This is a genomic window from Paenarthrobacter sp. NPDC058040, assembly GCF_042885775.1.
Classification (GTDB): domain Bacteria; phylum Actinomycetota; class Actinomycetes; order Actinomycetales; family Micrococcaceae; genus Arthrobacter.
The window spans coordinates 1-56255 of record NZ_JBHVRN010000022.1 but is presented as its reverse complement, the minus strand read 5'-3'; the positions used below and the strand labels follow the sequence as shown (position 1 = coordinate 56255).

Below are 56255 nucleotides of genomic sequence, written 5' to 3'. Positions count from 1 at the left end.
GCCGCGAGTTCCGTGGCAGTGTGGCTCACCTGCGTAGCGTAGAGCTCCGAGATGACTTCCAACCGGGCCGCGTGGGCCAGGGCGCGGATGGCCTTGGGATCGGTGATCTCAACCGTCTTTTCGGCCCTTTTACGGCGCGGAGCTCCGCCTGCTGCCTCGGATGCCTCGTTGTTCACACTCACTTCATCAGTGTAATCAGGGTCACTTGCCGGAGGGCTGGTGCTGATGGTGCGCGGCGTGTGAGCTGCCGTCACGCGGCACCCTCCGGGTTGGCTTGGTTGGCGTCAGGGAGCAGGAACCCGTCGCGGACCAGGTTCCGGACATCGCTGAAAAGCCCGTCACGGAAGGCCTCCGCATCAAAGTCTTCTCCCCCGCCCAGGAGCACCTCGAGGGCCGTGACGATCTGGCCTACGGACAATTCGCCGTCACACGTGGAGACGAAGCCGGCCAGCTCCGTGCTGAGCAAGTTTGTCCGTCGCAGCCCTGCGCCCTGCCTGAGGAGGATCACGCCTGGGTGCGGAGCCCCGGGGCGCTGGTGCCGTTCCTCGGTAACATCGTCGGCTACAACCAGATGGGCTTCGGCGATGTTGTTGGCGGCAACCCAGTCGGCGCGGTCCACGGCGGCTCCGAGATGGGGACCGATCGGTTGTTCGATGGGGTAAGTGATTTCCTCGAACCAGTTGAGCACGTCCGCCTCCGCTGACGGGCGGCGCAGCCAGATCATGCCGAAACCGATGCCCTCGACCTTCCGCGCTGCAAAGTCGGCCAGGTAGGCGGCATACGCCTCCTGGTAGTGGACACGGTCCCTTGTTTCGGAGGCGTCCTGGAGCCACGTCTCGGCGTATTGTTCCGGACCGACTTGTTCGCGCTGGATGAACCAGACGTCCATGCCGGCGCCGTCCAGCCAGGATGCCGGACGGTCCCGCCACCCAGCGCCGGAGGTGATCTCCCAGTTGCCCAGCATCTGCGCCGTTCCACCGGGCTCCAAGACCATGCCGAGGGACTTGACCAGCGAGGACACAATATCGTCTCCCGGCAGTCCGCCGTCGCGGTACGTGAACTGATCGGCGGTGGTTTCACTGCTGGTTCTTGGAGTGATCACGAAAGGTGGGTTGGACACGACGAGGCCGAACTTCTCCCCCGCAACCGGCTCCAGCAACGAGCCGAGCCTGAGGCTCACCCGTGCTTCCAGGTCCTCCGGGTCCAGCCCAAGTTGGGAGGCATTCAGCAAAAGGTTGAACCGCGTGAAGGCCAGGGCCCGTTCGGAAATGTCCGTGGCGGTGACGTGCTCGCAATGGTGCAACAAATGGAAGGTCTGGATTCCGCACCCGGTGCCGAGGTCCAAAGCACGTTGGGTGTGCTTCCTGATGGTCGTTTGGACAAGAGTGGTGGATGCTTGTCCGATCCCCAGCACGTGATCGTGCCTCAGGACACCCGCTTGTTGGTGGGCCGCGAGGTCGCTGGCCACCCAGAGCTCCGCTCCACCGGTGCCATCGGCGTTGGCGTCCCACCCGTAGGGACGGAGGTCCACCTTCGCCGTTACGGCGTGGTCGGCTACGTTGACCAATCCAAGTTCCGCCAATCCGGCAGAGCCCACGCCCGGCACTGCGGCGTCTACATCGCTGGCCGTTTGCGGAACAGCCAGGAGCCAAAGCCGAACGATGACCGACAACGCCCGCAACCCCGGGTCGTCCGTCCGTGCCAACCTGTCGGTGACAAGAAGCGCCGGAATCAGCTGGTCCCTGCTGAGTGCCGCGTACGCGGACTCACCGAGGAAGTCTGCGACGCCGTCGACCGTGTAATTGATGGCGCGCAGACCGGCGGCGAGCGCCGCCAGAAGTGCCGGGCTATCGCTGCGGGGGGCGTCGGCGGTGACACCGGAAGTAAAGGCTGTTGGGGTTTGGTTCACGCTGCAAGTCTATTGGCGCTCTTCCCAATGCATCTCCGGCTCGTTGGGCTATGTGGAAAAGCCGGCCTTCCGAAACCCGGTAGCGTTGAATCATGCTCATCTTCTCCTCCACAAGGCTCCGTACCGGTCTCGGCGCCATCGCCGCAGCAACGCTGCTGGCTGTCACTGCCTGCCAGCAGCCGGTGGACATCGCCCACGCCGACGTGCCCGCCTGGAAGGAAAAAGCGCTGCCAGCCGCTACCGGCGTTGTCTTGGAGGACTCAGGGAAGATCCTGAACCGGGACCCGATCGTCAAGGACACAACCAGCGTGCCCGCCGGAACCTACACCCTCACCATGGCGTGCGATGGAGGTGGCAAGGCATTCTTCGCCGTCAGCACCGGTGGAAAGCAGATTGCAGATGCAGGCGCCGCGTGCAACGGCAGCCGCGAAGCGGCCAAGATCAAGGTTCCCGCCTCAGGGTCCCTCAGCATTTCCACAAGCAGCGTCGACGCACCATTGATCTTCGCCTACCAGGTGGTTCCGGCAGCGGGCTGACTCCGGCGCCCTCCCTATATGGCCGCCGGGCGCGCAAGCGTAAAGTCAGAACATGGGCGGCGCGTTGGCTGGCTCGGTGACGTCGCGACGACTGGCCAGTGCCGCCGTCGTACTTTTGCTCGGCTTGGGCGGCAGCCTGGCGGGCTGCGAATACACCTACGACGACCGTGGGACGCCGCAGGACAGTGCCACGGCGCCGGCGGGCAGCAATGTGGTGCTCCCTCCCGATCCTTCCCTGCAGCAGACCGTTACGGGGGACGCCCTGGAGGAATGGGCCAAGTCGGCGCTGCCGGAATCGCAGGGACGATCGTTCTACTCAAGCAGCGGCTACCTCAGTCCGGGCGAATCAAGGACCGAACAGACCGTCCAGTTGCCCGGCGGCACCTACGCCGTCACGCTGGCGTGCCGAGGGACCAGGCGGGTCACCTTCACCGTCCGGATGGGCGAATCCGACCTTGTGGACCTCACGCTGGGGTGCACCAACGCCCGAGTGAGCGTTGTGCAGTTGGATCAAGACGCCATCCTGAACATCACGGTCGGAGCCAGGTCCGACGCCAACTTCGCCTACCGCGTCAGCCGTCTTTGACTTCGGCGATCAGGCCGCCTCGCAGCCTCCGGGGCACCGCAGCGTCGCAGGGTCCGAGGCGCACCCGGCACAGTAAAGCGTCAGCGTCCGGCAGCTTGGGTTGGAGCAGTTCTCGAACTTATTGGTTGGGGCGGAGCATCGGACGCACTCGCCGATGGTCTTGGCGTCGTCGCTGAATTCCACATGCATGCGCTTGTCAAAGACATACAGGGAACCCTCCCAGAGGCCCTGGTCCTTGAAAGTCTCGCCGTAGCGGACGATCCCGCCATCCAACTGGTAGACCTCTTTGAAGCCCCTGTTGACCATGAGGCTGGAGAGCACTTCACAGCGGATGCCACCCGTGCAGTATGTGACAACCGGCTTGTCCTTGAGGGCGTCGTACTTGCCTGAGTCCAACTCTTTGATGAAATCGTGCGTGGTGGCGACATCCGGGACGATCGCGTCCTTGAACTTGCCGATCTGCGCCTCGAAAGCGTTGCGCCCATCAAAGAAGACGACGTCCTCGCCACCAGCCTTCTTGGCGTCCAGCAAGGTGTGCAGTTCTTCGGGCTGCAGGTGCTTGCCGCCGCCCACCACGCCGTTGTTGTCCACCCGCAGTTCACCCGGGGCGCCAAAGGAAACAATTTCATCGCGGACCTTGACGCTGAGGCGCGGGAAGTCGTCCGCGCCGCCCTCCGACCACTTGAAGTCGATGCCGTGGAAGCCCTTGTACTCCCTGGTGGTCTTGACGTACTGCTTCATGTTGTTCAGCTCGCCGCCCACCGTCGCGTTGATCCCGTCCTTCGAGATGAGGATCCTGCCGGTGAGCCCCAGTTTCTCGCAAAGGGCACGCTGCCATAGACGCACGGCGTCAGGGTCGGCGATCGGAGTAAAGCCGTAGAAAAGCACAATTCGGTTCAAAGCCACCGTTAAAGGGTACTTGGTGCACTACAATCGCGCGGCGACGTCACAATTTCATAAGCAGGAAATGCCGTGGCCTGCGTGCTCTGTTGCTTACAGGAGCGCTGGCATAGTCTCTCTACATGAGTCCAGACGCCTTGGTTGAAGACATCGCGCACCTCTTGGAAGTCTGGGTGGCCGGCTGGTCCGGTTGCCGGGGCTATGAATCGCGTCAAGAGGGACGTTTCCCTGCCGCACTCCGCGCCGACAAGACCGGCGACTGGGAGTATTTCGCCCACGATCCTTCCGACGAAGAATTCGCAACGTTGGCCGCCAAGACGGCCGAGGCCGAGACCCGGATCCTGACGGTCCTCACCAACGATGTCCAGCGGTACAAGTACCTGGCAGAACAGCACGGCCTCACCGTCAATTCGGCATCCCAGACCATGATGATCGTGGACATGGAAACGCAGGACGCCGAGGATCCCTGGCTGCCTGACGACGATCTGGAGCTGGCAACGTCCGAGTCCAACGGCGTGCACTACGCCGTGGTCCATTCAGGAGAACAGGTTGCCGCAAGTGGCCGGGTTTTCGTGGTCAACGGCACCGCGGTTTTCGACAAGATCGTCACCGAACCAGCCTTCCAGCGCCGCGGCCTTGGAAGTTTCATCATGAAAGCCCTGGCCGCGCAGGCTTTCGCCCACGACGTACAAAACGGGCTTCTCCTGGCCTCGTTGGACGGCCAGAAGCTGTACTCCCATCTGGGTTGGGACGTTGTGTGCCACGTCTTAATGATGTCCGTCAGCACCACCGGCGGTTCGGATCTTTCCGCGGCCTGAACCCGGCTGCCCGGTTTTGTCCGACGGCGCCCCTCGTCCGGGTGCCGCCGCCGGTTTGCGCGGGAGTGACAGAATGATTTGGTGGCTGCACCAACTTCCTTGATTTCCCTGCTGGGCCGAACTCCCGACCCTGAGCAGCTGCGCCACGTCCACACCATTCCGGCACGCAAGGCCGTCAACGAGCCATGGCCCGAATGGGTGCATCCTGACATCGTGGCGGCGTACCAGGGCCTGGGAATACACGAACCGTACCGCCATCAAGTCCAGGCGGCGGGGCTCGCCCACGACGGCCAACACGTGGTGATCGCCACGGGAACGGCCTCCGGCAAGTCCCTTGCCTACCAGTTGCCCGCCCTCGATGCCATCCATCGCTCCGGACTTCGTGTCCTGTCCGAACCTGGAAAGATCCACGACGACGGCGCTGTGACGCTGTACCTCTCCCCCACCAAAGCCTTGGCCGCGGACCAACTCGCCGCCATCCGCTCGCTGAACCTGTCCACGGTCAGGGCGGAAACGTACGACGGCGACACAGACATGGCGGCCCGGCGCTGGATCCGTGACCATGCCAACTTCATTCTGGCCAACCCGGACATGCTGCACTTCGGCATCCTGCCCAATCACGCATGGTGGGCCAAGTTCTTCCGCAGGCTCCGCTACGTGATTGTTGATGAGGCCCACAGCTACCGTGGAGTGTTCGGCTCCCATGTGGCCAACCTGATGCGGAGGCTTCGCCGGATCTGCGCCTATTACGGTGCCGGCACGTCCTTTCCGGAACCTGTCTTCATCGCTGCGTCCGCCACGGCTTCCGATCCTGGAGTGTCCTTCGGGCGGCTCATCGGTGCTCCTGCCAGGGAAATCTCCGAAGATTGCTCGCCACATGGGTCGACGACCGTGGCGTTCTGGGAGCCTGCACTCACCGACCTCAAAGGCGAAAACGGCGCCAAGCAACGCAGGACGGCAGTGGCCGAAACCGCCGACATCCTGGCCAACCTGGTGTCTTCCCGGGTCCGGACCATCGCCTTCATCAAGTCGCGGCGCGGTGCCGAGTCCATAGCCTCCATCACGAAACGGCTGCTGGACGAGGTTGATCCCAGCCTGCCCGGCCGGGTTGCTGCCTACCGCTCGGGGTATTTGCCGGAGGAACGGCGGGCCCTTGAACAGGCTTTGAGATCCGGACAATTGTTGGGGGTTTCGAGCACCTCTGCCCTGGAGCTTGGCATCGACATCTCCGGGCTGGATGCCGTCCTGGTGGCCGGCTGGCCCGGAACCCGCGCATCGCTCTTCCAGCAGATCGGCCGGGCTGGGCGTGCAGGGCAGGATGCGGTCGCTGCCTTCGTAGCCAGCGACGACCCCCTGGACACCTATCTGGTGAACCACCCACAAGCGATTTTCGACGTTTCGGTTGAAGCCACGGTCTTCGACCCCGGGAATCCCTACGTCCTCGGCCCGCATTTGTGCGCGGCAGCTGCCGAGTTGCCCATCGGCCCCGCCGAACTTGAGCTTTTTGGGAGCACCGCTGAGGGCCTCCTCGACCGGCTGGTGGCGCAGGGATACCTCCGCAAACGTCCGGCCGGCTGGTTCTGGACCCATTCGGAAAGTGCCGCAGGCATGGTGAACCTCCGCGCCGACGGCGGTGGACCCGTCAGCATTGTGGACGCCGAAACGGGATCCCTCCTTGGCACCATGGATTCCCCGCAAACGCACTACCAGGCGCATACCGGCGCGATATACGTGCATCAGGGGGAGAGTTACCTCGTGGAGGAACTCAATGAACGCGACCACTGCGTCATGGTCCGGCGCGTCAACCCGGACTTCTATACGACGGCGAGGGACGTCACCCAGATCGAAGTGCTGGAGACATCGCGCTCGGTCCAATGGGGTGACATCACAGTGCACTTTGGCGACGTCAAAGTGACTACCCAAGTGGTCTCCTTCCAGCGAAAGGCTCTGATTTCGAATGAGATCCTCGGCGAAGAACCCTTGGACCTTGGGGCCAGGGATCTCTTCACCAAGGCCGTGTGGTTTGTGGTGGACAACCGTTCGCTGCACGGTGCGGGCCTGGTTGAAGCCCAGTTTCCGGGCGCTTTGCATGCCGCCGAGCACGCAGCAATCGGGCTCCTCCCATTGGTGGCATCCAGCGACCGCTGGGACATCGGCGGCGTGTCCACGGCACTCCACGCGGACACGGGAGTTCCAACGATCTTCGTCTACGACGGGCACCCGGGTGGCGCAGGGTTCGCAGAACGTGGATTCGAAAAAGCCAAGGTGTGGCTCACCGCAACCCGCCAAGCCATTGATGCTTGCGAGTGCGATGCCGGCTGCCCGTCCTGTGTCCAGTCCCCCAAATGCGGGAACAAGAACAACCCCCTGGACAAGGCAGCCGCCATCACGCTCCTCGATGTCCTGCTGAAAGACGCCGTCTGACGCGGGCTTTAGGGTGGTGGGCCGGCTCTGGCCCGGCCCACGGCAACCCCAAAGGAAAAGGGTTGGGAGAGCTCGGTGGCCACCTCAACCACATCGCCGCTGAGCACCTTGCACGACGTAACCCGGGCATTGTTCCGGGCAGCCACGCCCTCTGCGGCGCCACACGGCTCGCCCGGCGCCAGACCCCGGGCTGCATCTGCTGCTGCGAGCGCGGCCAGATCCGCCGCCGTTGCTGCCTTCGATGCCATGACCGCAGCCTGGGTCAGGAGCAACAACCCAGCGAACAGTGCCATCGCCACAGCCACCAATCCCAGGGCCAGGACGGTCCCGGAACCCTTTTCGCGGTCGGGTGCCCGCCCTGCTTTGCTGTGCGTGGTGGATTCAGCCATCCTCGGGTCCCCCGGCTTCCGAGGATTCCTGCGGGACATCTGCGTCGGCGCTCAAGGTCCAAGGGATCAGGACTCCCAAGCCTCCGCCTGTCCGTGCCGAGGTTTTGACCCTTACCCAGCCATCATCACTGGCAATGTTGGCCGCGGCATCTTCCCCGGCAATACGCTGCACGATGCCCTCCACGGCCTCTCCCGACTCACCTCGTGCGTAGGCACGGGCTCCCGCCCGGGCTGCTTCCTCCAACCGCAACTGGGTCAGGCCTGCAGCCCCGCCCGCGAGCAGGAACGCCAGAAGCAGGACCACGGCAGGGAGGGCCACGGCGAACTCGGCTGTGATGGCCCCAGCCTGCCCCGCCCCCGGCTTCCTGCTCATGGCAGGGACAGCGCGGTCCGGATCAGGTTGAGGAGGAACCCTCGGACCTCGTCGCTGCGCAGGAGGACAACCAGGAGGCCAGCCAGTCCCACGGCGGCAAGGGTGGCGATGGCGTATTCCGCGGTGGCCATGCCTGCTTCGCCCTCGACCAGTCGGTTCCGCAGGCGCAGCTTGTCTTTGCGGTCCTGTTCGTTGCGGTCCGGCTTTGTGCCGGGCGCAGTGAGCCCATGCGAATCAGCCTGCTGGGCGTGGCGTCCGGTGAGTGTGCTGGTTGGTGAGTTCACGGTAATTCCTTTCACGTAATCCGGAGGATTCTCCGGTTCCCTCGACTCTTCCGCATCCGCCGCCCTCCTTGAACGCTTCGCTCCCCGCAAGTGGATAACCCGTGACCGGCGCACGCTGTGGAGGACAACAGGATGGAACTCAGGCTCCCGGGAGCATGGCGATGAGGACCGGAACAATTCCCAGGCAAATGAAGGCCGGAAGCGAGCACAGGCCCAAGGGGACAACCAGCTTCACCCCCAAAGCGGCTGCACGCTTCTCCGCGGCACGGAATTGCTCCCGCCTTTCCCTGGCTGCCTGCGCGTAAAGAATTGACGCGGACGGAGCCCCGGTCAGCGCGGCGAACGCCAGCGCATCACGAAGCCGCAGCACTTCCGGGGCGGGGTGAAGCGGCAATTGCCACGCTGTGTCCCAGTCCGCACCTATGGACAAGGCTGCCACCACCGGCTTCAACGAGGCACCTACCGTCGGCACGGAACTGCGCGCGATGAGTTCCAGGGCCCGCCCAATACCTGCGCCCGCGTCCAGCATGGAAGCCACCAACTCCAGCATCATGGCAACGTCGTTGAGTCCTTCTCCCTTGTTCCCTGGAGCGCTGGACCACCCATCCCCCGGGTGCATGGACCCGTCGGCATCGCCGGGAGGCATAAGCCGGGAGGCATAAGCCGGGAGGACAGCTCAGCCCGACTCCGGCGCCGACCATGGAACGCGACCAGCGCCGCCACAAGGAGGACTACCGCCACCAGGAACCCGGGCGTCATGGGCTTCCTGCTGCAAACGCCACAAGACGGGACGACCACACCCTGCCTGCCACGGTCAGCAGCAGGCCAACCGTCAGCGTTGCAACACCGAGGATGTTGCCGAGCAGGATGCCCAGTGGATCAACACCCAACGCCATTCCCAATCCCAAGCCAAGGACCGGGAGCCACGACAACAGCCGGACAGTGGCCTTGGGCCCGGCCAACGCCGTCTGGCGGGCGGCTTCGGCATCCTCTTCAGCTTCCAGTTGGGCCGAAAAGCGCGTCAGCAGGTCCGCCAGTGGGCAGCCGCTGATCTCCGCCACATCGAGGCAAGCCGCCAACTCCACCCAAATGCGGCGCTCGACGCCGCCACGCGGCGGATAGGCGGCGGCAGCCTTCTTGCGAATGGCTTCGGCCGGCGAGTTTCCCACTGCCGAGGCTGCCCGTGCTGCCGCGAGCACCTTGATGGCTTGTTCGGAGAGAGTGGCCGGCCGCGGGGAGCCTGCTGCCTGTCCGCGGCCAGTGGTCCTTCGTGCAGCATCATGCACCAACCACAGCTCATCCCATAGCTGCGATGGACCCCGGCCGCCCCGCAGCAGTGCGGCGAGCTGCTGGACCACAACCACCATGGAGACCTGCCGTCCCCTGGGTGGCCGCCCGCCTACCGGTGCAAGACGGAACCCCCGACGGCGACGGGCGGGCTCATCCGGGCCCGACAAACGTTGGAAGAGCCTTCGGGCTGCCGACCGCGGCGGACGCAGTTGAAGCCATGCAGCCAACGCGAGAACGAGGAACAGTGCCATGATCATTCATCCCCGTTGAAAGCGAGCCTGGCCGCCAGGAGTGGCCATGCCGGCCCCCGCTCCAGTCCGTCGGGTTTCGATGTCAGCGCGGGCAGGACCTTCTGCGACCCTGCAGCATCCACGAGCACGCCGATGGAAGCCACCCTGCGGCCGGCACTGCTCCGCTCAACGTGGATCACGACGTCAAGAGCGCTGGAAACCTGCAAGCGGACGGCCTCTGCGTTCAGGCCAGCGAGCGCCCCGAGGGCAACCAATCGCGCTGGTACTGCCTCAGCTGTGTTGGCGTGGATGGTTCCCCCACCACCTGTGTGTCCGGTGTTGAGGGCAGTCAACAGTTCGCGGACTTCAGCACCCCTGCATTCGCCGACGATCAGGCGGTCCGGCCGCATGCGCAGTGCTTGACGCACCAGTTCACCGAGATCCAGCGCGCCTCCGCCTTCAAGGTTCCCGTGGCGGGACTCGAGGGTGACCACGTGAGGATGGACAGGATTCAGTTCGGCCGCGTCTTCTATCAACACCAGGCGTTCCGAGGGGTGGCTCAACCCCAACAGGGTGGACAGGAGGGTTGTCTTGCCGGATCCCGTGGCCCCGCTGACCAGGAAGCTCAGGCGTTGGGCCACGATGGCCCGCAAAACCGCCTCAATCTGTTCGCAAAACATTCCGCCCAGCCGCAGCTCCGTGAGGCTGAAATTCTCCTCCCGCCGGATGCGTATGGACAGCAGCGTCCCCGCTGTGGAGATCGGCGGGAGCACGGCATGAACCCGATAGCCCCCTTTAAGCCGGACGTCGACGCACGGGGAGCCATCGTCCAGTCGACGTCCCCCGGCCGCTACCAATCTGGCAGCCAACGACCTGACCTGCTGTTCGGCGTCGAACCGGACGGTTGAGCGTTCCAGTCCGTTTCCCCTGTCCAGCCACACGTCCTCGGGGCCGTTGACGAAGATGTCCGTTATGCCTGGATCCTGGGCCAATTGCTGCAGGGGACCAAGGCCATTGAGCTCGGCATTGATGGATTCGGCAGCCTCGAGGGCTCCAGCCGCTCCGAGCAGTTTGCCACTGGCTTGGACTGCCGCCGCCACAGTCGAGGGCGTCACTGGACCGTTGCCTGCCAGCACGGATTCCCGGACGGTTTCAAGAAGCACGGAGTCGAGTCTGCGTTGTTGTCTCCTGCGGCTCCCGCCAAGCGCCGGGCTGTTCACGAACGCCTTCCTTCCAGGTCCAGGAGACCCCCAGCGAATCGCGTTACGGGCCGCCGGTGACCCATATCCAGCAACCGGCCAAGTTCCGTTGCACCCGCGACGCCCCGGAGCGCCGGGACGGTCCCCGCGAGCGGAATGCCCAACGAATCGGCAATGACCTGGGCGTCGACGGACGCAGCAGTCCCTCCGCGCACAAGCAAGGCCGTGTCCCCCGGTGGCAACTCGTTGAGGGTCCGTGAAGCGGCCACGGCTGCCTTGAGGTGCGGCGTGGTGAGCAGGAACATCTTGTCGCAGTCCCACGCAAGCGATCTGAGGGCTTGAATACTTCGCCCAACGTCCACCACAACAAGTTCAAAGCCCCGGCGGGCCGCATCCATGACCGCAGCAACCGAGGCAGGGTCCGGCAGCGGAATCGAATCCCGCGCGCCGGGCCAGGACAAGAAAGTGAAGCCTCCGGCAACCGGAAGCGAATCGCGGAACTGGGCGGAATCGATGCTTCCCCGCGTCGCGGCGAAGTCGGGCCATCGGAGTCCCGGAAGATCCTGGTCCGTGATGGCCAGCTCCAAGCCACCTCCCCAAGGATCGCCGTCGATCAGGAGCGTGCCCGTTCCGAAGGCCGCCGCGGTCTGCGCCAACCAGATGGCCGTTGTGGTGGCACCGGCCCCTCCGCGACCACCCACGATGCCAAGGACCGTGCCCCCGGGTTCCGGCGCGACTGAGAGGCTCAGGTGTTCAGCGAGCCACGAAGCGGCTCCCGGCAGCACCGCCACGCGTTCGGCGCCGAGGGCAGCTGCGAGTTGCCACAATCCCTCGCCCTCCGCTGCGCGGCCCAAAAGCACTGCCGGGGCGCGCCTGCGTGGTGGAAGCTCCCGGACATCGCTGCCCACCAGCACAACATCAGCTGTGTCCCAACCGTGGATTGCCTCTTCCACGCCCTCGGCAATCTGCAGCGTTCCGCCCGAAGCGGCGACAATGCGCCGTCCTTCTTCCTGCAGGTACGGCTCGGCCGTGACCAGCAGGATGTCCGCTGTGTTCCCTGGAATCCATGAAGTGTCCGCCCCTTCGCTGTGTCGCTGTCTCTTTCCCGGATGCTTGCCCATGAAGCCACTCTGGTGACCAGCGGCGGAGGAAGTAAGCAACAAGGACCTCCATGTGGACAAACGCTGAAAGGCCAAGGGTGTGGAGGAACAGTCAGGCCGCAGGACACGGCAGAATGGAAACCATGTATTTGCTGCTCGCCTCCCACCAGGACGGCGCAGCCATACAAAGAATCTCCCCCTCCGGAAAGCCCACGGCTGACGCCCGCCTTGTCAGCCGTGGTGAGTTGCCCGGCGTCGTGCGCGAACTCGAAGTCCAGCGGCCCCGCTGGGTCTGGAACCGGGCCCAGGACTGGTATCCCGGGTTGCTGGCCGAGGGTGTGGAGTTGGAACGCTGCCATGACCTGGCCCTTTGTGGCGCCATCCTGGCCAATTCCGCGGTCACGGTCCACACGGATTATGCCAAGAGCGCGGAAAAACTCGTCCAGGACGATGACACCGTGCCTCCCCGGACACTGCTGCCCCCGTCACCGCCCGCAGAGCAGGACGCGCTCTTCGATGACATCACGCCCGTCGGCGCCGGGTTGGCGGAGCTAAGGAACGAGTTCGCAGCGCAACAAGCCGCCGTGGCCGATGTGCCCGGGGAGCAGAAGCAGCGCTTGCAGCTCCTGCTGGCGGCCGAATCGGCCTGCGCCATCATTGCGGTGGAAATGCAGTTCGCCGGCGTCCCCTGGCGGGAAGAGCTCCACGAACAGATCCTGCGGGATGTCCTTGGCCCGCGGCCACCGTTGGGCCACCGGCCACCCGCGCTCGAGCTGCTGTGCACCGAATTGCGGCAGATCCTGAAGTCCCCCACACTGAATCCGGATTCGCCCCAGGACCTCATGCGCGCCCTGCACCGGAACGGCATCGAGGTGAAGAGCACGCGGCAGTGGGAACTCCAGCAGTCGACCCATCCAGCCATCATTCCCCTGCTCGCCTACAAGAAGCTTTCCCGGCTGCACACCGCCAATGGCTGGGCATGGTTGGATGCGTGGGTTCGCCATGGCCGCTTCCACCCCGAATATGTGGTGGGCGGCGTGGTGTCCGGACGATGGGCGTCGCGCGGTGGCGGTGCCCTGCAGATCCCGAAGAACATCCGCGCAGCGGTCCACGCGGACCCGGGTCACAAGCTGATTGTGGCTGACGCATCACAGCTTGAGCCGAGGGTCCTGGTGGCCTTGGCCCAGGACACCAAAATGGCTGAGGCCGCCCGGGACAAGGACCTGTACGCCGGTATTGCCGCCCAGGGCTTCGGTGGTGACCGGCAGAAGGCCAAGGTGGCTCTGCTTGGCGCGATTTACGGCGCCACCACGGGTGAATCCGGGCGGCTCATGCCGCAGTTGGCGCGCACCTATCCCCGGGCAGTGGGATTCGTTGAACAGGCGGCCCGCGAGGGCGAAGCCGGACGCACGGTCACCACGAGGCTGGGACGCAGCAGTCCAGCGCCGTCTCAAGGCTGGTTGCGCAGCCAGCAATCGACGACGGCGGAGGAGCAGCGCCGCGCAGACAACCTGGCCCGCTCCCGGGGCCGCTTCACCCGGAACTTCGTGGTCCAGGGATCCGCAGCAGAGTGGGCCGCGTGCTGGCTCGCGGAATTACGACGGCGGCTGCGCACTTTGCGTGCGGAAGGGTCACCCTCCGGGGAACTCGTCTTCTTCCTGCACGACGAAGTCATGGTCCATGCACCGGATGAGGCCGTGGATGCCTGTGTCGCGGCCATCGAGGAGTCCGCGAACGCCGCGAAAGACCTCATGTTCGGGCGCATACCCGTCGAGTTTCCGGTGAGCATCGCCGTCGTCGATTCCTACGACAAGGCGAAGTAGCCACCCGCTTGCCCGTCCGTGGCGGCGGCGGGAAACTGTCCCCATGGGCTCGGAAATCCGGGATTCCCTGGATACGTATGTGGCCTTCCAACTCGCGGAGCTGGAGGGTTGCCTGCCTCTGGTTGCCTCGGCGGACCAGGAAGCCGTCCATGAAGCGCGCCTCGCCCTGCGTCGGCTGCGTTCCGTACTGTCCTGCTACGGGCGCCACCTTCCGCCGGTTCCGGCGGGCACTCGGAGGGACATCCGGTGGCTGGCACAATCCCTCGGGGAAGCCCGCGACCACTACGTGTTGTCCCAACGGATGACGTTGTGGCTGGACGCGCCTGTTACCTGGGAATCCGGGGACGCCCTCCGAAATGCCGTTTCCGGGCTCGTGGACAGCAGCAACAACATTGCCCGGCGTGTGGCCGCGGAGCCACGGGCCAGGGAAACCTTGGACGCCGCTGCGCGTGCCATCTTTCCCGAGCCCATTCCGCAGGACGAACGCCGTGCTCCCAACCTTGGCGCCGCCGTCGTCCTGCTCCAGGAAGCTTGGGTGACGGCGCAGGGAAGTCTCGGAAGGGCAGCGGCCGCCGGAACGGGGCGGAACGAAGAACTCCATCAGGCCCGGAAGGACATCAAGGGTCTCCGCTATGCGGTGGAAGCCATCGCCGGCGCCGCGGGCGGCGCTCTTGCCGCCATCATCCAGGCCGCGATGACCCTCCAACGGGCGCTCGGCGAGCAGCACGACAGTGTGACCAGCCTGGCCTGGTTGGCGGGTTTGGCCGGGCGGCCCGGGCTGGCGGCTTCGGACCTTCAGGAGCTGGGACTCATGGAGCAGCGGCGCTTGGACCAGGCCGAAACGACCGTTCGGGAAGCACTCCGGAACTCGCCCATCCCCGAGCCGCGCCACGCGTTCCCGGATGGAAAATCTTCCGGCACACTAGCCTTCCACCCGCCTCCCGGCCAGTCACATAGCGCTTTGTGATGGAGAATGACCGTTCCGTGACGGGTACCCGGAAGTAACTTTAATTCGTTCCTCCTTCTGGATACGGTCTCTGTGTGGCGCACGGCACACGTGCACACGCGACGCATGCAATGACGCATTGACAAGGGGGCAGCAACGATGGCTGGCAGGTTTGAAATTCTTAAAGACAGCGACGACGCTTACCGGTTCCGCCTCACGGCGGCCGATGGCACGGTAGTAGCCGAATCACCCACGTTCAAGCACCTCAAGGGTGTGGTGGATGGCATCAACGCTGTCCGCGAGAACGCGGCGACAGGCCTGATTGTCGACCGTTCGACGGCGGCCCGCAGGGCAGCCTGAACGCGCGCCTTTGGTGCCCGGCTGGGCGGATTAAAGGTCGACGTCGTGCAGCTTGCCTTCGTCCCACGGGACCGTCCAGCCGAGTTCGTCGAATAGCCCGCTGAGCACCATTCCCGTGAAGCCCCAGACCAGGAGTCCGTTTACGGTGAAGCCGGGGCTGGTATACGTTCGTCCGAAGCGGCTGATGGTGGCGGTGACCCGGTTGACTGGATCCAGCAGGTCCCGCACCGGCACACGGAAAACCTGGGCGGATTCGGCGTAGTCCACCACCCGGACCGGCGACGGAGCATCCCACCAGGCCACTACCGGCGTTACGCGGAAGTTGCTGCGGATAAGCCCCAGTTCCCGGATCACGCCCAGCACCCGTACGCCTTCGACATCCAGGCCGGTCTCTTCGACGGCTTCGCGCAAGGCCGCAGCCACCACTGATTCGTCCTCGGGGTCAACGCTGCCGCCGGGAAAAGCGACCTGGCCCGGGTGGTCATCCAAGGTGTGGGCCCGTTCAAGAAGGAGGACGTCCAGGTCTGCCGGTGCAATGGGGCGCTCGGACTCGGCGGGAGTGTTGTCCAGCTTGCCGAAGAGCATCAACACGGCTGCGACCCTGTTGGTCTCCTCGCTGACCGGCAGCTTGGTCCAGTGCTCGGAAGTCCCCCCATCACCCGCTTCATAGCGGGCCACCAGCGCGGACAGGTCCTCAAACGCCGTCAACGGGCCTCCTTTGTGATTCCATGCGGATCTCCGCCGCGCGGTGTGTCTCGGCCAACAATCGCTCAAGCAGCGCCTCGCTTCCGGGGGCGAGCTCGTACTTGAGGAGCTTGGCGGCCTTGACCGGGTCCGTTTCGCCATCACCATAGCTGGGGCAGAGGCTCGCGACCGGGCAGGCCCCGCACGCTGGTTTCTTGGCATGGCAGATCCTGCGGCCATGGAAGACCACCCGGTGGGACAGCATGGTCCAATCCCGTGGCTCGAACAGCTCGGCGACGTCGAACTCGATCTTGACGGGATCGTCCGATTCCGTCCAGCCAAAGCGGCGTGCCAGCCTGCCGAAGTGGGTGTCCACCGTAATGCCGGGAACCCCGAAGGCGTTCCCAAGGACCACATTGGCCGTTTTGCGCCCGACGCCGGGCAAGGTCACCAGGTCCTCAAGCCTGCCCGGCACCTCGCCGTCGAACTCATCCACCAGCCTCGTGGAGAGGGCCAGGACGTTACGGGCCTTCGCTCGGAAGAAGCCCGTGGGCTGGAGGATTGCTTCCAGCTCAGTGGGGTCCGCCTCAGACAATGCACGGGCGTCCGGGTACCGGGCAAAGAGAATCTTGGTGACCTGGTTGACCAGGACATCGGTGGTCTGGGCGGACAACACCGTGGCCACCACCAGCTCGAAAGGATTGCGGAAATCCAGCTCGGCGTGGGCATACGGGTACTTCTCCGCAAGGACCCTGTTGATCTTGCGGGCCCGACGCTTGACTGCGAGCGGTGAACCGGCGTTGGCGATGGCCACGGCGTCCGCCTAGCCGCGTTCGATGTTGCTGAGTTCCCGCAGGACCCCAACCTTGCCGTCGGTGTCCTGCACCAGGAACTCATGTCCACGGTCTTCGAGGGCCAAGACCCACCCGCCGGGCTCGATCACGAACGCGGGGGCACCTGTCCGTTCATCGAAGGCGGTCCGGGGCTGGCCTACGGCAAACCAGAAGGCTTCGTAGTGCGGAGCATCATTGGACTCCTCGGGGCGGCTCGCTGGATCCACCGTGGCGCCGATGGAGTCGCTGACTGTCCGGGTATCACCGGAGACGATCGGGGTGGCCATGGTGGCCGCCCACGAACGCTCGCTGGAGGGCTGCTGCGGGGCCTCTTGGGCTGCCGCCGGCTGGGCCTGCTGATTCGCGGCTGGCTGCGCTGCTGTCTCGGGCTGGCTTGGCGCGGCTGGCTGGCTGGTTGCGGCGGCCTGATCCGCGGCTGCCGGCTGCTTGGCCTGCTGGGTGGTGGCAGGTTCCTGGGCTGACACAGACTTTTCGTCCTGACCTGACGCATTTTGCGGAGCGGCTGGCGAAGCTTGGACGACGGACGGGGACTGCGTAGCCGGCGAGGCCTGGTATGCCGCAGCACCGGTGCCCGCTGCGGCCGGCGCGGGTGCTGCAGCCGATGCAGAAGGTGCCGGCGCGCCTGGCGACTGGGCGGCCGGTGATGCAGAAGCCTGCGGCCGTGCGGAAGGCGTCGCTTGCGGGGCACCCACTGAAGTCCCGGCAACACCTGGAGCGGCCGGGTGAACCACTCCGGAGGTTCCGCCCTGGTTCGGAGCCGCGGATGAATTACGGAAACCCGGGATGGAGAATCCGGGGGAAGACTTACCTTCCTTGGGCGCCTTCGGTTCTTTGGGAGCGGACGGCTTGCGCGTGGGCACGGCGGCCTGGCGGGCCACGAGGTGCGCCGGGGTTTCGGCGCGTCCCTTGAAGTCGGCGGACAGGAACGGCAGGTGGGGGCCAAGGACGGTCGCGGCGAGGAGACCGAGGGAACCGATCAGCCCGAGCAGTACGCCGCCATTGAAGGAATCAGCGATGGTCAGGAAGAACAAGGGAAGGGAGAACGCAGCCGTTACGGAGGCGAACTGGTCAATCGACAGGGAACCCACGCGAACGATGGTTCCCGGCTGCAGGCGGCGAGCCACGAACAGTGCCGCGACGATCAGCGGCAGGATGATTCCCAACAGCAGGAAAAACAGGTTGCCCAGGTTCCAGAGGTTGTAGCGCCCACCAAACATCGGCAGCAGCGACGCCACAAACATCAACAGCACGGAGCCGAACACGGTGAGGTCGCGGACGGTGAACGGGCCAACAACGGCGTCAAACGTGGCCGGCGCACCCGAGGCATTCTGGTTGCCTGATGGGGTGGCGGTTCCAGCCTTGGTGTCCGGTCCCGCTGCCTGTGGTTGGTTAGGGCCTGGTCTCAGCTGGTTCATCTCTATCTCCTTCGTGCGGCGTCGCCTTGGACAGTCCGGACCGGTCATCCGCAGCTTGCCGCGGCACAACCTGACACGCCTCTGGGCGTCCCCAAGACTTATTCAGCCTATGCCACCCCACAGACAGTCTTCTAGCTGAAACAGGCCCTGCGGCTTCGCCCTCAGCTAACTCCAAGGTGCCTTACAGTCAGGCATCGGAAACTGTGACGCCCGACGACGGAAGCGGGTACCGCCGTCGTCGTCATGTAAGCGGTTCCTCGGCGCCCGAGGCACCATTCGGCGCCAAAACCGTACCGCTCGCTGGCGGGTTTGTGACCACGCACACGTAGGACCTCCCAAAGCGATAGTGTTGAGGGCGGACACACTGCGGCACGGTTCGCGAGGCCCAAGCACGACGCCGGAACCCGGCTCAGGCGCGGACCTCTCGGCGGTGCCTGCGCGGCAAAGATCGATGAATGATGAGGTTCACCATGTCCCAGGACACCAACGGATCCACGGCCACCGCTGCAACGTCGAGCGGACAGGCACCACATGTCGAGGCCCTTGAAAACCTCCTTCATGAGAACCGCAAGTTTGCGCCGTCGGCTGAATTCGCGGCCGACGCGGTGGTAGGCGCTGATGAGTACGCCAAGGCCGAAGCTGACCGGCCGGCTTTCTGGGCCAGGCAGGCCCGTGAGCTGCTGAGCTGGGACAAGGACTTCACGGACGCGTTGGATTGGTCCAACCCGCCGTTCGCCAAGTGGTTTGTTGGTGGCGAGGTCAACGCCGCGTACAACGCACTGGACCGTCACGTGGAGAACGGACTCGGCGACCGGGTGGCGATCTACTTCGAGGGCGAACCCGGCGATACCCGTACCTATACCTATGCCGAACTGACCGAAGAGGTGAAGAAGGCCGCGAACGCGTTTGAGTCCCTCGGCGTGGCCAAGGGTGACCGCGTGGCCGTGTACCTGCCGATGATCCCCGAGGCCGTGATCACGCTTTTGGCCTGTGCCCGGATCGGTGCCGTGCATTCGGTGGTGTTCGGTGGGTTCTCCGCCGACGCGCTGCGCTCCCGCATCGAGGATGCCGAAGCCAAGCTCGTGGTCACCGCTGACGGTACGTACCGCCGCGGCAAGCCCTCCCCGCTCAAGCCCGCTGTGGACGAAGCCCTCTCCAAGGAAGGCCACACCGTGGAAAACGTTGTGGTGGTCAAGCGCAACGGCCAGGACGTGAACTGGGTACAGGGCCGCGACCTCTGGTGGGACGACACGGTGGGCGCCGCTGGGACTGAACACACCGCCGTCGGGCATGACTCCGAGCACCCGCTGTTCATCCTGTACACCTCCGGGACCACGGGCAAGCCCAAGGGCATCCTGCACACCACCGGCGGGTACCTGACCCAGGCGGCGTACACGCACAAGGCCGTGTTCGACCTCCACCCCGAGACGGATGTTTACTGGTGCACCGCCGACGTCGGATGGGTCACCGGCCACTCCTACGTCACCTACGCCCCGCTCATTAACGGCGCCACGCAGGTCATGTACGAGGGCACGCCGGACTCCCCGCACCAGGGCCGCTGGTGGGAGATCGTGGAGAAGTACAAGGTCTCCATCCTCTACACCGCGCCCACCGCGATCCGGACGTTCATGAAGTGGGGCCGGGACATCCCCGGCAAGTACGATCTCTCCTCCATCCGCGTCCTCGGATCCGTGGGCGAACCCATCAACCCCGAAGCATGGATGTGGTACCGCGAGGTCATCGGCGGCAACGGCGGCACCAAGAAGAACCCTGCCCCGATCGTGGACACGTGGTGGCAGACCGAAACCGGCGCGCAGATGATCGCACCGTTGCCCGGCGTCACGGCTACCAAGCCGGGCTCGGCGCAGGTTCCGCTGCCCGGTATCGCCGTGGACGTGGTGGACGAGAACGGCGCGTCCGTGGCCAACGGCGAGGGCGGCTACCTCGTGGTCCGCGAACCCTGGCCGTCCATGCTGCGCGGCATCTGGGGCGACCCGGAACGGTTCAAGGACACCTACTGGTCCCGGTTCGAGGCCATGTACTTCGCCGGCGATGGTGCCAAGAAGGACGAGGACGGCGACGTCTGGCTCCTGGGCCGCGTGGACGACGTCATGAACGTCTCCGGTCACCGCCTCTCCACCACGGAGATCGAGTCCGCGCTGGTCTCGCACCCGTCCGTCGCTGAAGCAGCCGTGGTCGGGGCCGCGGACGAGACCACCGGCCAGGCCGTCGTCGCGTTCGTCATCCTCCGCGGTGACGCCGCGAACAACGGCGACGAAACCGTCCTGGAACTGCGCAACCACGTAGGCAAGGAAATCGGTCCGATCGCCAAGCCCAAGCAGCTGCTGATCGTTCCGGAACTGCCCAAGACCCGCTCGGGCAAGATCGTCCGCCGCCTGCTCAAGGACATCGCAGAAGGCCGCGACACCGGAGACGCCACAACCCTGGCCGATCCCTCGATCATGACCCAGATCGCGGAATCGCTGCGGAAGTAGCGTCCCGGCCGTTATTGGAGCCCGACGGCGCCGCCCACCACCCGAGGTGGGCGGCGCCGTCGTCGTATGTACCGTCCGTGAACGGCAGCGCGGCCTAGACTGTAGCCAGACTCAAACCCTGACGAGGCTCTCCAGAAAGGTCCTGATGCTTCAGGCTGCACGCCACTCCGCCATCATCGATGCCGTCCAGCGCGAACGCGTGGTGCGCGTCTCGGACCTCGCCCAATTGCTGGGCGTCTCCCCCATGACCGTGCGGCGGGACATTGAAGCGCTGGAGGAAATCGGCCGTGTTGAGCGCATCCACGGCGGGGCCAAGCTTCCCGGCGATGCCAGCACCCACGAACCTGGCTTCGAGCTCAAGTCCACGCAGCTGACGGCAGAGAAGCACGCAATCGCCGTGGAGGCGGCCTCGTTGGTGCAGGAAGGGATGGCGATTGGCCTCAGTGCCGGCACCACCACTTGGGCGCTGGCGCAGGAACTCGTCCACGGACCGCGGATCACGGTGGTGACCAACTCGGTGCGGATCGCTGACCTGTTCCACCACGGTTCGTCCTCGGGGCCTGGGCGCTTTGGTTCCACGGTCATCCTCATCGGCGGCGAGCGCACACCCTCCGATGCCTTGGTGGGGCCGATTGCCACCTCTTCGCTCAAGCAACTGCATTTGGACGCCTTGTTCCTTGGGGTCCACGGCATGGATGCCCAGGCAGGTTTCACTACGCCCAACCTGCTGGAAGCCGAAACCAACCGGGCGTTCATGTCCTCGGCCCGCAGCACGGTGGTCCTGGCGGATCACAGCAAGTGGGGCGTGGTGGGCATCGCCTCGATCGCTGCCCTGGACGAGGCCGACGAGCTCATCACGGACTCCTTGCTCGGCGACGATGCGCGCACGGTCCTGGAAGAGAACGTGGCCAAGCTCAGGATCGCCGGGCTACCCAAGTAAGTAGCAGATAACGTCGTCGAGCATGGACTCCTAACCCCACCCCCGGACGCTCTCTCACGTAAACACCCCTTCCCGCCGACGCTCTCTCACCGGCTGTGAGGGCGGTGAGAGAGCGTCGGGTCCAAGGGGCAGTTACGTGAGAGAGCGTCAGGGGCAGCCGCAGGATTGGCGGATGATCAGCTCGGTCGGCAGGATGCGGTGCTCGCGGTTGCCGCCGCGGCCCTCCCCAACCAAGGCCCGCACGGCAGCCTCGGCCATGGCGTCGACCGGCTGCGCAACGGTGGTCAGGGCCGGCCAGCTGTATTCGGAATCGATGGAGCCGTCGAAGGACACCAGGGCCATGTCCTCCGGTACCTTCACACCTGCTTCGTGGAGCGCCCGAAGGATGCCGATGGCCTGCATGTCATTGGAAGCGAAGATAGCCGTCGGCCGGTTTTCCATGGAGAGGAACCGTTTGCCCACCTCGTAACCGCCCGGACGGCTGAACGGGCTGTGCAGCATGGGCCCGTCGGGCAATCCGGCATCGCGCAGGGCCCCGAGCCACCCCACTTCGCGGCCGTCCAACTGGTTGCCCGTGTTGGTGCCGATGGCCAGGCCAATCGAACGGTGACCGTGACCGATCAGGTGTTCAACGGCCGCACGTCCGCCTGCTTCCAAATCCACGCCGACGCTGGTGAAGCCGGGAGGCGAACCTGCGTTGTTGAGCAGCACGGACGGGATTTCCGATGCTTCCAACTCTCCAAGATCGGGATCGAAGACGCAGCTCGCCAGGAAGACGCCGTCCACCTGCCGCGCGGCAAGGTTCCGGATGTTTTGGCGTTCCTTGCTGAGGCTTCCGTCAGAGTTGGCAAGAACCGTGCCGAATCCAAGTTCTGCAGCAGCGTCCTCCACGGCATGGGCCAACTGCGTGAAGAAGGGGTTGGTGTTGTCCGGGACAATGACGCCGACCGTTTCACTGGAACCCAGCTTCAGGGCCCGGGCCGCGGCGTTGGGCCGGTATCCGAGGACACGGATCGCGTCGCGCACCTTCGCTTCCGTCGCCGGGGCCACGTTCTTGGGCCCTCCGTTCACCACATAACTCACGACGGCGGTACTCACCCCGGCGTACCGGGCCACGTCTTTTCGGGTCACCGGTCCGCGCGGGGTTTGTACAGCTGATGTGGTCATGGGGTAAATGCTAGCTACATCGCAGGGGCATCGCCGAAGTCGCGGATGGGCAGGCGTTCGCCACCACGGAGGGCAGATTCGTGGGCCACGATCCCGGGGAGGGTGTAGCGGGCAGCGACCCAGGCATTAACCGGCGGGAGCGAATTCTTGTTCACCGCGGTGACGAAATCATCCACCAGGAACTGGTGGCTGCCTTCATGGCCATTGGGCGCGCCAAGGAACTCCTGCGGCAGGCGGGCGTGATCGTGGACCGGAGCCAACCCGGAGATGAAGGCATCCCGGAGCTCAGGTGCGACGTCAGCCAGCGAGGGATCATCCGCCGACATGGTGGGCTTGGTTTCCACTTGCTCGGAGACATCGGTAACTGTGGATTTGTCCTGCCACACGGTGGTGGTGGCGAGCTGCTCGAAGCTGGCCTCGGTGCCGAAGAAACGGAACCGGGATTCGCGGATGTGGGACGGGTATCCGACGCGCCGCATCTCATTGGTGCGCATCGCGCCGCCGTCGTTCATTTCGAAGAGGGCCGTCGCATTGGAGAAGTCGTTGCCGAACATGCTGACGTCCTTGTCGAAGACGCCATCGTTCCGCTGGTCCTTGACGCCGATACAGCTGACGCTGACTGCGTGGCAGGGTACGGCACCGAGAACACCGCCGATGGCGTGAGTCGGGTACAGCATGGGCGGGTAGCTGGCGGTTTCCTTCCAGCGCTCTCCGCCGCTGTACTGGTAGGCGTCGTAGAACCCGAGGTCCATGTCGTGGACGTAGTCGCCCTCGGTATAGAAGATGCGGCCGAACTTGCCGGCTTCCTGCTGCTTCCTTGCGAACACGGTGGCGGGGTTGTAGTAGCTGGTTTCGCCCATCATGTACACGAGCTTGGTCTCGCGGACCGCCTCGATAACGCGGGCGATTTCGTCCTCGGAGATGGCCATGGGCACGGCGGAGTAGACGTGCTTCCCGGCGCGCAAGGCACGCTCCACCAAAGGACCATGGGTCCACCGTTGCGTGAAGATGGCGACAGCATCGACGTCGGACTCCAGCAGTTCCTCAAAGGAGGCCATCACGCCGTCCAGACCCCAGCGTTCCTGCGCCGCCGCCGCGCGCTCTGGCAGTTCGTCCACGGCATAGACCTCGCTCACGCCCGGGTGGAGCTTGAAGAGATGAGCGAACTGGCTGCCGAACTGGCCTGCGCCGAGGACACCGATCGAAAACGTCATTGTTTGCCTTTCTTGCAGCTGCTTGCGGCAGCTTCTTGTGATGGCCCTCACGGGATTGCGTACGAGTCTGGCACCGAAATCTACACGAGTCAATATTTCTCACAGAAACGAACATTTTCCTCCAGTAACTCTTGCCAACCCAAAATCTACTCGTGTAGATTCAGATTCTGTTGTAATCCACATCACAGCAAGAAAAGAGTCGACGATGACCACGCTCACCAAGCAGCCGGGCAGCGCATCAGAGCGCTCACGGCGAAGCCAAGGGCCCAAGAACGCACCCGCCAAACGCAGCCTGGCCAGCCGCCTGGGAGACCTGAGGATCGCCATCCTCTTCATCCTCCCGGCCGTCGTCGGCTTCGTGGCGTTCTTCCTGATCCCCACCATCCGCGGCATTTACCTGAGCTTCACCGAGTACAGCATCCTCGGCGAACCCACATGGATTGGTATCAAGAACTACACCGCAATCTTCGGAGACGAACTCTTCTGGAATGCCATGGGGGTCACGCTCCAGTACGTCGCACTGAACATCGGCTTCCAAACAGTGATCGCCCTAGGCTTGGCCCTGCTGATGCACAGGGTGGCCAAGTCCACCTTCATCCGTGGCGCCCTCCTGCTGCCGTTCCTGGTGGCCAACGTGATCGTCGCCCTGGTCTGGTTCTGGATGCTCGACTACCAACTAGGCATCGTGAACGAAATCATGAGCTGGATTGGCCTCCCCCGCGTGGCCTTCTTCGGCAGCGAACAATGGGCCATCCCCACCATCGCTTTCGTCAATGTGTGGCGGCACATGGGCTACACGGCACTCCTGATCTTCGCAGGCCTCCAAGCCATCCCGAACAATCTCTACGAAGTGGCAAACCTCGACGGCGCGTCCCCCACCAGGACGTTCTGGAGCGTCACCATGCCGCTGCTTCGCCCGGTGCTGGTCCTGGTCCTGGTTGTCACGGTGATCGGTTCCTTCCAGGTTTTCGACACCGTTGCCGTCACCACCAACGGCGGACCGGTCAACGCATCGCGCGTGATCCAGATGTACATCTACCAAAAAGCCTTCGGTGAATCCGACTTTGGCTACGCCTCAGCACTCTCCGTGATCCTGTTCGTCATTCTCGCCCTGGTCGCCTTCCTGCAAATGAAGTTCCTCAAGGGCAGCGAATCGGACCTGGACTAACCAGGACCCGGAGCTAAGGAATCCCACCATGACTACTACAGCCCTGCCCCGCAAAACGTCCCGCAAGAAGCCCGTCAACTGGCGCCGCCTGGGCGCCTGGGTGCTGGTCGCCGTCGCGCTTGCCGTCACCATCGCACCGTTCCTCTGGATGCTGCGCACCGCACTCTCCAGTAACAATGCCCTCGCCGCAAATGCCGGTAACCTCCTGCCGGCCGACTTCAGCTGGGGCGCCTTCAGACGGGTACTCGGCCTGCAGACCACCGAGGAGGCCATAGCTGACGGTGGTTCCGGTGCCGCCATCAACTTCTGGCTCTACCTGCGCAACTCCATCATCTTCGCCACCATCACCACTGCCGGGCAGGTGTTCTTCAGCGCCATGGCTGCCTATGCCTTCGCCCGGCTGCGCTGGCCCGGACGGAACAAGGTGTTCGGCCTTTTCCTCACCACCATGATGGTCCCGCCGATCTTCACAGCACTGCCCAACTTCCTCATGATCAAGAACCTCGGCCTCCTCAACACCATGGCCGGCATGACTCTTCCGTTCCTGTTCATGACCCCGTTCGCGATCTTCTTCCTCCGCCAGTTCTTCCTCGGCATGTCCCGCGAGGTGGAGGAAGCGGCAATGCTCGACGGCGCCAAGCACCTCAGGATCTTCTTCCAGATTGTGCTTCCCAACGCCGCAGCCCCCATCGCCACGCTCGCGCTGCTCACCTTCATCGGGCAGTGGAACGAGTACTTCTGGCCGCTGCTGGTGGGCCAGGACGAGAGCGTCCGTGTACTGACTGTCGGCCTGAGTGTCTTCAAATCCCAGTCACCCCAAGGCGCGCTCGACTGGTCCGGCCTCATGGCTGGAACCCTGGTGGCTGCGCTGCCGATCTTCATTCTCTTCATCGCCTTCGGCAAGAAGGTTGTGAACTCCATCGGATTCTCCGGAATCAAGTAACTCCCCCGTATGAACACTGAAAGGTCCGTCATGAAGAAAACCCTCGGCGTCGCCGCTGCTGCCGCGGCCATAGCCCTCTCCCTGTCCGCGTGCGGTGGATCCAGTACCGGGTCCTCCGAGGCCAAAGGCGAAATCAACTACTGGCTCTGGGACGCCAACCAGCTCCCGGCCTACCAGCAGTGTGCCGACGACTTCACCAAGGCCAACCCGGACATCAAAGTGAAGATCACCCAGCGCGGTTGGGACGACTACTGGACCACGCTGACCAACGGCTTCGTGGCCGGAACAGCCCCGGATGTCTTCACCAACCACTTGTCCAAATATCCCGAGTATGCAGCAAAGAAGCAGCTGTTGTCCCTCGACGAGGCTGTGGAGAAGGACGGCATCAAGCTCGATCAGTACACCAAGGGCCTCCCGGAGCTGTGGGTGGGCCAGGATGGCAAGCGCTACGGACTTCCGAAGGACTGGGACACCGTTGGCCTGTTCTACAACAAGGCCATGACGGACGCCGCCGGCATCTCCGCCGAGCAAATGGCCAACCTCGACTGGAACCCGAAGGACGGCGGCAGCTACGAGAAGGCGATCGCCCACCTGACAGTGGACAAGAATGGCAAACGAGGTGACGAGGCAGGCTTCGACAAGAACAACGTAGCCACCTACGGACTCGGACTCACAGGCAGTGGTTCCGGGCAGGGCCAGACTGAGTGGAGCTTCCTGACCGCAACCACCGGATGGACGGCTACTGACAAGAACCCGTGGGGCAGCAAGTTCAACTACGACGATCCCCGGTTCCAGGAAACCATCGCGTGGTGGGCCGGACTCATCAACAAGGGCTACATGCCCAAACTGGAAACCACCGTGGGCGCCAGCATGCCGGACAGTTTCGGCGCAGGAAAAGCTGCCATCAACACCAACGGCGACTGGCTGATCGGCCAGTACAAGACCTACAAGGGCATCGAGACGGCCATCGCCCCGACTCCCAAGGGCCCTGACGGCAAGCGGGCTTCCATGTTCAACGGCTTGGCCGACTCGATCTGGGCCGGCACCAAGAATCCCGCAGCGAGCGTGAAATGGGTTGAGTACCTGGGCTCCACCGCCTGCCAGGACGTCGTCGCCAGCAAGGCCGTGGTCTTCCCGGCCATCAGCAGCTCCTCCGACAAGGCCGCCGAGGCATTCAAAGCCAAGGGCACGGACGTCTCCGCCTTCACCACGCACGTGAAGGACGGCACCACGTTCCTCTTCCCGATCGCGGACAAGGCCGCCAAGGTTGACGGCATCATGAAGCCGGCCATGGACGCTGTGCTCTCCGGCAAGAAGCCCGCCTCTTCCCTGACCGAGGCCAACAACCAGGTCAACGACCTCTTCAAGTAACCCTTGCCAGGCCCGCTCTGCGCGTTATTTCGCTCGCAAAGCGCGTAGAGCGGGCCCCACAACGTTGGAAATGAGACGTCACGAATGAACCCGCTCCACCTCCGCTCGGCCGGCACCAGCCTGGTCATCAGCACCCACCGAGGGGAAGCCGAGATTTCCCACTGGGGAGCCGATCTTGGCGACACCCTCCCGGACCTGGCCATCCTCAACGAGCCCATCCCGCCGTCGTCGGCCGACACCAACGTCCCGGCCGGGCTCCTCCCCCAGGTTTCCTCTTCGTGGCAGGGCCGGCCGGGGCTTCGCGGGCACCGGATCACCGACGGTGTGCCCGGCTTTGATTTCTCAGTTCGCCTTCGCGTGGTGAGCGCGACAGCGGACGGCACTTCAGCGGAAATCGTCCAGTCCGATACCGACGCCGGCCTGTCGGTCAGCACGCATCTCACCTTGCACCCGGGCGGGCTGCTGGAACTGCGCCATGCTCTCACCAACGACGGCACGTCGCCTTTCCAAGTGGACGAGTTGGCGACGGTGCTCCCGGTGGCGCCCGACGCCGTCGAACTTCTGGACCTGACCGGCCGCTGGTGCCGTGAGCGGCACCCGCAGCGGCGGGCGATCCAGCAGGGCACGTGGGTCCGGACCGGACGGCACGGACGTACCGGTCACGATTCCTCGCTGCTCTTCGCCGCCGGGACCGCCGGCTTCGGGAACCGTCACGGCAAGGTGTGGGCGACGCATCTTGCTTGGAGCGGGAACCATGAGCAATTCGCGGAGCGGGTGGGCGACGGCCGCACCATGATCGGCGGTTCGGAATTGCTGGGACCGGCGGAGGTGGTTCTGGCGCCCGGGGAAAGCTACACGACTCCCACGCTGTTCGCAGCCTACTCGGATCGTGGCCTGGACGGCATCACCGAGGCTTTCTACAGCTGGTTCCGTGCGCGTCCGCACCACGTTTCGGCTCCCCGCCCTGTTGTCCTCAACACCTGGGAAGCCGTGTACTTCGACCACAACCTGGAAACGCTCATCGAGCTGGCTGAGTCCGCAGCGGACCTCGGCGTTGAGCGGTTCGTGCTCGACGACGGCTGGTTCCGTGGGCGGCGCGACGACCACGCCGGGCTGGGCGACTGGTTTGTGGATGAGTCCGTGTGGCCCGAAGGACTCACACCGTTGATTGACGCCGTTACCGCGCACGGGATGCAATTCGGGCTCTGGGTGGAGCCGGAAATGATCAGTATCAACTCGGACGTGGCGCGGGCGCACCCGGAGTGGATTGTTGGGCCGTCCCGTTCCACGCACAAGGAAGGTGGCCGGTTGCCGGTCGAGTGGCGGCACCAGCACGTGATCGATCTGGTGAATCCGGAAGCATGGCAGTACGTTTTCGACCGGATCGATGCATTGCTCCGGGACAACAACATCAGTTACCTCAAATGGGACCAGAACCGCGATCTCCTGGAGCACGGGCATGACGGCCGGGCGTCGGTGCACGCGCAGACGTTGGCCGCCTACCGCTTGTTCGAGGCCCTCCGCAAGGCACACCCCGGCGTGGAAATTGAAAGCTGCTCCTCCGGCGGCGCCCGCGTGGACCTCGGGATCCTGGAACGGACGGACCGCGTGTGGGCTTCGGACTGCAACGATGCCCTGGAACGCCAGACCATCCAGCGGTGGACCGGGATGGTGGTTCCGCCGGAACTGGTGGGCGGGCACATCGGTCCCTCGACGTCCCACACCACGGCCCGCACCCATGACCTGTCTTTCCGCGCCATCACTGCCTTGTTCGGCCATTTCGGGATGGAGTGGGACGTCCGTTCCGTCACCGGGGCCGAGCGGGAGGAACTCAAGCGGTTCATCGCCCTGTACAAGGAGCACCGGGGCCTCATCCACAGTGGAGGGATGGTCCGTGCCGATACCCCCGACGAGTCGCTGATGGTTCACGGCGTGGTCGGCTCAGAGCACGACGGCGGCACACCGGCTGGCGGAGTTGCGGCCCTTTTCGCTGTGGTCAAGACCCGGACGTCGTTCGCCGAGCAGGTGGGGCGCGTGGCGTTCCCGGGGCTCGACCCACTGCGTTCCTATCGGGTGGAGCTTCTCTTCCCGACTCCCGCTGACGCCGATTACGGGCACACGGTCATTGAGGCCCAGCCCGTGCCGTGGCTGGCTTCGGGCGCAGAGGCTTCCGGACGGTTCCTTGGCGAAGTCGGGTTGCCGATGCCCGTGCTGCACCCGGAGCACGCCATCCTGCTCCGCTTCACAGCCCTCTAACCCTCGTTACCAAACACCCGCTTCAGCCGGACGCTCTCTCACCAAAACACCCCTGTGAGCCCGACGCTCTCTCACCAAAACACCCCTGTGAGCCCGACGCTCTCTCACCGGTTCAGGTCAGACCGTCTCCGCCAGGTAATCGATGGCCAGCTTGTACCCCAACACGCCCGCGCCAACGATGATCGCCTTGCACACGCCGGAGAGGTACGAGTGGTGACGGAACTCTTCCCGCTGGTGCACGTTGGTGATGTGAACCTCGACGGCTGGCAGCTCTACAGCCGCCAGCGCGTCACGAAGTGCTACGGACGTGTGCGTGAAGGCCCCCGCGTTGATGACAATTCCAACGGCGCTGCCTCGCGCTGCGTGGATTGCGTCCAGGAGGTCACCCTCGTGGTTCGACTGGACGCAATCCACCGTGAAGCCATGCGCCTCGGCTGCGGACAGCGCAAGCTGTTCAACATCGGCCAGCGTAGACGTCCCGTACTTCTCCGGCTCGCGTGTGCCCAGGAGGTTCAGGTTGGGACCGTTGATAACGAGGATGGTGCCGCGACCGGCTTCAGTGGCTTGAGTCATGGCTCTCAATCTATAGGGGTGAGAGAGCGTCCGGGAATTACGCCCATTAGGTGAGAGAGCGTGGCCGCAAAACACCCACTATGTGAGAGATGGTTAGCCCGAACGGGCTGTTTGGTGAGAGTGCCCCTATGTTTTTCGTCAAGCTGTTGATAGGTGTTTTGGTTGGTAGAGGGTGCTGTCGCGGAGCATGGCGTAGAGGGTGTCGCAGCGTCGTCGTGCGAGGGCGATGATGGCTTGGTTGTGGCGTTTGCCTTCGGCGCGTTTGCGTTCGTAGTAGGCCCGGGAGGGTGGGTCGTGGAGGGCGGCGAAGGCGGATAGGAACAGGGTGCGTTTGAGGACTTTGTTGCCTTTTCTGGAAGCGTGGTCGCCCCGGATGGAGGACCCCGAGCGCCAGGTCACCGGTGCCAGACCGGCGTATGAGGCCAGGTGCGCGCCGGTAGGGAAATCTTTCCCGGCGACTTCGGTGAGGATACGTGCAGCGGTCCTGATGCCCACGGCCGGCAGAGACATCAGGACCTGGTGAAGAGGGTGGGCCTCCACAAGGGCTTCAACCTGGGCGTAGACGGTCATCCGGGATTCATGAAGCCCGGAGAGCATCGCCGCGAGCTGCGGCAAGACGATGGTCGCAGCGTTCGTGCCCACGACAACAACTGATTGCTGGTCCAAGGCATCGATGATCTCATCAGCCAGGCGTTCGCCCAGCCGTGGGGCGAGTTTGGTCAGCCTGTTTCCGATCCGGCGCCGACCGGCGTGACGGAGCGCTTCAGGGGTCGGCCAGATCCGCAGCAGGTCCAGCACTGCAGGATGGGCCATGTAGGGTCCCAACACCCGTTCCAGGGCAGGGTGGATCTGGTTCAACAACCCGCGGATCCGGTTCGAAGTAGCCGTGGCCTGCTTGGCCAGATCATCATCGAAACCGCAGAGCATGCTCAATTCCGCGAGTTGTTCATCGGCCAACCGGACCGAGCGCAGGGCATGAGGCATGGTCCGGGCCGCCTCAGCGATAATGAACGCGTCCCGGGCGTCGGTCTTCGCTTCTCCGGGATGCAGGTCCGCGATCCGGCGCATCGCCAGCCCCGGCAGATACCCGATCAGGACACCGGCAGCCTGGGCAACCGCTACCGGCAGCGCCCCGATCGTCGCGGGCTGGTCCACCACCAACAGGACCCGTCCCTTGCCCTCCAACCCGGCAAGGATTTCCCGGATCTTTGCTTCGTCGTTGGGCAGGGCCTTATCCAGCAGTTTCTTGCCGGCCTGGTCCAAGGCAACGGCGTGATGGACGCCTTTGCCAACATCCAGCCCGACGAACACGTCAGCGGTTTCATGATTCTCGATCACCCTTGGCACCTCCGGTCGTAGTCAGCTGCCTGTGCTGGCCTGTCCGCGGTGTCAGGGCCCGGCATCCACGTTACGCACGACGTTCCCGAACTGTCCTGCCCCTATTAGCGGTCTCCCCGGCACCTGCCAATCCCGGTGACAACACTCTCAAGATCATCGATCGACAGAGGGTTGAAATCATGCCGGGACCAGCAGGCCAGCACACCCACATCCTGCACCAGGAAACGGGCTACGAAAAAGGTAACGAGGGTTACTTGCGGGTGCATTGGCCGGAGCCCACGGGGTTGCTGAGGCCCGGCGCTTGGGCAGCAACCGGCTGCACGTCCTCCATGGTCAGCGCGAAGCCAAGCGCAGCGTTGGTGGTGGTCTTGGCGAAGATCAAACCTGCAACCTGGCCGTCCGTAGTGAGCAGCGGCCCACCGGAGTTGCCTGGCTGCACGTCGCCGGCCAGCTTGTACACCTGCTCTGGTGATGGGTTGCTCCCGTAGATATCGGGAACCAGGATGGTGGAGATTCCCTCGACCGTCGCTGGCTTGGATTGGAACGGGCCGCCGTGGGGGTAGCCGGCAAAAGCCGCCGGGCTGCCATCGGGCAGGTCCGAACTCAATGGAAGAGGCGAGGCAGAAAGCCCGTCCACTGCCAGCACTGCGATATCCCGCTGGGGGTCGAAGTAGACCACCCGCCCCGGCAACGCACCGCCGTCGGGCACTTCCACCACCGGCTGGTCAACGCCGGCCACGACGTGCGCATTGGTGACCACGCGTCCCGGCGAGACGACGAAACCTGACCCAGTCTGGTTCTGCCCGCATTCGAAAGCGGTGCCCGCGATCTTCAGCACGGAACGTGCTGCTTGGTTAAGGGCGGGCGTATCCGTCGAAGCATTGGGAACCTGAACCGGAGTCGGCGATCCGAAGCCTTCGATCAGCTTGGGAATGCCGTCGCCGATCACCGTGGACCGCAGCTGCGCCATGGTGCTCTTGACAGGTGTGGGCGTCAGCGAATCGATGTAGCGAATCACCCGGGACTGCGCCAGTTGCTGGGAAACGAACGGGACACCCAAGGAACTGATGCTGAACGCGAGCATGGACATCACCAGCGCGGCAACAACCACGCTGACCACGCCACCAATCAGGCGATCGACGGCGTGCAGCGGCTTGAGCCGCACCACGTGCCGGATGCGCCGCCCGATCATGGTTCCGAGCCCGTGGCCCAAAGCGATAAGTACGACGGCGGCGCCCACCGTGGCGGTCAGCCTCCAGCCGCTGTCGCTCACCCAGCCGCTGACGAGCGGGACCGCGATGAACGCCGCAATGGCGCCAGCAATGAATCCGGCAATTCCGCCAAGGGTCACCAGGAAGCCATTGCGCAGGCCATAGATCAGGTAGGACAACAGCATCAAAATCAATGCCAGATCCAAAATGGTCAAGCCAAACACCAATGCTCCTCATAGCCGGGGTAGCGCCAATTCTAGAGGGGCACCCTGACAGGATTCCGTTAGTCCGGTCACGATACGGCGCCGTTCATGGCCTTCCTTGGCCCGTCAACTCGGGCAAGAGGAGACGAAATCCGCGTGTTTTCAGCGTTTCACGTGCCAAGTACGTCACAGAACTCTAAAAATTCTGAAACAATGGCTGAAGCGCCACGACCGAAACTTATTCTCAGGAGACTTCATGGACATCGAGGTACTGCGCCGCGCACCCCTCTTCGCCACCCTTGACGACGACGCATTCCGCCTGCTGACGGACGAACTCACCGAGGTGGACCTTTCACGTGGGGCATCGGTGTTCCGCGAAGGCGATCAGGGTGACCAGCTCTACTTCATTGTTTCCGGCAAGGTAAAGCTTGGCCGCACCTCCCCGGACGGTCGCGAGTCCCTGCTGGCCATCCTTGGCCCGGGCGAACTCTTCGGCGAGATGGCACTCTTTGACCCGAGCCCCCGTACGGCAACGGCCACCGCTGTTTCGGAGACGCGCCTCGCAGGCCTGAAGAACGAGAGCCTCAACGCCCTCCTCCGCACCCGCCCCGAGGTTTCTGCCCAGTTGCTGCAGGCTCTGGCCCGCCGCCTGCGCCGGACCAACGATTCGTTGTCCGACCTCGTCTTCTCGGACGTTCCCGGCCGTGTTGCGAAGGCCCTTCTGGACCTTGCAGACCGCTTCGGCCGTCCAGCCACCGACGGCGTGCTGGTTGCCCACGAACTCACGCAGGAAGAACTGGCCCAGCTGGTTGGCGCTTCCCGCGAGACCGTCAACAAGGCGCTGGCCGAATTCGTCCAGCGCGGCTGGCTGCGCCTCGAAGCACGCGCCGTCGTGATCCTCGACATGCAGCGTCTGCGCCAGCGCTCCCGCTAAGCACAAACATGAAAGCCGCCCCGGTTTGTTGGAACCGGGGCGGCTTTTCTTTTGGTTTGGTGAACGGCCGGTGAGAGAGCGTTCAGCTCAAGCCGGCGTGTCCTGAGAGAGCGTTCAGCTCAAGCCGGCGTGTTCTGAGAGAGCGTCGGGTTGGAGGGGTGGTTAGCGTTCGCGCTGGGGTTCGCCAGCTATCGTCCGCGCGGCCTCGACCTCGAGCATGAGCTCCCCGGCCTGATCCACCAACTGCGGCTGGTACACATGGGCCTTGCGCTTGTAGCTCAAGTAGGCGATGCAGCCGTTGGCGTGGGCCATCTTCTCAAGCATGATTTCCGAACCCGGAACCAGCAGTTGGCCCAACGTGAGTCCAACAGTGTTCGCCTGCGCCACTTCGTCGCCCAGTGCGCTGGTTTCCCGGAGGGAAATGGCTTCCGCGGCGTTCACCCAGCGACCCCACACTCCCTTGCTGCCAAGGATGCTGGGCTGCTGGTTGATCGGAACGGTGGCGGCAAAGTAGCGCGTGTTGAAGCGGAAGTGCGCAAAGTCCGGGCTAAGCCAGTTGACCAGCGGCTTCAACAGATCCGTTCGAAGCGAGAGCCCTCGCTTGGCCAGGACCTCGGTGAAGGATTTCTCCTGCGCTGCGACGGCCTCACGTGCCTTCATCCACTCGACGGTTGAGTTGGCCTCGACCGTGGACGAAGCGTCCGGGCCTGCAAGCAGGACGCCGGTTTCTTCGAAGAGTTCCCGAATGGCGCCCACCACGTGGCGGCGGGCGAGTCCGACGTCGTCCGTTCCCATCTGCTCAGCCCAATGCTGGGGCGAGGGACCGATCCAACCCACCGGGTCGTCGTCGGACAGGTCCAGTGACCCGCCGGGGAACGCGAGGACGCCCAACGGCGAGGAGCCGGGCCGGTAACCCAGCCAGGTCTCCAAGCCGGTGGGCGAGTCGCGCAAAAGGACAACAGATGATGCGTAGCGAGGGGCCCTCGGGGTCCGTTCGCCGAGTTCAAGCCAGTTTCGTGCAGCGCCTTCGAGTTCCGGAGGCAAGACAAACAGGCGACGAGCAAGTTGCGGCAATTGGGTGAACCGGTTCCTTAGCTGAATTCAGCGATGAGCTCGACCTCGACAGGCGAGTCGAGCGGCAGGACGGAAACGCCGACGGCGGAACGTGCGTGCTTGCCGGCGTCACCGAAAACCTGGCCCAGGAGCTCGGACGCGCCATTGATGACGCCGGGCTGGCCAGTGAACGTCGGATCCGAGGAGACGAATCCGACAACTTTAACGATCCGGGTGACGCGGTCGAGGTCACCAATGACGCTCTTGACTGCGGCGAGTGCGTTGATGGCGCATACGGCGGCGTAGCGCTTGGCTTCCTCGGGGTCCACGGTGGGCTCGTCTGAGTGGCCGAGTTCGCCGGTGGAGACCTTGCCCGTAGCTTCGAGTTTGCCGTTAATAAAGGGCAGTTGTCCGGAGGTGTAAACGTAGTTGCCGGACACGACGGCCGGGACGTAGGCGGCAACCGGAGCGGCGACCTCGGGGAGGGTCAGTCCGAGCTCTGCCAGGCGCTGTTCAACGGCGGACGTCGGAGCGCCGGATTCCGCGGCAGACGTGGTTTCTGCGGGGGTGGTCATGGTTACTGCTTCTCCCTTTTAAGGTATGCGACAAGGCCTTTGCCATCGGGGCCACCGACGACCTGTACAAGCTCCCAGCCGTCCTCGCCCCACTGGTCCAGGATCTGCTTTGTGGCATGGATGATGAGCGGAATCGTGGCGTACTCCCATTTGGTCATGACAGAAAGCCTAGCCCTTGCCGGTAAAGTGGAAAACATGGTGACTCGCAAGAACCCCATATTCGACACTGCCACCACCCTCGGAAAGATTCTAGGTTTCCTTGGCGTGAGTGCGATCTGTGGCGTCCTGGTGGCGGGCCTCCTGGTCCCAGCCGCCGCCGTCTCGGGCAGTGCCGCAAGTGGTTCCATCCAGTTCTTTGACACTCTGCCGGCGGAGCTCCAAGTGGACCCGCCCAGCCAGAACACCACGATTCTGGCGAAGGATGGATCGCCTATCGCGTCCATCTACGCGGAGAACCGTACCAAAGTTCCGCTGGACCAAATGAGCCCATTCATCAAGGACGCTGTCGTCGCTATTGAGGACAGCCGTTTTTATGAGCACGGCGGCATCGACACCACGGGCATCATGCGTGCGCTTGTGAGCACAGCGCGCGGCAACAAGCAGGGTGCTTCCACCATCACCCAGCAGTACGTCAACAACGTTATTAACGAGTCGCTGGTGTCTTCGGGCAAGAGTGAAGACGTTCTCCTGAACGGTGTTAACAAAGGCGTGGGTGACAAGCTTCGGGAAATGAAGCTTGCGATCGCCTTGGAGAAGAAGTTCTCCAAGGAGCAGATCCTTGAGGGTTACCTCAACATTGTGTTCTTCAACCGGGATGCCTACGGCATTGAAGCCGCGTCCAAATTCTTCTTCAGCACCACGGCCAAGGACCTGACGCTGCCACAGGCTGCCCTGCTGGCCGGCCTCGTGAACAGCCCCTCCGCCTTCGACCCGATCAGCAACCCGGACAACTCGAAGGTGCGGCGCGACCTGGTGCTCAACGCCATGCTCGCCCAGAAAAAGATCACCCAGGCCGAGCACGACGAAGCCGTAGCAACGCCGGTCACCACCAAGGTCACGCCGGCCCGTCAGGGTTGTGCCTACGCCACCATGGCGCCGTACTTCTGCGACTACGTGCTGCACTTGCTCTTCAACAACCCGGCCTACGGTGACACCCAGGAAGAGCGCATCAAGCGCGTTCAGCGTGGTGGCCTCACCATCCGCACCACCCTCGACCCCACGGCACAGGCCGTCGCCCAGCAGCAGGTTGATGGCACCGCTGGCGCCAACCCGGATAAGTGGGGCGCCTCGATCGTCTCCGTCCAGCCGGGCAGCGGCCAGATTGTCAGCATGGCCCAGAACACTGTGTGGCTCCCGCAAGAGGGCAAGTTCGATCAAACGCAGAACTTCAACGTGGACGTCATGGATGCCAAGGGCAACGACCTCAACGGCATCGGCGGGTTCCAGCCGGGTTCAACCATGAAGCCCTTCACGTTCGCTGAGTGGCTGAACGAGGGCAAGTCGATGAATACCAACATCAATGCGTCCGTCCGCAGATACCCACAGAACTTCCCGTGGAAGAACACCTGCGATACGCCCACGGTCGGCTGGTATGACGCCACGAACGGCACCTTCGACCTTCAGAACTCCGACGAGGGTTACTACCGCAACATGACGGTCTTGTACGGCCTCATGAACTCCATCAATACGGCAACGTTTGCTTCTGCCTCCCAGGTGGACCTCTGCGGCATCCAGAAGATTGTCGATGCCACGGGAATCCACGGAGGCCTTCCTGCCCGTGACGACAGCGGCAAGATCACTGATCCCAACCCCAAGGTCACCATGACCACCCTGGCCAACCTTATTGGTTCAACACAGACAGCGCCGCTGACAATGGCCAGTGCCTTCGCCACGTTTGCTGCCGACGGCAAGTACTGTGAACCGATCGCCATCACCTCGGTGAAGGATCAGTCCGGTGCAGATCTGCCGGCGCAGTCCTCCAACTGCAAGGACGCCGTGAAGCCCGAGGTGGCTCGGGGCGTTGCATACGCCATGCAGGAAGTGCTCAACGCTGGTTCCGGTTCGCTGATCCGTCCGTCGCTGTCCACCAAGGCCAACTTCCCGGTTGCCGCCAAGACCGGTACCAACGACACCAACGGCTCCACCTGGGTTGTCGGCTACACCACCGGCCTTGCCACTGCTTCGTGGTTCGGAGACCCGCTGGGTAACCAGTCGCGCTACGGCCGGAACATCACCGTCAACGGCAAGTTCTACCCTTCCATCGACGGTTACATGATCGCCGGTCCGCAGTTCACCAACTACATGCTGTCCGTGGCTCCGGCCTATGGCACCAACCCGTTCCAGCAGCCGCCGTCCAACCTTCTCGGAAGCACGCCGGCTCCTACCCAGCGCTCCACGCCATCCAACACCACGCCTTCCACCGCTCCGTCCACGGGAACTGGGAACAGTGGCAATAACGGCAACAACGGGAATGGCAACAACGGCCCCGGCAAGGACTAAGAGTGACGTTCCGTGATTCCTTGGCAAACCGCGTCCGCACCATCGGGCGCGGTTTCGCCGTAACCACAGCAGTCGGCGCAACGGCGGGAGCAGCAGCTGCCGCTTATGGCTGGTGGGAGAAGGAACAGTTTGAGGTCCGGCACGAAACGTTGCCGATCCTTCCGGAAGGCTTCAAGCCGTTCCGTATTCTTCACTTGAGCGATATCCATTTCGTTCCCGGCCAGGACAAGAAAGCGGACTGGCTGCGATCCTTGGCAGAGCTAAAGCCCGATCTGGTGGTCAACACCGGTGACAATTTGAGCCACGTCAAGGCCATCGATCCTCTGGTCGAGGCGCTCCGTCCGCTCATGGAATTCCCGGGCGTCTTCGTCCCAGGCTCGAACGACTACTACGCGCCGCGGATCAAGAACCCAGCCGGCTACTTCCGGGGCCCGTCCAAACTCAAGACCGACCCCATCAAACTCGATTGGCCCAAGCTCCGCTCAGCGTTTGGAATGGGCGGCTGGATCGAACTGACCAACCGCGCACAGTCAGTGGTGCTGAACGGATTACGCTTTGATTTCTCCGGTGTGGACGATCCGCACCTAAAGCGGGAACGCTACGCCGGCTGGCCCAGGGGTACAAGGAACCAGGACGCTCGCCCGCACTTGAAGGTGGCAGTCATCCACGCTCCCTATCAGCGTGTGCTCGACCATTTCACAGAAGCCGAAGCTGACCTGATCCTCGCCGGCCACACCCACGGCGGCCAGATCTGCATTCCCGGCTACGGCGCCTTGGTCTCCAACTGCGACCTCCCAACCTGGCGCGCGAAGGGCCTGCATGACTGGGAAAGCGACGGATTCACGACGCCGGTGAACGTCTCGGGCGGCATCGGCACCTCACGTTTTGCCCCGGTCCGCATCGCCTGCCGCCCGGAAGCAGTCTTGCTGACGCTCACGTCCCGCAACTGAACGACGCCCAGCATTACGATCCCCAATAACTGGGTCAAACATTTCACCGACGTTGCGTAGTCCTGTGAAACGAATCACGGCATGGCATAGGGTGGTTGCTACGGGAAACTACCTCCGCACCATCTGAAGATCCAGCTGTTGAGAAGCGGGCATGTCCAAACAAACGTCATTTTTCACCTCCGTCGGCCGCCTCTACCCCCACGTTCGGCCCATCCTCCCCCGCCTGTTCATGGGCCTCCTGTGCGCCCTGCTGGCAAGCATCGTGGCTTTGGCCATCCCCCAGGTGCTGAGGGTTCTGGTCAACAACTCGCTCCAACCCGGCGGTGACCCGGGCGCGGTCTGGATTGCCGCCGTCGTGATTCTGGCGCTTGGTGTGGGAGAAGCCGGACTGGTGGCTCTGCGCCGCCAGTTCGTGATCAACCCGGCCACCACGGTGGAGACGAAGATGCGCGTGTCCCTCTACGGGCACCTGCAGCAGCTCACAGTGTCCTTCCACGATCGGTGGGGTTCAGGCCAGTTGCTCTCGCGCGCGATGACCGACCTCAGTTTCCTGCGCCGCTGGATGGCGTTCGGCGCGATCATGCTGGTAGTCACCACGCTGACGGTGATCATCGGCGTGGGCGTCATGTTCACCATGAGCTGGCAGCTGGCTCTGATCTTCCTTGCGGCCGCCGTGCCAATCATGGTCAACTCGTTCCGGTTCCGTCGCCGCTTCAGCCTGGTCACGAGGCTGAGCCAGGACCAAGCGGGCGACCTTGCAACCACGGTTGAAGAGTCCGTCCACGGAATCCGCGTCCTGAAGGCCTTCGGACGCAGCCGGGAAGCGTTGGAGAATTTCAATGGGCAGGCCGAAGAACTGCGCCAAACCGAGATTGCCAAGGCCAAGCAGCAGGCCGGCTTCACGCTGGTGGTAACGCTCCTGCCGGAGCTCGCGCTGGGTGTTGGGCTGGTGGTGGGCATCATGCTCGCCGCGTCCGGCCAGCTGAGCATCGGCTCGCTGGTGGCCTTCTTCGCGACGGCCGCGGTTGTGGCCACGCCGGTGGAATTCTCGGGCATGCTCCTGGCCATGGCGTTGACCGCCAAGACCGCATTGGACCGCCACTTCGAGGTCATGGACACGCAGAACACTATTACCTCGCCGGAACAGCCCGCGGTGCCGTCGGCCGTGAAGGGAGCCTTGCGCTTCGAGCACGCAGGTTTCGGGTTCGACGACGGCGGCACCCTGCTGCACGACGTAAACCTGGACATCCGCCCGGGCGAAACCATGGCCCTTGTTGGCATCACCGGCAGCGGCAAGAGCGCCATGCTCCAACTGGTTCCCCGGCTCTACGACGCCACTGACGGATCAGTGACCATCGACGGCGTTGACGTGCGCGACTTCGACCTCGAGGAGCTCCGGCGGATTGTTGCCGTGGCGTTCGAGGACACCACGCTGTTCTCCAGTTCCGTGCGGGACAACGTGCTGCTCGGCGCTCCCGAGCCCTCCGACGTTGCGCTCGACGAGGCCCTCGATGTTGCCCAGGCACAGTTCGCGTATTCCCTCCCCGAGGGCGTGGACACGCTGATCGGCGAGGAAGGGCTAAGCCTCTCCGGCGGTCAGCGGCAAAGGATCGCCTTGGCCCGCGCCATCGCCGCCAAGCCAAAAGTCTTGGTCCTGGACGATCCCCTGTCTGCCCTGGACGTGAACACGGAGGAACGTGTGGAAGCCCGACTCCGCGAGGTACTGCGGGAGACCACCACCCTCATCGTCGCGCACCGTCCTTCCACGGTTGCCTTGGCGGACCGCGTGGCCCTGCTCGAAAACGGCACCATTACCGCCGTCGGAACCCATACCGAACTGCTGGCCGGGAATGACCACTACCGGTACGTCATCGCGAGCCTGGACACCGGTCCGAAGGACCTTGACAGCGAACTGCAGGATCTCGAAGACGCAGAGGAGGCCACCCGTTGAGCGCCACGACATTCGGAACCGCCAACGAGGACAACACCCTCCTTTCGAAGGCGGACAGCAAAGCCGTACGACGCCGGTCGCTCGCCTTGCTTGCCTCGCTGATCCGTCCGGTGCGGTTGCGTTTCTGGCTGACGATCGTGATGGTTGTCATTTCGCAGCTCACCAGGGTGGCCGGGCCCGCACTGATCGCTTTTGGCATTGACCACGCGCTGCCGTCTTTGCAGTCCGGAGACAACGGGCCACTGGTGCTGGTAGGCGTCCTGTACATCGCAGCGGCCATCGCCACTGCGGGGATGACCGCCCTGTACGTGACCTCAACAGCCAAGCTGAGCCAGGCCATGTTGCTGGATCTGCGGGTCCGGGTGTTCCGACACACACAGCGCCTCAGCCTTGAATTCCACGAGAAATACACGTCGGGACGCATCATCGCCCGCCAAACCTCGGACTTGGAAGCCCTCCGCGAACTCCTCGACTCCGGCGTCAGCTCCTTGGCTTCAGGCATCCTGTTCATGCTCTTCACCGCGTTCACTGTGTTCGCTTTGGACTGGCGCAGTGGCCTGATCATGCTCGCGGCCGGCGTGCCGATGTTCTTCCTTGCCCGCTGGTACCAGAAGCATTCGCAGATTGCTTTCCGCGAATCCAGGGTTGTTTCAGCCCGACTCATTGTGCACTTCGTGGAGACAATGACGGGGATCCGCGCCGTCAAGGCCTTCCGTAAGGAGCGCGAAAACGCAGAGCAATACGGTGAAGTGGCTGAGGCGTACCGCAAAAATACAGTGCGCTCCATCTTCCTGAACGGCGTGCTGCAGCCGGGCCTGGTGTTGATCGGCAATGTCTGCGTGGCCGTGGTTCTGCTGCTCGGCGGGTTCCGCGTCCTTAGTGGCGAGTTGGCCGTGGGCGTTCTGCTGGCGCTGATTCTGTCCACCAAGCGGTTCTTCCAGCCAGTGGACCAGATGGCCATGTTCTACAACTCGTTCCAAAGCGCACAGGCAGCGCTGGAGAAGGTATCCGGCCTGCTGGAGGAAGTTCCCACGGTCCGTCCGCCGAAGAATGCCGTGGCCCTGAAACAGCCGCACGGCGAGATCGACTTCAACGGCGTGGAGTTTGGCTACAACGATGCCAGCATTGTGGTTCCGCGCATGGATCTGCACATTCCGGCCGGTCAAACAGTGGCCTTGGTAGGACAAACGGGTGCCGGTAAATCCACGCTGGCCAAGCTCGTGGCCCGCTTCTACGACGTGACCTCGGGAGCCATCACCTTGGACGGCGTGGATCTGCGTGACCTTTCCACCACGGACCTCCGGCGCGCGGTTGTCATGGTGACCCAGGAAGCGTTCCTGTTCAGCGGTTCCGTGGCGGACAACATTGCACTGGGACGGCCTGAAGCTTCACGCGCCGAGATCGAATCGGCAGCTGCGGCGGTGGGTGCCCACGAGTTCATCATGGGACTTCCCGAGGGGTACGACACCGACGTGAACAAGCGGGGCGGACGCGTCTCCTCCGGACAGCGGCAGCTCATTGGCTTTGCCCGCGCGTTCCTGGCAGCGCCGGCTGTACTGATCCTGGACGAAGCCACGTCATCCTTGGACATCCCTTCGGAGCGAATGGTGCAACAGGGGCTGGCCAATCTGCTGGATGGCGTCGCAGGCCCCGGTTCCGGACGCACGGCCATCATCATCGCGCACCGGCTCTCCACCGTAGAGACCGCCGACCGTGTGCTGGTGGTGCACGATGGGCTCATTGTCGAGGACGGGACACCGGCCGAACTGATCTCCGGCGGCGGACGTTTCGCCCGCCTGCACGGGGCCTGGCGGGACTCGTTGGTGTAGCCGTCCTCCGTGGGGCTGGCGGTGCTGCTGTGACGAGGGACACCACTCCCCCGATTTCGCATCCGGCACCGATTCAGCTATCCTTGAACAGTTGCTTTCGCAGCGGATCGGGATGTAGCGCAGCTTGGTAGCGCGCTTCGTTCGGGACGAAGAGGTCGCAGGTTCAAATCCTGTCATCCCGACCATAAACGGAAATGGCGTCGAGAAATCGGCGCCATTTTTGTTTATGCAACGGCCCAATTGATGGCATGCCATAGGCTGGATGAGGCCCGACCTGAGGGCCGCCTACTCGGGCTGAGATCTCAGCTGGTGGGCCCGCCCAAAAGCTGACGGCTTATCCAAAGGAAGTGCCCATGGCGTCCCCAAGCGACACCGATAAGGCCAGGAGTCAGCGGGAAATCAATAACCGCTTGACGGTCTTGATAAACCGCGCAAACGGCGCCATCCTCGACACCGTCAATGGTGCCCTGGAGGAATTCGATCTCTCGCCGACTCAGTACGCAACTCTGCTCATGCTTGGCTGTAATCCCGGCACGTCGAGTGCCGGACTAGCGCGGCTCGTAAATATCACCCCGCAGACAATGGGCGTAGTGGTCACGAAACTGGAAACCCGCGGCTTGGTCATGAGGCAGCCCGCCGAGATTCATTCACGCGTCCTCACAATTACGTTGACCGAAGACGGGAACCGACTTTTACAGTCCGCGGATGCTGCAATACAGGACGTCGAGCGCCACCTCGCCGATTCCCTTTCCGCCCCTGAGGTGGAACATCTGAAGGCACTCCTGGGAAGAGTCACAAGGACACTGCTCGCCTAGTCCCACAAAGGCCCGGGACGTAACAACGCTTCCGGCAATCGGTGTTCCAAAAGTGTTCGCTTAACCTCGGGGCGCATCCGCCTATGTAAGATCTCTTATACGACTAAGAGATCTTACATGAGGAGTGAGAATGCCCGAACTGGTAGCCAAACCGAAGGACACTTTGCGGCGTCCAAGAGTCCTGCTCTTGATCCTCGGAGCGTGTTTCCTAATGGTCATGATGGACAACACGATCCTGAACGTTGCCTTGAGTGAAATCCAACGGGACCTGTCAGCTTCCAACGCTCAGTTGCAGTGGTCCATTGACTCGTACATTCTGGTCTACGCCGCCATGATGTTTACGGCCGGCGTGCTTGCGGACCGCTTTGGGCGACGCAAACTTCTTGCCCTTGGCTTGGTCGCGTTCGCCGCGGCCTCCGCTCTTTCGGCTTGGGCGGGGACACCAGAGCAGCTCATCTTCTGGCGAGCGGTGATGGGCCTGGGCGGATCCACGATTCCTCCAACAACACTCGCCATTATCAAAGAAAGCCTCCCCGAGAACGAGCAAGGCAAAGCTTTGGGAATCTGGGCGGCCTTAGGAGGCGTCTCCGTGGCTTTTGGCCCCAGTCTTGGCGGCGTATTACTTACCACGTTTTGGTGGGGGTCGGTTTTCCTTATCAACATTCCGATCGCGTTGGCGTGCCTCGTGATGCTTTTCCGGTTCGCACCAGAATCAAAAGGTTCGAAGAGTAATGCCGTGGACTTTCCGGGTCTGGTCCTGGCAGCTGCAGCGACTACCTTCCTCGTGTACGGAGTCATAGCCGCCGGCTCGAGTGGAGACTGGCTTGAGTTTTCCTCAGGCGGCTCCGTCGTCATCGGGCTGGTCCTGGTCGGAGTCCTCGTTACGGTGGAACGACGCACGCCGGCACCAGCATTGGATGTGACCCTTTTCCAACGTCCCGCCTTTGCCGGAGGAACAGTCGCAATCTCGCTCGCCTTCCTAGCACTGACCGGAAGTACATTCCTCCTTGTCTTCTTCGTCCAGTTGGTTCTGAACAAGACACCGCTGGAACTTGGAATCCTGCTGCTTCCAGTGGCCGTCGGTTCCGTCTGCACGGCTGTTGGCAACGCCGTAATCGTTCGCTTGCTGGGCTTCAAATGGGCCATCAGCATTGGCCTGCTGGTCTTGGCCTGCGCCCTCGCCGTCTTCCTCCTTGTTGATGCCCGGTCCTCAATTCTCTTGATGGAATCGGGTCTCCTGCTCGCGGGGCTGGGGATGGGCACGGTCATGGGAGCAACGACGACGCTCGTCATGTCTGCCGTCGACCTGCACAAAGCGGCCGTTGGGGGCGCCATCAACAATACCCTCCGCCAAGTCGGCGCAGCCCTGGGTGTAGCCATCTTTGGATCCCAACTCGCCACGAACTACAGAAACCAGGTGGATGCTGCCCTTTCTGCTCTGCCGGCGGGGCTGAGCGGCCAAGCACGAGACTCGTTGGGCGCAACTACCTACGTGCTCGAAGAATTGCAGCGGCTCCATCCTGACCAACGGCAAACCATCGAGGACATCCTGTCCCATGCCCAGACAGCATTCGTTGGCGCGATGCACAGCACTTTCATAGTTGGCGTCGCCGTGCTGCTCGGTGGAGCAGTCATCGCCGCCGTTTGGATCCCCAGCAGAGCGACATCAACGAAATTCGGAGAGTAGGGGAAGAATCAGTTACAGTCATTCGCCGACAAATCAGACGACCTCCAAGGAGGCAAAAAGAAACCCCGGAGCAGCTCGTGATGCTCCGGGGTTTCTTCGTTGGGTGTTGCTTACATCGGATCCGGCCAGTTGCCGATGGAGGACGTGGTGTACGTCGTGTCCGCCGACTTGGTGGGCGCGGATACGCGCATAGGATCAGGCCAGTTGCCAATGGCGCTGACCGAAGTGTTGGAATCTACGGCCGGAGCCGCAGAGACGACTGCGGGAGCCGCAACCGTGAACGCGAGAGCGCCTGCCAATGCCACCGAAGCGGCGATTTTCTTGAACATAGTGTTCCCCAATGCGAGTCGGATTCGTTACGGAAATTGCACGGTCCCTGTTGACATACATTGTAAAATGTTTTCCACAGAGACTGTCAAGGTTTGGGTCAAAAGACGCCTGGAGGAGGGCCCGTGGGAAACGGATTCGGCGAGAAGCTGCGTGCCGAACGGCTGGAACGCGGGTTGACGCAGGCCGAACTGGGCAAGAACTTGTACTCTCCGAGCTACATTTCGCTGCTCGAAACGGGCCGGCGCGAACCCACGGCCGAGGTCATCGAAGAGCTCGCACGTCGACTCGAACTGGCACCGAAGGCCCTGGAAGCCTGGAGCCAGCCCGTTTCGGTCAGCGACGCCGAATATGTGCTGGCCGGCCTGTATGCCCGGCAGGCCTGGGACCTCCGTGACTATCCCCTCGCCGCGACACACGCAGCCACCGCCGCACAGATCGCCTTGGAAGCCAAGAACAACAGCGCTTGGTGGAACATGACCTACATGCAGGCCGAGTGCGTGATGAAGCAGGGCCTGCTGAAGGAATGCCAGCAGATCGTGGAACACCTGTTGGAACACCCCATGGCCACCGAATCCGCCGGCCTCGGAGTGCGTGCCTGGCAGATGCTTGCCGCGGTGTGCCACGGACAAGGTCAGCTGGCCACCGCCGTCGAGCATGCAAAGCAGGCCGTGAAGCTGTGCGAGCAGCTGCCCAAGGGCTCCACGCTGATCATCGGCGCGCACCGCGCGCTGATCGGTGCGCTGGCTGAGAGCGGCAAGCTGGATGAGGCCTGGGAGTACTGTCTGGCCATGATCGAGCACATGGACGAGCACTCCGTGTCGCAGCTGGCCGGCGAGGTGGCGTGGGTTGTGGGCAACGTTGCCTTCATGCGCCACGACTACGCAGAGGGCATCAAGCACCACGAACGCGCCGCGAAGCTCCTCTCCCCCGCCAACGACATCGAACTCTGGGCCCGCTTCAACAAAGCCTCGGCCGCGGTTCGCTTGTCCTCAGGCATTGTGGAGCCGGAAACCCTGTCCGCCATTGAGCGTGCGGAGCTGGCACTGTCGATCGTCGGCGGCAACAAGACCGATCAGCTCGAGGTCGCGTTCATTCGCGCCCGCTGGCTGTACTTGACCGGGGACATTCCTGCCGCCGTCGAGAAGCTCCGCGAGATCTACCAGGACCGCAAGGTCCTTGCACGCCACACGGCCGGTGAAGTGTCGTTGCTGCTGGGCAAGTCGTTGAAAGCTGCTGGCGAAACGTCGGAGGCACTTCATTACCTGGAGGAAGCACAGCACGACTTCAGTGCGGCCGGGGCCTCGGATCGGGTGCAGCAGGCCATGGACGCCGTGCTGGAAATCCGTCTGGCCGAACGCCGGGCCGCAGCAACGCACCCGGAACATTCCGAAGCCAGCTAGCCCCATCTAAGTAGCAGTAGAGCGCGTTTTGACGGCTCAAAACGCGCTCTACTGCGACCCAGTTGGGCGGGGTTATGCGAAGGTGCGGCCCGTGAGCTTCTCGTACGCTTCGACGTAGCGGGCGCGGGTGCGCTCAACAACATCCAAGGGCAGGGCCGGCGGCGGAGTGTCCGAGGCCTTGTCCCAGCCCGACTCAGCGGAGGTCAGCCAGTCGCGGACGTACTGCTTGTCATACGACGGCTGCGACTTGCCTGGGGCATACGTGGACGCGTCCCAGAACCGGGAGGAATCCGGAGTCAGGACTTCGTCGCCAAGCGTGATGATGCCGGTGCCTGCGTCGATGCCGAACTCCACCTTGGTATCGGCCAGGATGATGCCGCGTTCGCGGGCGATCTCCTCGGCGCGGGTGTAGATCTTCAGCGTCAGTTCGCTAAGCCGGGCAGCGATGTCGTCGCCCACCAGCGCCACGACGTCGTCGTAGGTAATGTTCTCGTCGTGCTCGCCCACCTCGGCCTTTGCGGACGGGGTAAACAGGGCGGTCTCCAGGCGTGAGCCATCCACGAGTCCCTCCGGCAACGGGATCTCGCACACAGTACGGGAAACCTTGTACTCAGCCAGGCCGGAACCGGTGAGGTAGCCGCGGGCGATGCATTCCACCGGGAACATGTCCAGCTTCTTGCAGATCATGGCCCGGCCCTCAACCTCAGCCGGAACACCACCTTCAACAGTGGAGGCAAGGACGTGGTGCTCAACGTCGAGTTGCTCGAACCACCAGAGGCTCAGCTGCGTGAGGATCCGGCCCTTGTCCGGGATTTCGCTGCTGAGCACATGGTCGTAGGCGCTGATGCGGTCGCTGGCAACCACCAGCACGCAGTCCTGGCCGAACTTCTCCGTGATGGACTCGTCGGCCGGGATGTAGAGGTCGCGCACCTTGCCGGAATAGACGTGCGTCCAGCCCGGTAGCTGCAGCGTTTCGGTCTCGAAGCCGCCGGTGGGAAGGGATTCAGTCATGCTCAGGCCTGTACTTTCGGGATGGTGCCGGTAGCCGCGTACGGCACCCGGATTTCGCCGCGCGCGGCCTTGCCTCCAATATCCGTACGGAACTGCGAGCCTTCGAGCTGAACCAGCTCCACGCCGTCGTACGCCTTTTCGCGGGCCTCAACCAGATCGGAACCGAGCGCGACAACCGCAAGCACGCGGCCGCCGGCAGAAACAACCTTGCCCTCGTCGTCCAGCTTGGTGCCGGCGTGGATCACGTGGACGCCGTCCAGTTCGTCAACCTTCTTGAGGCCACGGATGCGGTCGCCGGTGCGGGGCGTGTCCGGGTAGTTTTCGGCGGCGACGACGACGGCGACTGCCGTGTCCTTGGACCAGCGCAGCTCCTCTGCCGTGTCCAGTTCGCCCTTGGCAGCTGCCAGGAGCAGCGCACCGAGCGGGGTCTTGAGGCGGGCCAGGACAGCCTGCGTTTCCGGGTCGCCGAAGCGCGCGTTGAACTCGATGACGCGCGTTCCGCGGGAGGTCAGGGCGAGACCACAGTAGAGCACGCCGATGAATGGGGTGCCACGGCGGGCCATCTCATCAACCGTGGGCTGCGCGACGCGGTCGATGACTTCCTGGACCAGTCCTTCGGGAGCCCACTCAAGCGGGGTGTATGCGCCCATGCCGCCGGTGTTGGGGCCTTCGTCGTTGTCGAAGATGCGCTTGAAGTCCTGGGCCGGAGACAGCGGAACGGTGGTACGGCCGTCGCAGAGCACGAACAGGGAGACCTCGGGGCCATCCAGGAATTCCTCGATCACCACGGTTCCACCGGCGTCGAAGCAGGCCTGCGCGTGGGCCAGGGCCTCGGCACGGTCCTTGGTGACAACAACGCCCTTGCCTGCCGCGAGGCCGTCGTCCTTGACAACGTAGGGAGCGCCGAAGGTGTCCAGCGCGTCAGCTGCCTCCTCGGCGTTCTCGGCTACGCGGGCCATGGCAGTGGGTACCCCGGCCTCAGCCATTATCTGCTTGGCGAAGGCCTTGGAAGCCTCAAGCTGTGCGGCTTCCTTGCTGGGGCCGAACACAGGGATGCCCGCTGCGCGCACGGCGTCCGAGACACCTGCTGCGAGGGGAGCTTCCGGACCAACCACCACCAGGTCCGCCTCGAGCTTGGTGGCGAGGGCGGACACGGCTTCCGGGTTGTTCCCGTCAATCGCGTGGGTGGGAACGAGTTTGCTGATGCCTGCGTTGCCCGGTGCCGCGTGGACCTCGGAAACGTTGGGATCTTCAAGCAGAGAGCGGACAATGGCGTGTTCGCGGCCGCCTGGGCCAATGACGAGTACCTTCACAGTCCTCAAGGGTACTTTGTGAAGCCGCGCGAGTCCTAAGGTGTGTCAGCGGGCGGAACCGAATGACACGCCCGTCGCCGCCTAGACTTGGCTCATGCCACTGAGTTCCCATGAAACGTTTACTGTTGAGTCCGCCGTCGAACTTGCAGTGATCGAACGCAGCGGCTTCATTGAGTCACGGCACATCGGCGCAGCGGTGGTCCTTTCGGGTGACGGCAACGTGGTCACGAGCCTCGGCGACATCGAGGCACCCATCATGGCCCGCTCAACGCTGAAGCCCTTCCAGGCCCTCGCTGCCATGCAAGCCGGCGTTCCGCTGCGCGGCGCCCAGGTGGCCGTCGCCTGCGGCAGCCACACCGGCTCCCTGGATCATATGGACGTGGTGGAAGGCATGCTCAAAGCCGCCGGGCTCCGCGTGGACCAACTCCAGTGCCCCACTGCCTGGCCCCAGGACGAAACCGCCCGCAACTGGCTGGTGCGCTCCGAGCGCGGAGAATCGAAGCTCGCGTTCAATTGCTCCGGCAAGCACGCGGCGTTCCTCTGGGCCTGCGTGGAGAACAGCTGGGACCTCCGCAGCTACCTTGAGCCGAACCATCCCCTGCAGCAGCGGGTGCGCTCCGTGATTGAGGAGTACAGCGGCGAGACCATTTCCCATCTGGGTATAGATGGTTGTGGTGCACCCGTTGCCGCGATCTCGCTGACCGGCCTGGCCCGGGCGTATTCCCGGCTGGCGAAAGCCCCCGGCGACCCTGCCTCCAATGCCCGCGCCGCCACCATCGCCACGTCGATGCTCGACTATCCGTGGGCCGTCCAGGGCAAGGGCGAGGCCAACACGATCGTCATGGAAGAGCTGGATGTCCTGGCCAAGATCGGCGCGGAAGGCGTGCTGGTCCTTGCCACGCCCACAGGTGCCACGGTTGCGGTCAAGGTGCTGGACGGCAACCTCCGCGCCACCTCCCTCATCGGCCTCACCCTCCTGGCCGTCAGCGGCGCCGTGGACATCCCAGCGGTATCCAACGTGCTGGAGCGTGTGGTGGAACCAGTTCTTGGCGGTGGCCGCCAGGTAGGGAAGATCCGGCTGGGGCACGCGGTGTCCGCCATGCTCGGCTAAGACGTATTACAGAGGAGTAGTTTTCACCATGGCAGTTGCACGACGCCGCATCGATATCCAGGAGGGCCGCGCCGCGTTGGAAGCCTGGCAAACCGCCGTCGGGCCCGTAGGCGCCGAAAGCACCGAAGCCGCGGCACCGCCGTCGCGCTCTTTGATTGCGACGGCGGTGCGCTACTCGCTCGAGGAGGTCACCGCCCGCGCGCCGGGCAATTCGGTGGAGGTCCGGGTGCCTCCGTTCGGCGTCACCCAGTGCGTGGAGGGCCCGCGGCACACGCGCGGTACTCCCCCGAACGTCATAGAGACCGACGGCGCCACCTGGCTTGAGTTGGTGACCGGGCGGATTTCGTGGGGAGACGCCGTCGCCGCCGGGCGCGTGGCAGCCTCCGGACTGCGGGCGGACCTTTCGGCGCTACTGCCCCTGTAAGCACCTTTAACGACGGCGGCCGGTGTCCCCGCGTGGGGACACCGGCTGCGGTCTCAGGATGGTCAGTCCGGGCAGACCGGCGTTTCCGGCTGGCCCTTCTTGCTCATCTCGAACTGCGGGATGTTGTCCTTGGTTGGACCGCCGCGGAACTTCGGCGAGGGCTCCTGGCCCCCGGTGATGCGTTGGAGTTCCTGTTCCTGGTAAACGTCTTCCTTGCCGAGCATGATGGCGGAGTCCTCGTTGGTGATCTCGCCCTTGAAGGCGCGGACCATGACGTTCCGGTCGAACTGGCCTTCCCACTTGGCTACAACGAAGGTGGCTACGCAGTTTCCGAGCAGGTTCACGACGACGCGCATGGAGTCCATGAGGCGGTCGGCACCCAGGAGGAGGGCGACGCCGGCAACCGGGAAGATGCCAAGTGCAGCGGCGGTTGCCGAGAGGGCCAGGAACGACGAGCCCGGAACGCCTGCCATGCCCTTGGAGGTCAGGAGCAGCACGCCGAGGGCAGCCAACTGCTGGCCGAGGTCCAGGTTGTGGCCGAAAGCCTGCGCCAGGAAGAGCAGTGAGATGGACAGGTAGATCGCTGCGCCGTCAAGGTTGAAGGAGTAGCCAGTGGGGACCACCAGGCCGGTGGTTGCCCGGGAGCAGCCGGCGTTGGTCAGCTTGGTCATGATGCGGGGCATGACGGCCTCCGTGGAGGCGGTGCCGAGGGCCAGCAGGAATTCCTCGCGGGTGTACTTGAGGAAGCTCCAGAGCGGAACGCGGGCGAAGCCCCACGCCACGAGGAAGAGCAGGCCGATGAAGATGATGGCCGCGCCGTAACAGGCAGCGATCAGGAGTGCGTAGGTGCTGAGGGTGCCCAGTCCGTACTGGCCGATGATGAAGGCCATGGCACCGAAAGCACCGATCGGGGCCACCTTCATGATCCAGGACATGATCTTGAAGATCAGTTCCAGCACGGTCTCCATGAGGCTGATGACCGGCATGCAACGCTCACGGCCGATCACCACAATGGCTGCGCCGAAGAAGACCGAGAAGAACAGGACCTGGAGCAGGCTGTTGTTGGCGAAAGCACCGATCACGCTGGTGGGGATGACGTCCAGGAGGAAGGCCGCGGCGTCCTTGGGCGGAGCGTTGCCGGTCTTGGCGTTGAGGGCATCCTGGGAAAGGGTGGAGGGATCGATGTTCAGGCCGGCACCGGGCTGGACGATGTTGCCCACGATGAGCCCGAAGACCAGTGCGAAGAGTGTAGCGCCGGTGAAGTAGAGGAGCGCTTTGACCCCGACCCGTCCGACCGCCTTGACGTCGCCGACCGCTGAGATGCCCGTGACGATCACGAGGAAAATCAGCGGGGCGATGATCATCTTGATGAGTTGAATGAATCCATCGCCCAACGGCCGGAGGGTGGACCCGATGTTCGGCCAAAAGTGGCCGATGAGTACACCTGCGACGACGGCGATCAGAATTTGGAAGAAGAGCGACCTGTACAGGGGCTTCTTCTTCCGCGGGGCCGAACTCGCCTTCAGCGCCGCAGAGTCTGGGATCTTCATTGATCTGAACCAATCAGTTTGGGAACAGCCCCACATTTCGGGGGATGTTTTTCAATGTAATCCTGCTCACATCATTCCGCAAGGGGAAAAAGCTTTTCCATATTATGGAAGTCATAGTTGGTTTGGTATGCCATCGCCTGCGTGCCGCCACCACCTCCTTTGACATGGGAAGGCCCCCGAAACGCCGGAAAATACGGCGGTTCGGGGGCCTTCGCAGCTCAATGTTGGTGGTGGCGGCACGGGGCTTGGCGCCGCGCCGCGGAACTCCTAGCCGCGGCCTACGAACGGCATGCCCGCCGCAGTCACCACCAGGGACCCGATGCTTGCCGACGCCGGCATGTTCGCCATGAGGAGCACGGCACGGGCGGCGTCGTCCACGGGGAACATCGGCTCCACCTTCCGCGAGCCGTCGGCCTGCAGCGCGCCCGAACCGACGCCGATGGTATCCATGATCTCCGTGCGGGTGTTGCCGATATCGATCTGCCCGCAGGTGATCCCGAAGTCGCGGCCATCCAGCTCGATGCTCTTGGTAAGACCGGTCATCGCATGCTTGGTCACCGTATATGCCACGGACCGCGGCCTGGGCGAATGCGCCGAAATGGAGCCATTGTTGATGATGCGGCCACCCTGCGGCGACTGTGCCTTCATGGTCCGGACAGCTTCCGCAGCACACAGCATGGATCCAGTGACATTGACGCGAAGCGTTGCCTCCCACTCATCCACGTCAAGGTCCCCCACGTCACCGGACGGCCCAAAGATCCCCGCGTTGTTGAACAGCACATCAACCCGGCCCCAGCGTTGGCGGACCTGCTCGAAAAGGCGGGCGACGTCGTCGGGCGCTGTCACGTCGCACGGCACCGCAAGCGCCTCGGGGTGACCATCCGCCGTCGCCAGGAGCTGCGCCTCCCGGCGCCCGGCCAGGGCGACGCGATACCCCTCGGCGAGCATGAGCCGGGCAACCGCCCTGCCGATGCCGGAACCGGCTCCGGTAACGACGGCGACCCTGGGGTCGGCGGGCAGGCGTGGGTCAGTCATGTGGGTTGCCTTTCGGGGAGTTGCCTAGCGTGCAGCGGTCTGGGCCGCGGGAGTTATCGGCCAGCCTATGACAGTCTTGGGCCGCGGCGTGGCGTAGGTACGGACCTTGGACGTGGACAGGCCAAGGCGGACCAGGGACTCGGCGATGGTGACAGCAGAGGCAACACCGTCCACCACGGGGACACCGGTGCGCTGACGGATCTGGTCGTCGAGGCCAGCCATGCCGCCGCAACCCAGGACGATTACTTCCGCGTGGTCCTTGCTCACTGCTTCTTCGGCCTGGCCGACGATTGCTTCCACAGCGCGGTCCGGATATTCCTCGAGTTCCAGCACGGCCATGCCGCTTGCGCGGACGGAAGCGCAGCGGGCATCGAGGCCTGCGAGCTTGAGGCGGTCTTCGATCAGCGGGACGGCGCGGTCCAGGGTGGTGACCACGGAGTACTTGTGGCCGAGGAACATCGCGGTGCTGGCGGCGGCCTCGGTGATGTCCACCACCGGGACGTCGAGGAGTTCCTGGAGTCCCTCACGGCCGTGTTCGCCGTAGCCGGCCTGGATGACGGCGTCGAACGGCTCCGGGTAATTGACCACGGCATCCATGACGGCGATGGCGGCCAGGTAGCTTTCGAAGTTGCCCTCGCAGGAATCAGCTCCGAAGCGCGGGGTGATGCCGATGATTTCCGTGCCGGGCGCAGCCGCGGCCCGCGCCTGGGCTGCGATGGAATCGGTCATCGACTGGGTGGTGTTCACGTTTGCGACAAGGATGCGCATGGTTTTTCCTCTCAACGGCAACGCCCGCCCTGCGATCTGGTGACCGGAAGGACGGGCGGCGCCTCGGTGATGCTCTTAGTGGGTGCTTGCGACGGCGATCGGCTCGCCGGAGACGTCTTCGTGCGGCTGCTTCTTGTCAGCAACGGCGAAGTACGTGAGGGCGGCGACGCCGGCTCCGATGAACCAGGCGAACGGCGCTGCGGCCGCAAGGCCGGGAATGAAGGCAATGGCCAGGGCCAGGGCGGCCGCGGGGATCATCGCAATGATGGCCCTGGGGTTGACGCCGCGCTTGTAGAAGTAGGCACCCTTCGGGTCCTCGCTGTAGAGCTCCAGGACGTTGACCTTGCCGCGGCGGACCAGCCAGTAGTCAGCCATCACGACGCCGAACAGCGGACCGAGCAGCGCGCCGAGGCCACCGAGGAAGTACACGATGACAATCGGGTTGTTGTAGAGGTTCCACGGCAGGATGACCAAGCCGATGGTGCCGCTGACCCAGGCTGCCCGACGGAAGTTGAGGTGCCGCGGGAAGAGGTTGGTCAGGGCATAGACCGGAGCAACAAAGTTGGCCATGAGGTTCACGGCGATGGTCAGGATCAGGAGGGCGAGGCAAGCGAGGACCAACAGGAGCGTGTTGGGGATGCTCTGGACAATATCGGAGGGGCTCTCGATGACCGTTCCGTTGATCTTGTACTGCCCGCCGGCCATGATCACGACGATGGCGCCAAAGACCAGCATGTTGATGGGAATGCCCCAGAAGTTGCCCTTGACGATCGACTTCTTGGACGTGGACGAACGCGTGAAGTCGCAGAAGTTCAGGACGAAGGTGCCGTAAATGGAGACCCAGAGGGCACCACCGGCGAAGATGGTCAGCCACATCTCGGTGCCTTCGAGGCCCTTGATGCCGGACCACTGGATGGCTCCGCCGGCCTCGACAAAGACCCACACCGCAATGGCAGCCATGGTGACCAGGATGATGGGGCCGGCAAAGGCCTCGTACTTGCGGATCATTTCCATGCCGAAGCTCACGATGACCAACTGCACGATCCACAGGGCCACGAAGGAGAACCAGCCCAAGGTGGAAAGGCCCAGGATGGAGTTGCTGTCCAGGTCCTTCAGGCCCGGCGCAACGGCAACGAGCAGGACGCGCAGAACCACGGAGGCCAGGTAGGTCTGGATGCCGAACCAGGCGACGGCGACGGCGCCACGGACCAGGCTGGCGATTTGCGCGCCACGGATGCCGAAACTGATGCGGCTCATGACGGGGAACGGAACGCCTGTCTTCTGGCCCATGAACCCGGAGAAGTTCAGCAGGGCAAAGAGGAGCACTGCGCCGATTCCAAGGGCCACCAGGATCTGCCAGCCACCAAGGCCAAGGGAGAACAGGCCGATGGCAAACGCATAGTTACCCAGGCTGTGGACGTCGTTGGCCCAGAGGGTAAAGATGCTGTAGCTGGTCCACTTACGGCCTTTGGCCTTGGTGGGTGCGAGGTCGATGTTGTAGAGGCTGGGGCTGATGGTACGGCCTGAGGCTTCGGAAGCGATGGCACAAAGTTCCGTATTTCCTACGGAGAGCAGGTGATGGCCACCCTGATGCTCATCTTCTTCCGGAGTCCCAGTGACGCCGACTGATGAAGTCGTCTGCATCGTGGATCTCCACTTCGTACTGTTTCCACATTATGAAAACAAGTTATTGAATAGTGAAAGAACTCTATGACTCACGTCACGTCACGTCAAGGGTTGAACTGTATGACGGGTCACATTCTGTTGATTGGCGCAGCAGACAGGAGTTGACTGTAGCGGTCCCGCAATCCGTATTGACGCTGCCCAGCAGGCGTGCGTAATCTCGAATTGCAGAATTTTATTCTCACAATACGAAATTCCTTTGAGCGCCCCCACAGAGCAAGCGCCCAGACATTCAATGAAGAGAGGTTGGACGTGGCTGCAGGAGAAGAGACCTCACACATCCTTAGTGGGTTGACTGCCCAGTTGCCTGATCGTGATCCGGAAGAGACCGCGGAGTG

Annotated in this window: 51 protein-coding genes, 1 tRNA gene and 1 pseudogene (1 of these 53 running past the window's edge); 25 read left to right on the top strand and 28 right to left on the bottom strand. The window is 63.7% G+C overall.

The window, feature by feature from the left end; all coding sequences use genetic code 11:
* Together ACFVSJ_RS23060 and ACFVSJ_RS23055 are read right to left on the bottom strand one after the other, a co-directional pair.
* Nucleotides 1–176, bottom strand: the 5' portion of a protein-coding gene (locus ACFVSJ_RS23060) for an ArsR/SmtB family transcription factor (protein WP_387439454.1). 457 nt of this gene lie to the left of the window's left edge; 176 of the gene's 633 nt are visible here — the first part of the coding sequence; its start codon is at nucleotides 174–176; the stop codon falls past the left edge of the window.
* Between the two features lie 74 nt (nucleotides 177–250).
* Nucleotides 251–1909 carry a methyltransferase gene (locus ACFVSJ_RS23055; protein WP_387439440.1) on the bottom strand — a complete coding sequence of 553 codons (1659 nt, stop codon included), beginning with the start codon at nucleotides 1907–1909 and terminating at the stop codon, nucleotides 251–253.
* Nucleotides 1910–2001: 92 nt separating this feature from the next.
* Here ACFVSJ_RS23055 and ACFVSJ_RS23050 point away from each other — a divergent pair, with 92 nt between their 5' ends.
* Together ACFVSJ_RS23050 and ACFVSJ_RS23045 are read left to right on the top strand one after the other, a co-directional pair.
* Nucleotides 2002–2445, top strand: a complete 444-nt coding sequence (locus ACFVSJ_RS23050) for a DUF6023 family protein (RefSeq protein WP_387439439.1) — start codon at nucleotides 2002–2004, stop codon at nucleotides 2443–2445.
* A gap of 52 nt (nucleotides 2446–2497) precedes the next feature.
* Complete coding sequence (locus ACFVSJ_RS23045) at nucleotides 2498–3031, top strand: hypothetical protein (protein WP_387439438.1); 534 nt, start codon at nucleotides 2498–2500, stop codon at nucleotides 3029–3031.
* Nucleotides 3032–3040: 9 nt separating this feature from the next.
* On the opposite strand, the gene ACFVSJ_RS23040 is transcribed toward ACFVSJ_RS23045, so the two are convergent.
* A complete protein-coding gene (locus tag ACFVSJ_RS23040) occupies nucleotides 3041–3937 on the bottom strand; it encodes a rhodanese-related sulfurtransferase (RefSeq protein ID WP_387439437.1) in 897 nt (298 codons plus the stop codon).
* A 116-nt stretch (nucleotides 3938–4053) separates the two neighbouring features.
* Between ACFVSJ_RS23040 and ACFVSJ_RS23035 the strand changes: the two genes are divergently transcribed.
* Nucleotides 4054–4749, top strand: coding sequence for a GNAT family N-acetyltransferase (locus tag ACFVSJ_RS23035; protein ID WP_387439436.1), 696 nt, complete (start codon nucleotides 4054–4056; stop codon nucleotides 4747–4749).
* Nucleotides 4750–4830: 81 nt separating this feature from the next.
* A complete protein-coding gene (locus ACFVSJ_RS23030; protein WP_387439435.1) occupies nucleotides 4831–7173 on the top strand; it encodes a DEAD/DEAH box helicase in 2343 nt (780 codons plus the stop codon).
* Nucleotides 7174–7181: 8 nt separating this feature from the next.
* On the opposite strand, the gene ACFVSJ_RS23025 is transcribed toward ACFVSJ_RS23030, so the two are convergent.
* From ACFVSJ_RS23025 to ssd, 7 genes are all read right to left on the bottom strand, one after another.
* A complete protein-coding gene (locus ACFVSJ_RS23025; protein WP_387439434.1) occupies nucleotides 7182–7562 on the bottom strand; it encodes an Rv3654c family TadE-like protein in 381 nt (126 codons plus the stop codon).
* Nucleotides 7555–7935 (bottom strand): TadE family type IV pilus minor pilin, encoded by a 381-nt coding sequence (locus tag ACFVSJ_RS23020; protein WP_387439433.1) that lies wholly within the window; start codon nucleotides 7933–7935, stop codon nucleotides 7555–7557. The genes ACFVSJ_RS23025 and ACFVSJ_RS23020 overlap by 8 nt, the downstream gene beginning before the upstream one ends.
* Nucleotides 7932–8333 (bottom strand): DUF4244 domain-containing protein, encoded by a 402-nt coding sequence (locus ACFVSJ_RS23015; RefSeq protein ID WP_387439432.1) that lies wholly within the window; start codon nucleotides 8331–8333, stop codon nucleotides 7932–7934. The genes ACFVSJ_RS23020 and ACFVSJ_RS23015 overlap by 4 nt, the downstream gene beginning before the upstream one ends.
* A 25-nt stretch (nucleotides 8334–8358) precedes the next feature.
* Nucleotides 8359–8838: a type II secretion system F family protein gene (locus ACFVSJ_RS23010; protein ID WP_387439453.1), complete on the bottom strand. Its 480-nt coding sequence runs from the start codon at nucleotides 8836–8838 to the stop codon at nucleotides 8359–8361.
* 136 nt (nucleotides 8839–8974) lie between these two features.
* Nucleotides 8975–9766, bottom strand: a complete 792-nt coding sequence (locus tag ACFVSJ_RS23005; protein WP_387439431.1) for a hypothetical protein — start codon at nucleotides 9764–9766, stop codon at nucleotides 8975–8977.
* A complete protein-coding gene (locus tag ACFVSJ_RS23000; protein WP_387439430.1) occupies nucleotides 9763–10959 on the bottom strand; it encodes a TadA family conjugal transfer-associated ATPase in 1197 nt (398 codons plus the stop codon). The genes ACFVSJ_RS23005 and ACFVSJ_RS23000 overlap by 4 nt, the downstream gene beginning before the upstream one ends.
* Nucleotides 10956–12059, bottom strand: coding sequence for a septum site-determining protein Ssd (gene ssd, locus ACFVSJ_RS22995; RefSeq protein WP_387439429.1), 1104 nt, complete (start codon nucleotides 12057–12059; stop codon nucleotides 10956–10958). The genes ACFVSJ_RS23000 and ssd overlap by 4 nt, the downstream gene beginning before the upstream one ends.
* 122 nt (nucleotides 12060–12181) lie before the next feature.
* Here ssd and ACFVSJ_RS22990 point away from each other — a divergent pair, with 122 nt between their 5' ends.
* The 3 genes from ACFVSJ_RS22990 (at nucleotide 12182) to ACFVSJ_RS22980 (ending at nucleotide 15167) form a co-directional block, all read left to right on the top strand.
* Nucleotides 12182–13861 (top strand): bifunctional 3'-5' exonuclease/DNA polymerase, encoded by a 1680-nt coding sequence (locus tag ACFVSJ_RS22990; RefSeq protein ID WP_387439452.1) that lies wholly within the window; start codon nucleotides 12182–12184, stop codon nucleotides 13859–13861.
* A gap of 43 nt (nucleotides 13862–13904) precedes the next feature.
* The gene (locus tag ACFVSJ_RS22985; protein ID WP_387439428.1) at nucleotides 13905–14828 is read left to right on the top strand and encodes a CHAD domain-containing protein; all 924 of its coding nucleotides are present in this window, start codon (nucleotides 13905–13907) and stop codon (nucleotides 14826–14828) included.
* A gap of 138 nt (nucleotides 14829–14966) precedes the next feature.
* Entirely contained in the window at nucleotides 14967–15167 is a 201-nt protein-coding gene (locus tag ACFVSJ_RS22980; RefSeq protein WP_387439427.1) for a YegP family protein, read from the top strand.
* Between the two features lie 30 nt (nucleotides 15168–15197).
* On the opposite strand, the gene ACFVSJ_RS22975 is transcribed toward ACFVSJ_RS22980, so the two are convergent.
* From ACFVSJ_RS22975 to ACFVSJ_RS22965, 3 genes are read right to left on the bottom strand one after another with little or no spacing between them, the layout of a single operon-like run.
* A complete protein-coding gene (locus ACFVSJ_RS22975; RefSeq protein WP_387439426.1) occupies nucleotides 15198–15875 on the bottom strand; it encodes an NUDIX hydrolase in 678 nt (225 codons plus the stop codon).
* Nucleotides 15862–16665: an endonuclease III gene (nth, locus tag ACFVSJ_RS22970; protein ID WP_387439425.1), complete on the bottom strand. Its 804-nt coding sequence runs from the start codon at nucleotides 16663–16665 to the stop codon at nucleotides 15862–15864. Before nth ends, ACFVSJ_RS22975 begins: the two co-directional genes overlap by 14 nt.
* 9 nt (nucleotides 16666–16674) lie before the next feature.
* Entirely contained in the window at nucleotides 16675–18120 is a 1446-nt protein-coding gene (locus tag ACFVSJ_RS22965; RefSeq protein ID WP_387439424.1) for a hypothetical protein, read from the bottom strand.
* A gap of 470 nt (nucleotides 18121–18590) precedes the next feature.
* Between ACFVSJ_RS22965 and acs the strand changes: the two genes are divergently transcribed.
* Both acs and ACFVSJ_RS22955 read left to right on the top strand, forming a co-directional pair.
* The gene (gene acs / locus ACFVSJ_RS22960) at nucleotides 18591–20615 is read left to right on the top strand and encodes an acetate--CoA ligase (RefSeq protein WP_387439451.1); all 2025 of its coding nucleotides are present in this window, start codon (nucleotides 18591–18593) and stop codon (nucleotides 20613–20615) included.
* Nucleotides 20616–20760: 145 nt separating this feature from the next.
* Nucleotides 20761–21555: a DeoR/GlpR family DNA-binding transcription regulator gene (locus tag ACFVSJ_RS22955; RefSeq protein ID WP_387439423.1), complete on the top strand. Its 795-nt coding sequence runs from the start codon at nucleotides 20761–20763 to the stop codon at nucleotides 21553–21555.
* 147 nt (nucleotides 21556–21702) lie between these two features.
* On the opposite strand, the gene ACFVSJ_RS22950 is transcribed toward ACFVSJ_RS22955, so the two are convergent.
* Nucleotides 21703–22722, bottom strand: coding sequence for a LacI family DNA-binding transcriptional regulator (locus tag ACFVSJ_RS22950; protein ID WP_387439422.1), 1020 nt, complete (start codon nucleotides 22720–22722; stop codon nucleotides 21703–21705).
* Nucleotides 22723–22736: 14 nt separating this feature from the next.
* Nucleotides 22737–23936 (bottom strand): Gfo/Idh/MocA family protein, encoded by a 1200-nt coding sequence (locus tag ACFVSJ_RS22945; protein ID WP_387439421.1) that lies wholly within the window; start codon nucleotides 23934–23936, stop codon nucleotides 22737–22739.
* Nucleotides 23937–24141: 205 nt separating this feature from the next.
* On the opposite strand from ACFVSJ_RS22945, the gene ACFVSJ_RS22940 reads away from it, so the two are divergent.
* From ACFVSJ_RS22940 to ACFVSJ_RS22925, 4 genes are all read left to right on the top strand, one after another.
* A complete protein-coding gene (locus ACFVSJ_RS22940; RefSeq protein ID WP_387439420.1) occupies nucleotides 24142–25104 on the top strand; it encodes a carbohydrate ABC transporter permease in 963 nt (320 codons plus the stop codon).
* Nucleotides 25105–25132: 28 nt separating this feature from the next.
* Nucleotides 25133–26047 (top strand): carbohydrate ABC transporter permease, encoded by a 915-nt coding sequence (locus ACFVSJ_RS22935; protein ID WP_387439419.1) that lies wholly within the window; start codon nucleotides 25133–25135, stop codon nucleotides 26045–26047.
* Nucleotides 26048–26077: 30 nt separating this feature from the next.
* A complete protein-coding gene (locus tag ACFVSJ_RS22930; protein ID WP_387439418.1) occupies nucleotides 26078–27418 on the top strand; it encodes an ABC transporter substrate-binding protein in 1341 nt (446 codons plus the stop codon).
* Between the two features lie 84 nt (nucleotides 27419–27502).
* Entirely contained in the window at nucleotides 27503–29674 is a 2172-nt protein-coding gene (locus ACFVSJ_RS22925; protein ID WP_387439417.1) for an alpha-galactosidase, read from the top strand.
* 117 nt (nucleotides 29675–29791) lie between these two features.
* On the opposite strand, the gene aroQ is transcribed toward ACFVSJ_RS22925, so the two are convergent.
* The 3 genes and pseudogenes from aroQ to ACFVSJ_RS22910 form a co-directional block, all read right to left on the bottom strand.
* A complete protein-coding gene (gene aroQ / locus ACFVSJ_RS22920) occupies nucleotides 29792–30247 on the bottom strand; it encodes a type II 3-dehydroquinate dehydratase (protein WP_387439416.1) in 456 nt (151 codons plus the stop codon).
* Between the two features lie 138 nt (nucleotides 30248–30385).
* Nucleotides 30386–31650: pseudogene (locus tag ACFVSJ_RS22915) on the bottom strand (IS110 family transposase).
* A gap of 185 nt (nucleotides 31651–31835) precedes the next feature.
* On the bottom strand, nucleotides 31836–33020 hold the full coding sequence (locus ACFVSJ_RS22910) for a MarP family serine protease (RefSeq protein ID WP_387439415.1): 1185 nt from the start codon (nucleotides 33018–33020) through the stop codon (nucleotides 31836–31838).
* Nucleotides 33021–33255: 235 nt separating this feature from the next.
* On the opposite strand from ACFVSJ_RS22910, the gene ACFVSJ_RS22905 reads away from it, so the two are divergent.
* Nucleotides 33256–33933 (top strand): Crp/Fnr family transcriptional regulator, encoded by a 678-nt coding sequence (locus tag ACFVSJ_RS22905; RefSeq protein WP_011775987.1) that lies wholly within the window; start codon nucleotides 33256–33258, stop codon nucleotides 33931–33933.
* 162 nt (nucleotides 33934–34095) lie between these two features.
* On the opposite strand, the gene ACFVSJ_RS22900 is transcribed toward ACFVSJ_RS22905, so the two are convergent.
* The 3 genes from ACFVSJ_RS22900 to ACFVSJ_RS22890 are packed head-to-tail and all read right to left on the bottom strand — an operon-like array spanning nucleotide 34096 to nucleotide 35719.
* Nucleotides 34096–35007 (bottom strand): NUDIX hydrolase, encoded by a 912-nt coding sequence (locus ACFVSJ_RS22900; protein ID WP_387439414.1) that lies wholly within the window; start codon nucleotides 35005–35007, stop codon nucleotides 34096–34098.
* Between the two features lie 17 nt (nucleotides 35008–35024).
* A complete protein-coding gene (locus tag ACFVSJ_RS22895) occupies nucleotides 35025–35561 on the bottom strand; it encodes a RidA family protein (protein ID WP_387439413.1) in 537 nt (178 codons plus the stop codon).
* A gap of 2 nt (nucleotides 35562–35563) precedes the next feature.
* Nucleotides 35564–35719: a DUF4177 domain-containing protein gene (locus ACFVSJ_RS22890; protein WP_011775990.1), complete on the bottom strand. Its 156-nt coding sequence runs from the start codon at nucleotides 35717–35719 to the stop codon at nucleotides 35564–35566.
* Here ACFVSJ_RS22890 and ACFVSJ_RS22885 point away from each other — a divergent pair.
* The 7 genes from ACFVSJ_RS22885 (at nucleotide 35718) to ACFVSJ_RS22855 (ending at nucleotide 45292) form a co-directional block, all read left to right on the top strand.
* On the top strand, nucleotides 35718–38060 hold the full coding sequence (locus ACFVSJ_RS22885; protein WP_387439412.1) for a transglycosylase domain-containing protein: 2343 nt from the start codon (nucleotides 35718–35720) through the stop codon (nucleotides 38058–38060). The genes ACFVSJ_RS22890 and ACFVSJ_RS22885 overlap by 2 nt on opposite strands.
* Before the next feature lie 2 nt (nucleotides 38061–38062).
* On the top strand, nucleotides 38063–39010 hold the full coding sequence (locus tag ACFVSJ_RS22880; protein ID WP_387439411.1) for a metallophosphoesterase: 948 nt from the start codon (nucleotides 38063–38065) through the stop codon (nucleotides 39008–39010).
* 151 nt (nucleotides 39011–39161) lie between these two features.
* The gene (locus ACFVSJ_RS22875; RefSeq protein WP_387439410.1) at nucleotides 39162–40961 is read left to right on the top strand and encodes an ABC transporter ATP-binding protein; all 1800 of its coding nucleotides are present in this window, start codon (nucleotides 39162–39164) and stop codon (nucleotides 40959–40961) included.
* Nucleotides 40958–42790, top strand: coding sequence for an ABC transporter ATP-binding protein (locus ACFVSJ_RS22870; protein ID WP_387439409.1), 1833 nt, complete (start codon nucleotides 40958–40960; stop codon nucleotides 42788–42790). Before ACFVSJ_RS22875 ends, ACFVSJ_RS22870 begins: the two co-directional genes overlap by 4 nt.
* Before the next feature lie 108 nt (nucleotides 42791–42898).
* Nucleotides 42899–42975 (top strand) — tRNA-Pro (locus tag ACFVSJ_RS22865).
* Between the two features lie 168 nt (nucleotides 42976–43143).
* Nucleotides 43144–43605 (top strand): MarR family winged helix-turn-helix transcriptional regulator, encoded by a 462-nt coding sequence (locus ACFVSJ_RS22860; RefSeq protein WP_387439408.1) that lies wholly within the window; start codon nucleotides 43144–43146, stop codon nucleotides 43603–43605.
* A 130-nt stretch (nucleotides 43606–43735) separates the two neighbouring features.
* Nucleotides 43736–45292, top strand: a complete 1557-nt coding sequence (locus tag ACFVSJ_RS22855; protein ID WP_387439407.1) for an MFS transporter — start codon at nucleotides 43736–43738, stop codon at nucleotides 45290–45292.
* 110 nt (nucleotides 45293–45402) lie between these two features.
* Here ACFVSJ_RS22855 and ACFVSJ_RS22850 read toward each other — a convergent pair whose 3' ends face one another.
* Nucleotides 45403–45621 (bottom strand): hypothetical protein, encoded by a 219-nt coding sequence (locus ACFVSJ_RS22850; protein WP_387439406.1) that lies wholly within the window; start codon nucleotides 45619–45621, stop codon nucleotides 45403–45405.
* A 123-nt stretch (nucleotides 45622–45744) separates the two neighbouring features.
* Between ACFVSJ_RS22850 and ACFVSJ_RS22845 the strand changes: the two genes are divergently transcribed.
* Nucleotides 45745–47022 carry a helix-turn-helix domain-containing protein gene (locus ACFVSJ_RS22845; protein WP_387439405.1) on the top strand — a complete coding sequence of 426 codons (1278 nt, stop codon included), beginning with the start codon at nucleotides 45745–45747 and terminating at the stop codon, nucleotides 47020–47022.
* Nucleotides 47023–47094: 72 nt separating this feature from the next.
* Here ACFVSJ_RS22845 and ACFVSJ_RS22840 read toward each other — a convergent pair whose 3' ends face one another.
* Nucleotides 47095–48033 carry a phosphoribosylaminoimidazolesuccinocarboxamide synthase gene (locus ACFVSJ_RS22840; RefSeq protein ID WP_387439404.1) on the bottom strand — a complete coding sequence of 313 codons (939 nt, stop codon included), beginning with the start codon at nucleotides 48031–48033 and terminating at the stop codon, nucleotides 47095–47097.
* Nucleotides 48034–48035: 2 nt separating this feature from the next.
* Nucleotides 48036–49346 (bottom strand): phosphoribosylamine--glycine ligase, encoded by a 1311-nt coding sequence (purD, locus tag ACFVSJ_RS22835; RefSeq protein WP_387439450.1) that lies wholly within the window; start codon nucleotides 49344–49346, stop codon nucleotides 48036–48038.
* A 94-nt stretch (nucleotides 49347–49440) separates the two neighbouring features.
* Between purD and ACFVSJ_RS22830 the strand changes: the two genes are divergently transcribed.
* Together ACFVSJ_RS22830 and ACFVSJ_RS22825 are read left to right on the top strand one after the other, a co-directional pair.
* Nucleotides 49441–50457 carry an asparaginase gene (locus ACFVSJ_RS22830; RefSeq protein ID WP_387439403.1) on the top strand — a complete coding sequence of 339 codons (1017 nt, stop codon included), beginning with the start codon at nucleotides 49441–49443 and terminating at the stop codon, nucleotides 50455–50457.
* Between the two features lie 28 nt (nucleotides 50458–50485).
* Nucleotides 50486–50881, top strand: a complete 396-nt coding sequence (locus ACFVSJ_RS22825) for a sterol carrier family protein (RefSeq protein ID WP_387439402.1) — start codon at nucleotides 50486–50488, stop codon at nucleotides 50879–50881.
* A gap of 62 nt (nucleotides 50882–50943) precedes the next feature.
* On the opposite strand, the gene ACFVSJ_RS22820 is transcribed toward ACFVSJ_RS22825, so the two are convergent.
* The 4 genes from ACFVSJ_RS22820 to ACFVSJ_RS22805 form a co-directional block, all read right to left on the bottom strand.
* Entirely contained in the window at nucleotides 50944–52431 is a 1488-nt protein-coding gene (locus ACFVSJ_RS22820) for a cation:dicarboxylate symporter family transporter (RefSeq protein ID WP_387439401.1), read from the bottom strand.
* Nucleotides 52432–52698: 267 nt separating this feature from the next.
* Entirely contained in the window at nucleotides 52699–53466 is a 768-nt protein-coding gene (locus ACFVSJ_RS22815; protein ID WP_387439400.1) for an SDR family oxidoreductase, read from the bottom strand.
* A 24-nt stretch (nucleotides 53467–53490) separates the two neighbouring features.
* Complete coding sequence (locus ACFVSJ_RS22810; RefSeq protein ID WP_387439399.1) at nucleotides 53491–54234, bottom strand: aspartate/glutamate racemase family protein; 744 nt, start codon at nucleotides 54232–54234, stop codon at nucleotides 53491–53493.
* Between the two features lie 75 nt (nucleotides 54235–54309).
* On the bottom strand, nucleotides 54310–55878 hold the full coding sequence (locus tag ACFVSJ_RS22805) for an NCS1 family nucleobase:cation symporter-1 (RefSeq protein ID WP_387439398.1): 1569 nt from the start codon (nucleotides 55876–55878) through the stop codon (nucleotides 54310–54312).
* Between the two features lie 189 nt (nucleotides 55879–56067).
* On the opposite strand from ACFVSJ_RS22805, the gene ACFVSJ_RS22800 reads away from it, so the two are divergent.
* Nucleotides 56068–56255 (top strand): hypothetical protein (locus tag ACFVSJ_RS22800; protein WP_387439455.1); only part of this gene is annotated, 188 nt, incomplete at its 3' end.

What these genes read in the sequence shown, in the direction of transcription:
- ACFVSJ_RS23050 (WP_387439439.1), top strand. Translation starts at nt 2,002, where the DNA reads ATGCTCATCTTCTCCTCCACAAGGCTCCGTACCGGTCTCGGCGCCATC.
- ACFVSJ_RS23045 (WP_387439438.1), top strand. Translation starts at nt 2,498, where the DNA reads ATGGGCGGCGCGTTGGCTGGCTCGGTGACGTCGCGACGACTGGCCAGT.
- ACFVSJ_RS23035 (WP_387439436.1), top strand. Translation starts at nt 4,054, where the DNA reads ATGAGTCCAGACGCCTTGGTTGAAGACATCGCGCACCTCTTGGAAGTC.
- ACFVSJ_RS23025 (WP_387439434.1), bottom strand. Translation starts at nt 7,562, where the DNA reads ATGGCTGAATCCACCACGCACAGCAAAGCAGGGCGGGCACCCGACCGC.
- ACFVSJ_RS23020 (WP_387439433.1), bottom strand. Translation starts at nt 7,935, where the DNA reads ATGAGCAGGAAGCCGGGGGCGGGGCAGGCTGGGGCCATCACAGCCGAG.
- ACFVSJ_RS23010 (WP_387439453.1), bottom strand. Translation starts at nt 8,838, where the DNA reads ATGCACCCGGGGGATGGGTGGTCCAGCGCTCCAGGGAACAAGGGAGAA.
- ACFVSJ_RS23005 (WP_387439431.1), bottom strand. Translation starts at nt 9,766, where the DNA reads ATGATCATGGCACTGTTCCTCGTTCTCGCGTTGGCTGCATGGCTTCAA.
- ssd (WP_387439429.1), bottom strand. Translation starts at nt 12,059, where the DNA reads ATGGGCAAGCATCCGGGAAAGAGACAGCGACACAGCGAAGGGGCGGAC.
- ACFVSJ_RS22990 (WP_387439452.1), top strand. Translation starts at nt 12,182, where the DNA reads ATGTATTTGCTGCTCGCCTCCCACCAGGACGGCGCAGCCATACAAAGA.
- ACFVSJ_RS22985 (WP_387439428.1), top strand. Translation starts at nt 13,905, where the DNA reads ATGGGCTCGGAAATCCGGGATTCCCTGGATACGTATGTGGCCTTCCAA.
- ACFVSJ_RS22980 (WP_387439427.1), top strand. Translation starts at nt 14,967, where the DNA reads ATGGCTGGCAGGTTTGAAATTCTTAAAGACAGCGACGACGCTTACCGG.
- ACFVSJ_RS22965 (WP_387439424.1), bottom strand. Translation starts at nt 18,120, where the DNA reads ATGAACCAGCTGAGACCAGGCCCTAACCAACCACAGGCAGCGGGACCG.
- acs (WP_387439451.1), top strand. Translation starts at nt 18,591, where the DNA reads ATGTCCCAGGACACCAACGGATCCACGGCCACCGCTGCAACGTCGAGC.
- ACFVSJ_RS22955 (WP_387439423.1), top strand. Translation starts at nt 20,761, where the DNA reads ATGCTTCAGGCTGCACGCCACTCCGCCATCATCGATGCCGTCCAGCGC.
- ACFVSJ_RS22950 (WP_387439422.1), bottom strand. Translation starts at nt 22,722, where the DNA reads ATGACCACATCAGCTGTACAAACCCCGCGCGGACCGGTGACCCGAAAA.
- ACFVSJ_RS22945 (WP_387439421.1), bottom strand. Translation starts at nt 23,936, where the DNA reads ATGACGTTTTCGATCGGTGTCCTCGGCGCAGGCCAGTTCGGCAGCCAG.
- ACFVSJ_RS22940 (WP_387439420.1), top strand. Translation starts at nt 24,142, where the DNA reads ATGACCACGCTCACCAAGCAGCCGGGCAGCGCATCAGAGCGCTCACGG.
- ACFVSJ_RS22935 (WP_387439419.1), top strand. Translation starts at nt 25,133, where the DNA reads ATGACTACTACAGCCCTGCCCCGCAAAACGTCCCGCAAGAAGCCCGTC.
- ACFVSJ_RS22930 (WP_387439418.1), top strand. Translation starts at nt 26,078, where the DNA reads ATGAAGAAAACCCTCGGCGTCGCCGCTGCTGCCGCGGCCATAGCCCTC.
- ACFVSJ_RS22925 (WP_387439417.1), top strand. Translation starts at nt 27,503, where the DNA reads ATGAACCCGCTCCACCTCCGCTCGGCCGGCACCAGCCTGGTCATCAGC.
- aroQ (WP_387439416.1), bottom strand. Translation starts at nt 30,247, where the DNA reads ATGACTCAAGCCACTGAAGCCGGTCGCGGCACCATCCTCGTTATCAAC.
- ACFVSJ_RS22905 (WP_011775987.1), top strand. Translation starts at nt 33,256, where the DNA reads ATGGACATCGAGGTACTGCGCCGCGCACCCCTCTTCGCCACCCTTGAC.
- ACFVSJ_RS22895 (WP_387439413.1), bottom strand. Translation starts at nt 35,561, where the DNA reads ATGACCACCCCCGCAGAAACCACGTCTGCCGCGGAATCCGGCGCTCCG.
- ACFVSJ_RS22885 (WP_387439412.1), top strand. Translation starts at nt 35,718, where the DNA reads ATGACAGAAAGCCTAGCCCTTGCCGGTAAAGTGGAAAACATGGTGACT.
- ACFVSJ_RS22890 (WP_011775990.1), bottom strand. Translation starts at nt 35,719, where the DNA reads ATGACCAAATGGGAGTACGCCACGATTCCGCTCATCATCCATGCCACA.
- ACFVSJ_RS22875 (WP_387439410.1), top strand. Translation starts at nt 39,162, where the DNA reads ATGTCCAAACAAACGTCATTTTTCACCTCCGTCGGCCGCCTCTACCCC.
- ACFVSJ_RS22860 (WP_387439408.1), top strand. Translation starts at nt 43,144, where the DNA reads ATGGCGTCCCCAAGCGACACCGATAAGGCCAGGAGTCAGCGGGAAATC.
- ACFVSJ_RS22855 (WP_387439407.1), top strand. Translation starts at nt 43,736, where the DNA reads ATGCCCGAACTGGTAGCCAAACCGAAGGACACTTTGCGGCGTCCAAGA.
- ACFVSJ_RS22850 (WP_387439406.1), bottom strand. Translation starts at nt 45,621, where the DNA reads ATGTTCAAGAAAATCGCCGCTTCGGTGGCATTGGCAGGCGCTCTCGCG.
- ACFVSJ_RS22840 (WP_387439404.1), bottom strand. Translation starts at nt 48,033, where the DNA reads ATGACTGAATCCCTTCCCACCGGCGGCTTCGAGACCGAAACGCTGCAG.
- ACFVSJ_RS22830 (WP_387439403.1), top strand. Translation starts at nt 49,441, where the DNA reads ATGCCACTGAGTTCCCATGAAACGTTTACTGTTGAGTCCGCCGTCGAA.
- ACFVSJ_RS22825 (WP_387439402.1), top strand. Translation starts at nt 50,486, where the DNA reads ATGGCAGTTGCACGACGCCGCATCGATATCCAGGAGGGCCGCGCCGCG.
- ACFVSJ_RS22820 (WP_387439401.1), bottom strand. Translation starts at nt 52,431, where the DNA reads ATGAAGATCCCAGACTCTGCGGCGCTGAAGGCGAGTTCGGCCCCGCGG.
- ACFVSJ_RS22815 (WP_387439400.1), bottom strand. Translation starts at nt 53,466, where the DNA reads ATGACTGACCCACGCCTGCCCGCCGACCCCAGGGTCGCCGTCGTTACC.
- ACFVSJ_RS22810 (WP_387439399.1), bottom strand. Translation starts at nt 54,234, where the DNA reads ATGCGCATCCTTGTCGCAAACGTGAACACCACCCAGTCGATGACCGAT.
- ACFVSJ_RS22805 (WP_387439398.1), bottom strand. Translation starts at nt 55,878, where the DNA reads ATGCAGACGACTTCATCAGTCGGCGTCACTGGGACTCCGGAAGAAGAT.